This window comes from Streptomyces sp. NPDC046859 (assembly GCF_040645135.1).
GTDB lineage: Bacteria > Actinomycetota > Actinomycetes > Streptomycetales > Streptomycetaceae > Streptomyces.
In genome coordinates this window covers 1-48,322 of sequence record NZ_JBEYXR010000042.1, presented here as the reverse complement: position 1 = coordinate 48,322, position 48,322 = coordinate 1, and the positions used below count along the sequence as shown (strand labels likewise).

Sequence of the window (48,322 nt, the reverse complement as noted above, 5' to 3'; positions counted from 1 at the left end):
CCGCCCGCTGGGCATCAGTGACCGACAACGGCGGAATCTTCGGACCCGGACGACTCATACCGAACCAACGACGAATCTCCGACTCAGATCACTAGGGCGTTCCCTTCGGATCATCTGGAGATGGCCCCGCGCTGGAGCATGTCAGGCCAGCTGGAAGCCGCTCCGGAAGACACCGCCGTACTCCCCGGGCGTCTCCCAGCAGGTGTAATGGCGGCCAAGAAGATCGGGAAGGTCGATCCCCAGCTGCTCCGCCAAGTCGGCCGCACCGGTCTGGCGGGTCCGAGAGGGGTCATCGGCAGCTTGAAACAGGGCCGAGGCGCCGCGCAGTTCGACGACCACGTACTCCACACGCCTGCCCGTGCCGACTCCGGGCCCGTCGTGGTGCTGTTCATGCCGGGGATTCACAGCCTGCCCGCAGAGCCCGCAGCGCAGGTCGTCCTGTGATGTATCCACGGCCGGCATCGTACAGCTCGCTCGAACGCATGCGGCCACCCGTCATCCTCACCCCCGGAACGCCCGGGCATCGGCTCGCCGAACGCCGCACCTCGTTGGTACGCACCACGCTGAGGACGACGCCCACCAGCTGCTCGAGAGTCAACCTCAGGCACGACTCGAGCCGGCCCTGACGGCGCGTGACGGAATGGTCCGTCCAATCACCGGGCCAGGGGGCGGGAGGTGCGGCAGCGGCCGTCTGCCTCGCCGGAAGCGGCGTTGAGAGCGCCGCGGTGGGCCTGCTGGGCTTCTCGCCATGGCGGCTGGGCCCCTCTTTCGCCACCGGCGCCGTCCGTACGCCGCCGCCTGCGCCCTGGGCCTCGGCGCACGGGCGGCGGTCTTCTTCCGCACCCCACGATTCCCCCCATTGCAGAGGCAGGCAGGCGATGGCCCATGCCCAAGTCCGCGATGTCCCGCACCACAAGCGCGCCGGCCCGCGCACCGCAGCCGCCACCCCTGCCCGCTCCGGCGGCAGACCCGCCGCAGCGGCCCCGCACCCCGCCGGCCTTCCGTGCCGTGCTGCGCTATCGGTACTGCGGCCGTCTGCTGATCGGCTCGGTCACCGGCCGCCTGTCGCTGGGCATGGTGCCCGTCGCGTTGATCCTGGCGGCACAGGCGGACGGGCACTCCCTGGCGCACGCGGGTGTGCTGGCCGCGCTCTACGGCATCGCACCGGCGATCGGAATGCCGCTGCTGGGACGGCTGGCGGACCTGCGTGGCCTGCTCCTGCCCTGCTGCCTCGGCGCCGCCCTGGTCGCCGTCGCGCTTGGCACCCTGGCCGTGGCGGGCACCGCCCACCTGCCGCTGGCCGCCGGGTGCGCGGTCCTGGCAGGGGCGGGATGCCCGCCGCTGGAGGGCGGACTGCGCTCACTGTGGCACACGGTGCTGCCCGACGACGCCCACGTACGCACCGCCTACACCTTGGACTCCTCCACCCAGGAGATCGTCTACGTCACCGGCCCGGCCCTTGCCATTATGGTGGCCACCTGGCTCTCCCCGGCCGCCGCCCTCGCCGCGGCGGGCGCCGTCACCGTGGCCGGCTCTCTCGCCTTCGCCACCGCCCCGCCGGCGCGCGCGTGGCGGGCGGCACCACGGCGCCGGGAGCGGCTCGGTGTCCTGCGCCCACCCGCGATGCGGCTGCTGCTGGCAGCCCTGGTCTTCCTCGGCGCGACGATCGGGGCCCTGGACGTCGCCGCCGTCGCCGTGGCGTAGCGACAGGACGCGTCCTGGCTGGCAGGCGTGCTGCCCGCGGCCTTCTCCGCCGCGGGACTGCTCGGCGGTGTCGCGTTCGCCCGCCTCCAGCCCACCACCGCCCCGCAACCGCGCCACCTGATGTGGCTGGGCGCCGCATACGCGGCCTGCTGGCTTCCACTGCTCTCTGCGCTTCCCGCTGCAGTGGTGCTCCTGCTGGCGTTGCTGCCGGGCGCCTTGTTCGTCCCGTTGCTCACCGTCGCCAGCCTGACCGTCACCAAGCTCGCTCCGCCGGGCACGTCGACCGAGGCGGTCAGCTGGATGGCCAGTGCGATCCGTCTCGGCCTGGCCGGCGGCACCGCCCTGGCCGGGCCGCTCGGCGGCCACTTCGCCGTCCCGTTGATGGCTGCCGTCGGCTGCGCACTGCTGCTGTGCATCCGCACCGCGCCCGCAGCCGCTGCCACACCCGTGTGAGACGAGCCCCGCCCGCTCGTGCTCCCGCCTCCCGGCACGCCGACCACGGTCGCCGTGCCAGGCCGTGACACATCCCGGCGGCTCACCGGTCTTGGGGCCCTGCCGGACTGAAGGCTCCGTGGCACAACCGTCGACCAAGGAGACCGTTGTGTCGTTTCGGTCCGTACTGCGCCGCGCCGTTCCCGCCGTCGCGCTCGCCGCGACCACCGCGCTCGCCGCGACCACCGCGCTCGCCGCGACCACCGCGCTCGCCGTGGGTGCGGCCCCGTCCGCGTTCGCCCAGGCCCCGGCCGCGGCCCAGGCCCAGACCCGCGCGAGCATGCCGTGCAAGCCGAACGTCTACTACGCGGTCTACCAGGCCAGCGGCGTGAACTTCCGCACCGGTCCGGGCACCGGCTACGCCTCGCGCGGACTGCTGTACAAGAACGACTGGGGCAAGAAGATCGCCACCAAGGGCAGCTGGATCAAGCTGAAGCTCGGCACGAAGTCGCGCAGCGGCCTGGCGAAGAACTCGACCGGCTGGGTCGCCAAGAAGTACGTCTCCGACTGCGTCCCGATGCAGCTCGACTGACCACCGGCCGCCCCATGGCCCGCGCCCCGCCCGCACCTGACCGCGAGCGGGGCACGGGCCATTGTGCTGCCGGCACCCGCAGGCCGCGCCGTCGCGTGTCCCGGCCGCGCCGAGCGCCGTCAGGACCTGACGCTCACCGGCCTTGCTGCTCGAGCAGGCAGGCCGCCACCACCTCGGCGAGCCAGGCGCCCGCCGGGCGGACCGGCAGCGCGGCGCAGGAGAGGTTTTGTGCCGCTCCCCAGACCACCGCATGAACTCGGCTCCCACCCAGCGGAATTACCGCAATATGACCTTTTTGCCCCTGGCTGGGAGAGGGCACCCCTGTTGAGATCACCCCTGTCCCACTCATCTTCTCCGAGGAGTCTTCGAGATGAACCAGCGTCCCACGTCCCGTCTGTCCGCCGTCCGTCCGCAGGAGTCGGCCCGCCCGGGCCGGGGCTCCCGCCCGGGCGAGGAGCTCGCCGAGCGTCCGTTCGCGGTGGTGTCGGCCCGTCCGTAGATCGCGCGTCGGCGGCTTCCCTCCAAGCGCCCGCCCGGCGCTCACCTACGGCCGGGCGGGCGTCGCCCATCCCGGCCGGCATCGTCCGGCGGGTGTGCTTCCCGTCGCGGCCATCGCCGCCGTGGCGGTCAGCGTCTTCGCCTGGGAGCCTCCTGCTCGACCCTCAAGGCTGCGAGGTCATGAGGGAGACAGCCCGGCCCCCGCGCACCCCGACACACCGGTGGCCATATCGGGACCCTCGTCAGAGGTGCCAGGAGAGGACCTCCGCTGGCTACGCCCACTCCACGACCATCTCCCGCAGCGCCTCCAGTTGCTCCTGGGTGAGCTTGTCCCGCCTCGCAACACCACCACCTTGCGCTGCCGCCTGCTGCGCCTGTCGGTCCGGCTGTGGTGGCACCCCTACTAGCAGACCGTCCCCTCAGCGCCCGCCGCACGCAGAGCTGTGCCAGCAGGGGGTCAGAGCGATGATGGGGTAGCTGATCGAGGGCGCCGTCGCTCTCGCGGACCTGCTTTGGCCTGCACCGCATCAGAGGCTTGTTGCGCCTTCAGAGCTTGTGTGGGTGGGCCTACGCCGGTGCGTGCTGGGGCGGGTTGCCGCCGGTCCAGTACAGGGCGGTGTCGATGTCGCGGGCACTCCAGCCGGCGGCGCGTGCTGCGCCGTGGTGGAGGAGGTCGTCGAGGAGCTGGAGGTAGCGGCCGTAGCGTCCTGGTGCGGGGGTGAGGGGGAGGCTGAGGGTGTGGAGGGCGTGTTGGACGCGGCGGTCGTAGACGGCCATCCGCTGGGGTGCTGCTGCGGTCAGGACGGCTGAGGCGAGGGCGTCGCCGGTGCGGAAGCCGGGCAGTTCGGCGATGATGCCGCGTCCGGTGCGGGCGGCTTCGCTGCGGGTGAGGGTGGTGTCGCGGACGGCGGTGACGGCCCGCTCGGTGACGGCTCGTACCTGGGTGTCGGGCAGGGACATGAGGTCTGTCACCCAGCGGGTCTGTGCGGAGAGCCGTTTCCAGACGACGAGTGCTGCGATGTCCGTCTTGCCGAGGCTGCCGGTGTGCTCGGTTCGCTGCGCGACCTCGTGGAAGACCTCGTCGTAGTACGGGGAGACGTCGACGAGGTAACCGGCGCGGGCAGGGACCAGCACGTCCCATGCCTGCCGGCAGAGGGCAGCGAACTCGACGCCGTCCGGCGTCTCGTTGGTCGTCTTCATGTCCGCATCATGCCGTTCCGGCCGTTGGGCGGGTGAGGGGCGGCTGTGATGGCTTCCAGGATCTTCGTGCGATGCGTTCGGTGCCGTCGCAGACTGCACCGTGAAGCGTACATATGACGTACGGAGGGCGTATGGACTGCGCATAAGGCGTGCACCCGGTGCGGGGTCTTGCGCGCCACCCCGCAGCCAGGCGGATCCCCGAGCGTTCTTCGCCGAGCACGCCGTGGACCCGCTGCGCCGCCGGGAGGCACTCAGTTGCGCGACGACGATCGCTACAAGGGCCGCCGCAGTGGCCGTGTGGTCGGCGGTACGGCGTGGAAGATGGACGTAGGGCTCCCGTTCCGTGTTACCCCCCGAGCCGGGACGGGAGTCCCCTCTCGTCGCGAGGCGGTGGACGAACCCGTCGTGGGTATGGTGCACGACCACGCCCGGCGATGTGGGCAGCTGGCCGCCGGCCTGCAGATGCTGCCGGACCGGGTCGACGACGGCGTGGCCCTGTTCACCGAACTCGGACGGTGGCCCGGCGGCCGCGCCCTGTACGACCCGCGCCCCGGCGAACCCCGCACGCCTGGCCCGGGTGTGAGCTGCCGCTTCTATTACTCCGGCGACACACCCTGACCACAGGCCCAAGCGGTCAGGGAGTCATCGGAGCCGTCTTCGGCCGCGGTGTCCGCCGCGAACAGGGCGTAGGTATCGGTGATCTGCAGGAGGTGCGTGGGCTGGGGCTGGAGTCCGGTGACGGCCAGGCGGCCACCCTCGGCGTGAAGGCGCCGGCGCAGCAGCACGAGCAGGTTCAGCCCGCTGGAGTCCATGAAGGACACACCCGACAGGTCCACGTGCAACGCCTTACCGCCCAGCGGGATGATGGCCGCGGCCCTCGCCAGCTGGGGACAAGTGTGCAGGTCTATCTCCCCGCGCACGGTGATCACGCTGCGGTCGGGGTACTGCTGTGAAAGCACGGTGAAGTCGCTCACGGTTCGCCCCGTTTCGGGGTCGAGCCCATCACGCCCTCCGTGGGGAGAGGGCATCAAGCACGCGGCGTGGGGCCGTGTACAGCCGAGCAAGACAACCCGTACCGCGCCCCGGTCACCGACAGATGACCTTTGAGGGCGGCGCGGGGCCCCTCACCAGACCAGGCTGGTTGTCCCTGCAGCGTCGCACACGCGGGTCAGCGTCCACCAGCACGTGCTCCCGTGCGCTGTCGAGCGGGGCGGGCGGGAGTGCCGCATGCCACCTCGCCCCAGGTCCTCCAACCAGGCTGCAACCCGCGCAAGCCTCAGGCCCCGCCGCCGACCGCCATCTCACCTTCAGCCTCGGCGAGGATGTCGTACGCGACGGGCGGGCCGCACTTCCCCCCACCGATGAAGACGGAGACGCCTCGTGACCGCGGCCACCTACCAGTACGTCGACCTGCCCGATGCGTCCGTGGTCACCACCCGTGCCCTGCTGACTGCCCGGGAGAACATCTCCGACACGGTCGCCGCGCGGGCGATGATGTGCAGCTCGCCACCGCCCGCCCCGGCGACTACGACGACGCCGCGGCCACCCTGGCCCTGCATGACCGCGCCCGCTACACCGACGGCTGCGCATCGCACCGGGTGCCGCCGTGGGCGCGCTGCGCGCGCGGGCCGCGCGAAAGCATCCCGGGGCGCCGCAGATGCCGTACCAGCCTCGCCCGCTGCTTCGGCCTGATCGGGGAAGAGCCGCGCCCGCTCAGGACGGCCCGGCCGCGCCAGTTCGACCACAGTCATACAGCTCTTCCGATCCGAGACCGGTACGGGCTGAAGGGCGGAGGCCACTGCAAAGAGCACCCTCGGGTGAGGCCCCCTACCACCCACCAGAACTGTTCGTACGGAAAATGCGCGCTGTTCGTACGCTAAGTGTGCGTGATGCTCGCCTCAGTGCCGCGGGCCGGAGGCAGCAGCTTGTACGCCACCTCGTCGGACAGCCCGCCGACAATGCTCCTCGGCGACCCGTTTCGTCCGGGAACGCGCTCCGAATGCTCGACCTGCCCTTCGACCGCGAGGACCGGACGCTCCGCCCGGGGCCGTGACGGGCGGGTACGTCCAGCCGAACGAGCCGAGCGCGCGGGCCCTGGCCCTCCACCACCGCCATTGAGCACTGTTCGTGGGCGACGGGGACCGGCAAGACGCTGGTGTCGATCCGGGTGGCGGACTCGGCGCGCGACTGGTGCTGTTCGTCGTCCCCACACTGGACTTGGCGGTCCAGACGGCGCTGGCCTGGCGCCGCGACGGCCACCTGGAACACATGGTGATCGTCTCCTCCCTGGACACGGCCGGCCGCGACGGCCTCGTCGCCGCCCGGATCATGTCGACCACCGACCCGCACGCGCTGGGCGGGCTGATGTCGGTGGTGGGGGAGTCGCCTGACAACGGCAAGCTGAGGTTGGAAAGGGCTCACTCCCTCATGCAACAGCCATGGGGGAGGGTCGTTCCACGGCCTGTCGGCGGGCGTTGTCAGTGGCGGGGTCTACGGTCCTCGTGTCCCGGCATGGGACTTTGTGCTCTCGCCTGGCTTTACGGCTGGCCAGGCGAGAGCGGCATGGCCCGCTTCCCCCCTTTGACGGGTTGGCACGGGGGCGGGCCCTTCCGGATGGAAGGCCGACACCAACGGCGTCTGTTCTATTGACGTCTCTTCGACGTGCAATTGCAAGGAAATCCGGGAACTTCCACCCGTCCGCGCGCCTGCTTGCGTTTCTGACCGACGTGGTTCTGGCGAGGCGTTCGGAGGGTGCCGGTGATCGCCATTGTTCCGTGATTCCTTGATCACGTGGCGTCACAACTGCCGTTCTGACCATGCTGGTTCACCTCCCCGGGCACTGCGGCTTGGCACCCGCCCGCCCGTGGTGCGCGGCGGCCCCTTTTCCGGATGGGGCCGCCGGATCCCTGAGGCCGACCTCCCGACAGCAGAGGAATCTGGATGAAGTCCCGTCAGATAGTCGTCACCACGGTCACGGCAACGGTGTTCACCTGGAGCATCGTGCTTGTCGCCGCCGGCCAGACGGCCGCAGTGGCCGCGCTCGCCCCGGCCCTTGCTCTGACCGTGCAGCAGATCGTGCACGCCTCCCGCTCCCACACCGCGCCCGGCACCGGCAACCGCGTCGACGCGGCCACGGACAAGGAGGACGACGCCCCGTGATCACTCCTGCCGAGCCACCGGTACCACCCGACAGACCGTTCACCGTCCGGCCCGGCCGCAAGCTCGGACCGATCGCCTCGTTCGTCGGCAGCGCCCACCGGGCCTGGCTGGACCCGATGCGCGAGAGCTACCTCGCCAGCGGTCTGACCCTGAGCGATCTCAGCACACGCATGCGGTTCGCCAAGTCCAAGCTCTCCGAACTGCTGCGCGGTGTCGGTCTCTACCCCCGCTGGGAAATCGTCTACCTACTGGCCACCGAGCTGGGCATGCCGAACTGGCCCCTGTACCGGCTGTGGTGCCAGGCCGCGCTCGAAGCCCACAGGAGCAACGAGTGGGTCGACGACTGCACCGAACGGACCCCGATCCTGACCGCCACCCACACGGCCCCGCCCCTGGACCACCGCGCGTTCCGCGAACTCGTGGAACTGGACTACCTTCTCTACGCCCAGGTCTTCCTCGACGACGACCGGCGTGACGCCGCTGTGGCCAACACCTTCGACATTCTCTGGCTGTCCTGGGACGACGCCCTGGCCAGCCAGGACACCCGCCGCTACGCCTGGAACGTCCTGCGCGCCACGGTCATGGCCAGCACCCCGCACCGGGACGGACGGCCCGAGCTGGGGATGGCCGCCTTCGACACCGCCGCCCTTCAGTCCCTCGACGACCCGGCCGACCGTATGGACCAGATCACCGAGAGCCTGAAGCTGTTCGCGGCCATGAGCCGCCTGCCCAGCAGCCAGCTCGACGTCATGGTGCTGCGCCGGCTGTGGAATCGCCCGCCCGAGACCGTCTCCGCTCTCCTGGGCGTGCCGCTGGCCGCCGTCCGCTCAGACGAGCGTCACGCCACCCGCTTCCTGGAGAGCGTCCTGTGCCCGCCGCCGCCTCCTACCGAAGGGAACACCCCGTGACCGGCATCGAAGAACTCCTGTCCAGAGCCATGCTCGTTCGCGAGCGCACCCTGCCGCGCGACATCGTCCACTCGACCGCCCCATCACCCGCACCCGAGGCCGACCCCACCGTCCACAGCTGCCCGGTCGGCAGCCGCCAGGCGGCGGCTGAGGACCTTCGTACTCTGTGCGAAACGCTCGTCTCACATACCCCACCGGGCACCGTAGCCAAATTCGTCACCGACCAAGTCCCCGAACCACGTGCCGCCCTGGTCCTCGCGTGCGTCCTGCAGCTGACCGACACAGACGAAGGCGCCCGCTTCTGGTGGCAGTACGCCGCCGGCGCCGGACAAGCAGCCGCCGCCTACTGCCTCTACCTCCACCACCTGGCACTGGGGGAGGGGGACACCGCCGACTTCTGGCACCGGCAGACCGACGACGTCCAGCCTCCACCCCAACCCCCCGCGTTCGACGACGCCGGCACCTGGCACCCGGCAGAACACCGCATCACCAGCACGACCACCACCCACTTCATGCGGGTCCTTGGCCACCTCGCCAAGCAGACCGTCCGCTCCCGGCCCGCCGGAGTCAGCAAACTCATGGCCTACATCCCCACGGCCGTCACGGCCGGCTACCTCCGTGAGCCCGACATCGAACTCCCGCTACCCGGCCACGAGTTCGCCCGCCGCATCAACAGCCTCCTCGCCGCAGCCGACCACCCCTCCATCTGGGGCAGCCGCCCCAGCCGCCCCGACCCCGGTCCCTACACATCCCCGGACACCAGAGCGGTCGACCGTGAGCACATGCAGACGACCCCCGAGCAGATGGGCACCGCGAAACGCTGAACATCAAGAGGCACCCCGGATGGAAATACCGCGAGCCCCGGAGAAGAAGCCGCCCATGAGCCCGGCATCTCAGGTCCCTGCACTCACGCTCGGACTGGCTCTGTTCGCGAGAACGGGAGTCGTTTGTCGATGAGCTCAGAAGGCGTCCTGTGGGCGGCCAGGCCGATGTTCACGAGTTCGGGAGGCACTGCTGAAAATGATCTTGCTAGGGTCCACCCAAGAGCTGGGGCGATCAACGCATGGGAGGTGGTCAGACGATTACCCCTGAGGAGCAGGATCTGGTCATGGGCCTGGCGGTCGCACCGTGCTCGCCCCCGACACGCACGATCGACGAGGTGCTCGCCCACTTCGGCGAGTCCGACGGTGCGGCCCTGGCGCTCCGGCTGCTCCGGGACGCTATGGAGCGCCAGGACGCCGACGACGTCGAGATGGCATTGATCGTCCATGCCGCCGCCGACGCCTCGGCCGAGGAGTTCCTGGAGCCGTTGAGCGAGCTGTTCCCTGCCGACTGGCACAGGGGGTACGAGGACATCGTGTCCATGCTGGGCACGCTCCGCTCGCCCAAGACCCTGCCGACGCTGGTCTTGGCGACTCGCTGGGTTCCCGCGTACCTGGACTGGGACGAGAACCGGGCCCTCGCGGTGAAGGCAATCTGGGCTCTCGGCGCCATTCCCGGCCCGGAGGCCCGGGAAGCCCTCGAGGGCTTTCGCGACGACGAGAACGAGATCATCCGTGAGAACGCGCTGAAGCAGCTCGCACGCCGCGGCGAGCTCTGACCGCGGAGTCGTAGCCGTTCGTCCGGGACGCCCGGCCGCGTCTCCTTGGCCAGTCGTTCCGACCAAGATCAATCTCGCCAGGATTTCCTGGACCTCAACTACTCACGGGATGTCGCACAAACCACCCGCCGGGCCGTGAGTGACTCCCGAACTCATCGACATTGATCCAAGGAACCGGCCCACGCGGTGACTCCCGAAGCCGCGCGGGCCGTCGAACGTCCGAAATGGCCAGACAGGCGGCTTCAGCGCGAGGCCCTCCAGCACGGTGCGGTGGGCTTTCATAACCACGGGGACCGTCTCGTCGTCCAAGCGCCTGCCTTGACCGTTGGTGCCGTGGGAGACGAAATCGTCGTACAGCAGCCGCGTCAGCGCGACGGCGACCTCTAGATCCGTCCGGCCGACCGGAGGGCCGAACCGCAGCGAATCAACTATCTCGACATCGAGCATCCACGGCTCACCCCAGCCGTCCCCACTGCTGAAGACATCTCGACGTCCAAGCACCCACCCCCTCTGGCCCGGCCAAGCGCATCCCGGCCCCCGGCCGCACCCAGTTCACCAGAGGCCGCTGACAAAATCCGTCTGTCGGCCCTCGTCCCGGAGGGCCCTGCGGCCGTGACCGGCAACGGCTGTCCGGCCCCCTCCATCCGGCTCCGGAAGACACAGTGCGCACCAACTTCGACCTGGGTGACTACGAGACGGCGTGCTTCGCCGCGATGAAGGCGGTCGAGGTCGCTGTCCGCGACGCCTCGGGACTCGACCACTCCCTGGTCGGAGTGAAGCTGATACGGGAAGCGTTCTGCCCCACGAAAACGGCAAGGCCGGCGGTGCGCTCGCCGATGTGGGAGCAGAGGGAGGGGAACAGGCGGCCATTGCCAACCTGTTCGCCGCTGCCATGGGCGCCTACAAGAACCCCGCCAGCCACCGCACCGTCGACTTCGACGGCCCGATCGAGGCAGCAGAGATCATCCAGTTCGCCGACCTGCTGCTGCGCCAGATCGAACGCGCCAAGCGCCGCCAGCTTGCGGCAACGACATAAAAATCCGTACGCGATGCCCGAGAGGGGCCGGGTCTCCTGGTCAGGTGCCGGGGCCACACGGGCATTCCAGTGCCAGGAAGTGTGCGGCGCGCAGACCACCCCCGGTCCGCCTGCCACTCCCCGGCCCGCACCCGCGCCGGCCCGGACCTGGCCTCCTGATGCCGGGTCCGGGCTGGCGGGTGCGGAATCCCCTGTCTCCCTTGGGCGCGCCGCAACGAGGTCGCGGCCCGCGTCGTCGAGGCGACGGCCACACGCGCCCGGCACAAGCTGGGCCGGACGCGCGTGGTCAAGGCCCAGCATCGCGAGCCCTCGAACCAGGGTGCGGCAGGCGCGGGGTGGGTGGGCCGCACTCACCCAGGCCGAGAAGAACCTGGAGGCTGTCCGGCAGCGCGGTCCGCCGGTGCGGTGTGCAGGGCGCGGAGTGCGATGTCGTACGCCATCGTGCCGAGGGAGAGGACTACGAGCGGCCACACGAGCGGGGACCCCGCCGGGACGGTGCCGTGGACCAGAGCCGCGGCGACGCTGCCGGTGCCGAGGACCGCGGTGCAGGCCGGAAGGCGCGGCAGGGCGAACCGCAGCACCACCTCCCGACGCCAGCCCGGGCGGGTGGAGACGGCGTTGCGGGCGCTCATCGCCCGCTCACCGTGCCCGCCTCGGCCTGTGAAGAGCGGCCGGTGATGCGCGCAGCGAGCCTCTTCACCTTCCGGCGGACCCTTTTGCCCTGACGCTCCGGCTCCGCAGCACCGGCGGCCATGGCCGCTTCGGCCCAGGTGACGACCCCGGGACAGCCGAGGGCGAGCATCACCGCCCGCTCGTCCGGGGAGAGGGCCTCCAGGATCTCGGCCAGGCGAGGGTTGTCGAGGACGGCCTCGATCCCGGTGCCGGCGGCGGCCTGTGCGGGGATCAGGTCGTACAGAGTCAGCCCGTCGCCGAGCGGGGTGTCGAGCAGCAGCAGCCGCTCCTGGGCGGTCTTGCGGCGCCAGACCGGGGTGAGCTGCCGGTGGATGACACTGGCCTCTGACTTCAGCTTGATCAGGGCGTCTGGGGTGAGGCGGCCTTGGTCGAAGAGAGAGTCTGCCCAGTTGCCGAGCAAGGCGGTGGAGACCGGCTCGTTCCATCCGCTCCACCTTCCCAGCACGTCCGATGTGAAGGAGCGGATGGTGGATCCGTCGCCGGCGAGGGCGGCCTCGCGGGCGCTCAGTGCCTGGATCACGTCGGGGATCGGGATGTTCAAAGCCCGGAACCCGGACGCGATGGTCTGGTTGGCCGGGTGGCCGGCCTTGAGTACCGCCATGCCGGTGGTGGTGGTGATCATCATGGGAGGGGCGACACGGTCGAACGGCTCCGGCAGCCCGAACGCGCCGTCCACGTCGAGAGCGACGCTTCCGTCCTCACGGAGGGTCACGGTGTCGCCGTTGTTCTCGCTCCAGTGGGCCGGGAACAAGGCCGTGACCGCCGCGCCGTGATTCGAGAAGTAGTTGAACTGGCTGATCCGCTCCGCCAGATCGGTGTGGACGGAGTCGTCGTCCTCGACCATGGTGTAACTGGGTGTCTGGTCTTCGGTGGCCATGGGCGTCTCCTTGTCGGCAACAATCCTTCTCCTCTCGGTCCCGGCACGGACCCGATCCGACACCGCACCCCGGATTTTCTTTGTGATCTGAATCACGGCGCCCGAGATGCTCAAAAGCCCAGTACATCTTCAGTGCCCGGGCAGGACGTTGACCCGATCCCGGCGGCGGGGGAGGGGGTTGCCCGGTGGACGCGGCAGGCCCCCTCCCGGCTGGCACGAGACCGTCCGGCAGGCCGCGGCATTGATCAGGAAGGCGTCACGGGTTCGGCGTAGGTGGCGAAGAACCGCTCGCCGGTGAGCTTGTGGTGCGCGAGCTGCTCCCGGACGGTCTGTTCGTCCGCCCACCGGTCCGGCGCGGCGGCGAGCGCGGCCGCGTAACTCGTCACGGCCTCCTTCAGCTTGGCGAACAAGGCGGGGGTGATGACGCGCATGCCCGGCACGGTGTTGGCCTTGGCGTCGCTGACCCGGCTGGGGTGCACCATGACCGGGAGGGCCTTCACCTCCGGGTTGTGGTCGTTGAGCCAGCGGACGCTGCCGCCGAGCTGATTCATGTCCGACTTCGCGATCGTCGTGGTGGTGCAGCCCGTCTTCAGCTCAGTGACGGCCTGCTGCTCGGCCGAGAGCGCCCACAGGTTGTCCGGTCCCGTGCCGTACAGCTTCTCCGGGCGGCTGCTGGCGAACCCGAGATGCTCGCCCAGGCTCTTCCAGGCCGCCTCGGCGTCGTCGGAGCGCTCGTCATCGCCCCAGACCACATCCTCGAACAACGCCTGCACAGTGAGCCTCAGGCTGACGCCGTCGCGGTAGCGTTCCGCGAGGAACTCGGCGGCGGCACGCGACTGCACCGCGGCTGCCTTGAGCCGCACGGGGGCGGCACCGTGCACGGACCGCAGGACGAACGTGTTGTCGGTCAGTGCGCCCGCCAAGGCCTGCTGGGCGGCCACAGGGTCGGTCAGGTGCAGGTAGGCGGCCTTCTGCTCGCGCAGCCAGCCCCGCAGTGCCTTGTCGCTGTCGCCGATGTCGTTCACCGCCTTCTGCACTCGTTCGGCCGCGGCCGCGGGACGGCCGGTGGCCGCGAAATCGAACGCCTCCCGCAGGGCGACGGCTTCCGGCCGCACCGTCCCGTGCTCGGCATAGCGCACCTCCGCCAGCGCCCGCCGGCTGCGCTCCCGCCACACCGGCGCCCGGCCCAGGCAGGACCGCAGGGCCTCGCGCACCTCGCTCAGCCCCTCACCCTTGATCTGGCCCGCGATGCCCCGGCTCAGCTTCAGCTGCGCCTGGGTGGCGGGGGAGAACAGAGCCAGGTGGCGGGCGTCGTGGATCGCCGTGGCGAGCTTGGCACCCAGCAGCAGGACCGCGCAGTAGTCCTCGCCGTCCCGCACGCCGCGGCCCATGCCCTGCTCGATCCGCTGGACCTCGCGGGCCAGGCGGACAGTGCTGTCGGCCAGCGCGACGGCCTCGCGCCGCTCCACCGAGTCCAGGGGCCGGGGAATCCCGTCGAGGACCAGCAGGCGGCAGGCGTCGGCTGGGAGGTTGACGCCGTCGTACTTGTTGACCAGCACCACCAGACCCACGTGCCCGGCCCGGAGCTTTTTCACGCCGGCCTCGAGGTCGTCGACCCGCCAGATGTGGTGGGCGTGGCGTGCCCAGTCGGCGGCGGCCCGTTCGCTGGGGACCAGCACGACGACGTTGACCGGATCGGTCTCGGCCACGCCGTCGCCGTCCTGGTCCCCGTCGGCGAACTGGCGGGCCAGCACGCGGACGGCCTCGTCGTCCAGGTCCGGGTTGAGGGCCACCGGGGCCAGGATCATCCGCTCCCCGAGGTCGGCGGCGCTGCCCGGCGTGACGGGCTGGGCGACGAGCTTGGGGTCGGCACCGAAGTCGGTGACCAGGGCGCTGTCGTCGGCGAGCGTCGCGGTCAGGTAGACCCGGCGGCGGGCCCGCACGAACGAGGTGATGCGGTCGATCGGCGGGCACGAGGGCCTGATCTCGATGGCCGTCGCTGTCGCCGTCGCGGTGCACAGGTGCAGCACCTCGGCCAGCAGCGGCCACACGAACTTGAAGTCGCGTTCCTCCCGGTGCGGCCGCAGGATTCTGAGCACCTCGTGACGCTTGTCCGCCCACGCCCAGAACGGGATCGGTGCCAACGCGGTGGGGTCCTTGTCCTCCAGCCCCGCCCAGGCGTTGGCCGACTGGTGACGCAGGTCGTCCGCAAACAGCTCCAGCAGCTTGCCGTACGCCTCGTGCGAAGCGGGCACTCGCAGCCGGAACTGGTCCTCGGTCCGCGTCAGCGCGGCGTGCGCGTCATCGACGACGACGATGCCCAGGTCGACCGGCTCCTTCCCGTCTCCGACGACACCGAACGCCGACTTGCCGTTGAGCAGCTTCTGGTAGTTCGTCACCAGCACCGCCTGCGCGGTGGTGAACGCCGGGTCGTATGGATCGTCCGTGGTGGCGATGCTGAGCCTGGCGGCCTCCTCGCGGACCTGCTTGACGAGGTAGTTGTCCGGCGTCAGGTACACGGCCTTGCCGACGCCCTCGTTCAGCGTGCTCTGCGCGATAAGCAGGCCGACGGCCGTCTTGCCCCCGCCGGTGTTCTGTTTGATCACCACATCCCGCTGCTCACGCCGGTCGAACCACTTGTCCAGCACCTCGCCCTGCTCATGACGCAGATACGGCCACGGCCGGCTGGCAAGCCCCGCGTAGATGTCCCGGGGCCGCAGCAGCGCCTCGCTGTCCCCCGTGCCGATCAAGTCCCAATTCAGCGGCATGTCACAGTCCTCCCTCTCCTGGTCAGGCGGCACCACGCCGCCTGCGCTCCCCCGTTCTGCAGGGCCGTCGCACTTCCGGCGACGGCCCCGCACCGCACCGACGTCCCCCAGGCTTCGGTGCGGCCCTTCAGCCGTCTGATCCCCTACGCCCACCGGCAGGGCGCCCTCGGTGGCCCAGGCACCCGTTCACGGACCGTGCCCGGTCCGTGAAGCCAGTACCACAGGACAGCGGCTGTCTCCTACCGCGCCCGGACGGGCACGGAGATCAGCGTTGCGGGCGTCTGCGTGAGATCCACCCGCGGGTGGGCCGAGCCGTCCGCCGGGTTCAGCAGCCGGGCCGTCCACCCCTCGGCGACGCGGACCGCCTCCAGGCCGGTCCACTCCCACAGTGGGAGCACGGTCAGAAGGCACCAGGAGGTCCGCCGGGGCGCCCCGGCCGTGCGGTGGGCGTAGTGCTCGGCCAGCCGGTCGCCGACCGCGCCCGGGCCCTGGCGGCACACGCTGCCCACGTACCGGCACCCACGGCGGTTGTCCCACGCGACGTACACCGCGCAGCTCGCGGTCACCCGGCGGCGCACCACGGCCGGGCTGGCCCGGCACACCACCACCGGCGAGCCCCCGCGGCCCTCTGCGTCCGCGGGGACGTCTAGCACCGGGCCCAGCAGCCGCAGGATTGGCCGCAGCGCCTGGCCGATCGCCGCCGGCACAGTCAGAACCGTGCTCACTCGGCGTCCTCCTCGTCCCCGTCGAGGTCCTCGTCGACCACGAAGATCGAGGGATCGGCCGGCCCGAACTTCGCGAGGATCCCCTCGAGCTGGCCCAGCTGCACCCGCAGCGCCTCGACGGCCTCGAAGGCGCCGAAGACCTGGTTGCCGCGCTTCTGGCTCATGCGGGCCAGAGCCCGCCCGGCCTTGTCCGCGCCCCTGACGCCCTGCTCGAGAAGCCGGCGCTGCTTCGCGTCCTCGGCCTCCGGTTCCGCCGACGTGCCGTCCGTCTTGGCCTTGGCCTCTGCGCGGTTCTTGGCGATGGTGGCCAGGGCGTGGGCCGGGTCGGCGGCGTGGACGAGGTCCCACTCATAGTCGAGGATCTCCTGCACACCGGACTTGTCCCGCATGGGCTCGCCATCGTGGACCACCACGTCCTCGACCTTGCGCTCCTGGGTGTGGAACAGCTTCGGCAGCACGGCCGGGTCGGCGGCGACATGGGCGACGGCGATGGAGTGCAGCATCCGCAGCCCGCCGGAGGTCTTCGACAGCAGCGTCAGGAGCTTGACCGGCGTCGCCCGGAAGGGCGCCTTGTAACTGTCGCGGTCGGTGCCCTCCTTCGAGCCGCGGTCCCGCGTGATGTACCCGTCGAGGAGCGCGGCGGTCCCGCCCAGCACGGTCAGCTCCGCGACGGCATCGTCCTCGCCGGCCAGGGCACGCGCGAGGACATCGTCGAGCACCCCGAAGACATCGTCGCCCTTGGTCAGCTTCCACGGCTGCTTCCACACCCGGTCGGTGATCGTGCCGCCGTTGCCGAAGGCCCGCAGCGGCTGCTCGATGCCCTCCTTGCTGCGGTAGGCCGACAGCGCCATGGGCGCCAGCCGCTCGCTGATCGCCTGCCGCCGGGCCTGGACCATCCCGAACTCCTGCTTGATCAGCCGGTTCATGGCGTCCGCGTGCGCTCCGGCGAGCACCGCGTGCTGGTGGACGGCAGCCGACCACAGCCGGTGCGCCGGCACCCCGAGCAGCTCGTGCATGGCCTGCGTACCCACCGTGCCCGACAGCACCCGGTGCACGTCCGGGGTAATCAGGCCCTCGCGCAGGGCGTGCCGGTAGACCCGCTGCATGCCCTGCGTGCTCTGCGCCCCGTCCGTCCAGGGGGTGACGCGGACGTGCAGGGTGGCCAGCAGGTCGTCCCGCGCCGCCACCAGGTCCGCCAGCGGCCCACCCCCGTCCGCCTGCGCACCGACCACGACAGTGGCGGGGAAGGCCAGCGTGTGGCCCTCGCGACGGGTCGCCTCGGTCAGCGTGGACGCCGCCAGGTTCTTACGGGTCCGCGCCGTCAGCTCGCCCACCCGGCGCCGCGCGGCCGCCTGCTCCGCGCGGCTGCGCCCACCGGACCGCTCGGTGGAACCGATGACGGAGGCGGTGCAGGCCGAGATCGCCTCATCAATGTCACCGCCGGTGCGCGCCAGCCACATGCTCACCATCCGGCTGTTGCCGTCGCCCGCGACCAAGAAGGTGTCCTCGGTGCCGTCGTCGAACACCACCCGCATCACGAACAGCGTCAGCGGCTCCTTCACGCCCTGCTGCAGCACACTCGACGTATAGACGTTCTTGCCCTTCTGGGCCTCGTACGTCTTGCGCATGCTCTCGCCGACAGCCTTGGCCAGCGCCTTGCGGTCCCGCATGCGCACCGCGAAGACCGCGAGCGGCTTGCCCGTCTTCGGATCGACCACGGTCTCGTACGCCGGCACCACCGACGTGGACGGCGCCACGTCCATGGCCGTGCACAGCTGGTCCGCCCACCGCTGGTTGATGAAGTCCGGCAGGACGTCGACGTCGAGGTAACGGTAGTGCGGCGGGGTCACGTACAGCATCCCGCCGACGACCGGCTTGGCCGTCAGCAGGTTGATCGGCTCACGGGCCACGAGCGCCTGCAGCCGCTTCGGGTCCACCGCACCCGAGGTCACGGCGTTCGCCGCGGCCTCGTCCAGGGAGACCTCGGGGTTCGCGAGCAGCTCCTTACGGGTGCCACGGAGCTGGGTCACCAGCAGCGGGTCCGCGACCGGCTCGGGGCGGCGCAGCAGAGGAGGCAGGCCCTCGTCGGGCTCCTGCCCGTCCAGGCCGTCCAAATCTTCGAATGAAGAGGTCACGATCTTGCCCTTCCTGGGCATCGCGCGCAGCAGGAAATATCCGCGGGCAGGGCGTGAGCCACTACCTCCACTGCGCGCCGTCCACAGGGGGCGGCGAGCGCCGTCACGCTCCACCAGCGGCTCATGTCTCCGCGATGTCCCGTGCCGACCGGCGTTCCACGGTCCTAGGCGAGCTGCTGGTCAGTCGGATCCCCAGGGGACCGAACTCCCGTCGACGACAGGTGCCAGCCGCTCTTCATGCCGCAGTTCGAACCCTGCGGCATGCAGTTCCATGTAGCCAGAGCGGTGCGCAGCCGACGACAACGAACACCGCCGACTCCACCCAAGCGTACGCCCATCTCCCCCTGAACTACGCGCATTTCAAAAATGCACCTCACAACCACCGAAAACACCAGGTTAGTTCGGCAAAGTCGACTCCAACCCCACTCATGGTCTAGACCACGCGCCGGCGCGCTCACACTGTTCAGACCCCGCCCACGCGTCCCCCACTCCGAGCTCTCGACATCACCGTGAGGTCGTCGGCCGGCCCGCTGCGCGGACGGTTCATCCAGCGCGCGGATCCGCCTCGCGCAGCGCTGCGAACTCAGTCCGCAGCCCCCCGGCCGACACCCGCGGGCGCCCCGCGAGGTTCTTCCCGTCCCCGCTCGGCCAGTGTGACCAGATAGAAGAGCCGCCGCCCCCACCCGGGGGCCGGCAACGAAAGGAGCCCGACCGTAAACAGAACGCGACAGCCCGGGCCGGACACCGCCCGCCGGGCCCTGCTGTGGCTGCTGGTGACCGCCACCGCCGTACTGTCCGCCCGCAGCCCGCAGTGGACCAGCGCCCTCACCACGGCGACCGCCGTCTACGCCGCCGCCGGCCCGGACCGCAGGAGCCGGCTGTGACCCGCACCCCGCCCACCACCGCGGAACTCGCCCTGGCCGCCGAGGTCGACCGCCTGGGACTGACCGCCAGCCCTCACCACCTCGAACGCTGGCGCGCCAAGCGCTGGCTGGCCCCCACCGACCAGTGGACCGATGCCGCAACCAGCGCACTGCGCCCCAACATCGTCCACCGGGCTGCATGGCTCGCCGCCCTCAGCAGGCCAGGCCGCGGCATCAGCTGGATCGGCTGGACGTTCTGGGCGATCGACGCCACCGAACAGACCGCCGCACTGCTGCGCCAAGCCCTCATCCGGACCATCCAAATGCCCCTGCGCCAAGCGGGCATCACCCTCGCCCAGATCCCGCAGGGCGACAGCGACACCGCCTTCAATACCCGCCAGGACCTCGCCGCCCGGATGCTGCAGGGGCGGCGCGCCATCGGACGGGACCTGGACGGCCTCCTGCGCGACCACGCCGGCACCGCGGGAATCGTCCTGCCCGAACCCCGCACGCTGTCCAACCCCTTCGACACCACGCTGATCCGCATTGGCGCCCGGCTGCTGACCGGCGGCATGGCCGACGTCAGCCCCGAAGAACTCACCGAGGCCTGGCGCAGCGTGTGGACCGGCCCGCCCGAGCACCTCGACCAGATCACCGCCGCCCACCTCGCCGCCGACCAAGCCGGAACCGACCTGCGCTCCCTCTCCCCACTGGCTCACGGACTGCCCGGGCTGGTCCGCGCCCTTGAACGGGCAGACGCACGCCTGCTGTGCGAGGCGGTCCGCGCATGCACCAAGGCGTCCTCCACCCTCCTGAAGCTGCTCCTGGAACGCGCCGACGCCGGGATGCTGGCAGAGCTGATGGACGACGTGATGTGGGACCAGTGGGTGCGCGTTGGAGGAATCGCCCCCGCCAGCCGGTTGGGGGAGGCGGCGATCACCCTGAGCACCGTGCAGTACCTCCTCGTCCCCGGCTGGGCCGAAGACCTCCACCGCTACCAAGACCGCATGGACCGCATGCTGACCGCGCCCACCGCGCCGACACCGGACGGCCGCCCATGACCGGAGTTACACGGGCGAAATGCAGCAAGCGACCAAATACCGCAGACACCATGACTATTGGGAACCTCACCCCCGTCGTCCCCGTACACCAGCAGACTGGCCATCCGGTCACCGAGAGCGGGGGAGGAACAGCGAGTGAAGACCTCTACTCGTCGGCGAGGGCACCGCCGTCTCCGCATCGTGCGGAACCTGCGGGTCCTAGCGGCCGCGCCCGCCCGGTCCCCGCGTTGCCAGGCGGACGCCTGCCGGGTCGCCGCCCGCCTGACCTATCTGCCCCGTGTGAACTCGCTGCCGTCCCCGGCCCGGCCGGTCCTGATCGTGCCTCCCGGAGCCGCGGATCGCGCGCTCGGCGCCGACGCGGACGTCCTCTACATCTGCACGCACTCCTACCCCGGCCCCCGACCTGAAGGCTTCCTCGACACCGATCTGACAGCCCTACACCGCCCCCTGACCGCAAACGCCCTCATCCTGGACACTTGCTGGGGCGCCAGCCCCGCCATACACCGAACCCTGGCCGCCCTGCGCCCCGCCCACCTGCCCCCACTGACGCTGCTCGCCTCGCCCCACCGCGTCCCCTTCGACCACCACGTGCTCGCCGGCCCACTGTTGGAAGCTCTCCTCACCGGCCCTCGGACCGGCCCGTGGCCACAGCGCGTCGCAGCGGCGAAGGCAACCGCTCTGGCCAGCATCGAACTGGCCGCGCACGCCCGACGAGACTGGGCACGATGGCACATCCGTGTCATCCCCGGAACCCGCCCCACCCCGTGACCCCACCCGGAGATGCGCCACACCTATATCCGGTCATCAGTCCGGCGAACGCCGGCGGAACACCCTCGCGTCGGCTCGCCCGCATGCCCTGGGCCACGGCCGTATCCGGATCACCTCCGCGTCGGCGGGGAGGACACCGAGGGGGCACTCAGAGAACAGGCCGTGCTGCGGAACACCCCCGCGTCGGCGGGGAGGATGTGATCGGCGGCAACACCAGCCAGTTCTTCTACGGGACACCCCCGCGTCGGCAGGGAGGAGATCCAGGTGGACATGGAGACCGCCGCGAACCTCGGAATACCCCCGCGTCGGCGGGGAGTACAAGACGACGTCAGCCGTGTGGCTGGCGTATGCCGGAACACTCCCGCGTCGGCGGGGAGGACGTGCTCGCCAGGTCGGCCAAGACGGGCCCGAACGGAACACCCCCGCGCCGGCGGGGAGGGCGGATCCGGGCCCGCGAGGGCGAGCACACCGGCGGAACACCCCCACGTCGGCGGGGAAGACTTCATCGGCCGGAGGGGATATCGCGCCTTCCTCGGGATACCCCCACGTCGGCGGGGAGAACGGCTCACCCTGGGTGGTGGTCGCCTTCAGCAGCGGAACACCCCCACGTCGGTGGGGAGGAGGAGCTGGGCGTTTCTCCCGGTCTCGTGATCCACGGAGCACCGCCGCGTCGGCGGGGAGGACACGGACGGGGTCGACTTGGCGGCGGCGACCAGCGGAACACCCCCACGTCGGTGGGGAGGACACTTCGCGATCAGCACCGGTCTTGATGACCGTCGGAACACCCCCACGCCGGTGGGGAGGACCTCATGATCCCCTTCGGTGCCGCCTCCGGATACAGAACACCCCCACGCCGGTGGGGAGGACTGCAGGCCCATGAGGTGGATCTTCTTGAGCTGCGGAACACCCCCGCGTCGGCGGGCAGGACGGGCTGAAGCACGGTTCGAAGGCGCCGAAGCACGGAACACCCCCGCGTCGGCGTGGAGGACTGCCTCGGGTGGACCACCACCGAGGGTGGCCTCGGAGCAACCCCGCGTCGGCGGGGAGGACGCGTTTCGCCGAGCCCGAGACTCACGGGGAGGCGGAACACGCGTCGGCGGGGAAGACCGCAGGAACGTGGCCCTGGGGCACCAGTCGTCCGGAGCACCCCCGCGTCGGCGGGGAGGACTCGTTCGGCACCGCGCTGAGGCCCGTCAGCTTCGGAACACCCCCGCGTCGGCGGATAGGGCTGGGCAAGGTTGCCGAATGCCTGCACTGCCCAGCGGATCACCCCAGCGTCGGCGGGGAGTATACGGACGACGCCTACCCGGAGGCCACGCAGAACGGAGCACCCCCGCGTCGGCGGGGAAGGACCCGGACCCACCGTGCGGCATCGGGGCCAGCGGCGGAACACCCCCGCGTCGGCCGGAGGACCGAAGGTCCTGCGGGATGGGCAGTCCCTTGTCCGGAACACCCCGCGTCAACGGGGAGGACGCCTCGGCCTCCGGGTCACCGAGGCTGGTCAGCGGAGCACCCCCGCGTCGGCAGGAAGAACGACCCTGCCGCCGTCGCCATCCTCGCCCGCTGCGGAACACCCCCGCGTCGGCGGGGAGGACATCTGGCCGTCCGTGCCGATCGGGACGGCGTACGGAGCACCCCCGCGTCGGCGGGGAAGACGACGACCACCTGTTCCATCGGGACCTCGTCATCGGAGCACCCCCGCATCGGCGGGGAAGACGCGAGTGCCGCGATCTCTTCCGGTGTCAATGGCGGAGCACCCCCGCGTCGGCGGGGAGGACTGGGGCGGCATCGATGTTCGACCCGTTCAGCCCCGGAACACCCCGCGTCGGTGGGGAGGACGCCCAGCTCGGCGCTGGTCTCCAGGAACGTCATCGGAGCACTCCCGGGTCGGCGGGAGAGCCGGGTGGCCGACGGCATCGACGACGAGATGTGCGGAACACCCCCGCGTCGGCGGTGAGGACGCCATGATGATGGCGCGCACCGTGCTGGCCAACGGAACACCCCCCGTCAACGGGGAGGACCGCCAGTCCCGGACCATCACGTTCGCCAGTTTCGGATCACCCCCGCATCGGCGGGGAGGTCGCCACCGTCCGCGCCGTCGACCCCGGCTTCTACGGAACACCCCCGCATCGGCGGGGAAGACTACGGACGACGCCTACCCGGAGGCCACGCAGAACGGAGCACCCCCGCGTTGGCGGGGAGGACATACGGGCCGCGGCCCCGTTGTTGTTGACGGCCGGCACACCCCCGCGTCGGCGGGGGGACATGGAACCGCAGTACGAGGACGGCGAAGAGTTCGGAGCACCCCCACGTCGGCGGGGAGGACGCGTTTCGCGCGGCCGGCCTCGCGGATGGTCGCGGACCCCCGCGTTGGCGTGGAGGACGTTTGCATCTATGCGGCGGAACACCCCGCGCCGGCGGGGAGGACTACGGGACGACGGGCGTTGTCGTGACGAACGACGGAACACCTCCGCGTCGGCGGGGACGACCTCGGTCGGGCGACCCGGGACATGTTCAAGGGCGGAACACCCCCGCGTCGGCGGGGAGGGTACCACCTGGGTAAGCAGCATCAGGTACGTCGTCGGAACACCCCTGCGTCGAGAAGCTTAGACCCAGTCCGGGACGGAGCACCCCCGCGTCGGCGGGGAGGACACCATGCCGTAGCTGTGATCGCGGATCACGGATCGCGGATCGCGTTCGGATTCGGGCTACGGGTTGCCTCCGCGTGTGCGGAGCGGGAACGTCACGCTTTGCGATGTTGTGGGCGCGTGTGTGTTTTTTTATCAAGGTGCTGGTTGTTCGGGATGTTACTCGCGTACGAGGCCGTCGAGTCGGGACAGGTGGTGGGTCTTGCCGTTGAGTTGATACGGCCGGCGCCTATCGGTGCTGGTGACGCGTTGCGGCAGGAGGAGGACGTCTTGGAGGGCGCCGATGTCCCGCCAGGTGGTGGGGGTGCTGGTGTCGGGGCGGCGTCCTTGGAGCCATCGGTGGTCGACTTGGACGGTGTGGGCCATGAGGTTGCGGATAGTGGCTGTGTCTCGGGGATCGATGTGGGTGGGGAGCGGTCGGTGGCGTGCCTGGCGGTCGAGCCAGGGGCGGCCGTGGGTGTCGGTCCAGACGGGCAGGACGCGGATGCTGTCGGCGCCGAGTCGGGTGACGAGGAGGTCTTCGTCGTCGATGGTGGTGAGCGGGTGGAGGTCGCGGATTGGTCGGGTGGGGGTGGGGATGGTGGCGGTGTCGGCGAGGGCACGCATGGCTTGTTCGGTGGCGAGATCGTTGGTGCCGGCGGTGGTGGTCCAGTCGGCGGCGTAGACCTGGTCGACCAGGGCTTGGACGTCTTCAGGGATGGCGCAGATGCCGCTGGTGAGGCCTTGGATGGCCGTCACGGTGCGGTTCAAGAGGTTTTCGCTGTAGACGGTGCCCCATCTCTGCGGGGGGAGTTTCCCGGTGGGGATGAGGACGGTCATGGCGGGGGTGGGGGCCCAGGCGGGGCGGTCGGTGCGGGGGTGGCGGTGGCATCGGCCGGCGCGCTGGAGGAGGAGGGCGATCGGGGCGAGGTCGCTGATGACGTGGTCGAAGTCGACGTCGAGGGATTGTTCGATGACTTGGGTGGCGACGACGATGACCGGTCGGGAGGGGCGGCGGCCGCGGGCCGGGGTGTAGTGGCCGTCCGGCGTGGTGCGGGCGGCGCGGGGCTTGCCGGCCCAGTTCTCGATGCGGCGTGTGACGCCTTGGCGTTGGCGTGCGGGCATGCGGGCGTGGAGGAGTTGGACGAGCGGGGCGCTGGGGCCGCTCCAGGCGCTTCTCAGGTGGCGGGCGGTGGTCTGGGCGTCGGCGACGGTGTTGCAGACGATGGCGGCGCAACCTCGGCCTTCGTCGATCATGGGCTGGAGGATGCGGGTGACGGTGGCGGGGCGGCTGTCCGGGCTGGTGGGGGAGGCCTGGTGGTGGACGTGGTGGAGGTTGACGGCCAGGCGGCGGGCGCGGGTGGTGGGGAGGGTTTCGCTGGTGGTGACGGTGCCGGTGGTGGCGTCGATGTGGGTCCAACCGGGGTAGGTGGGAGCGATGGTGACGGGGCTGGTGTGGCCGGCGCCGGTGCGGTAGGCGTCGGCGAGGCGGGTGGCGATGCTGCCGGTGAGAGTTGCTGACAGCAGGATCACCGGGGTCTGGGTGTGGCCGAGCCACTCGAGGAGGCGTTCGGTCAGGCGGTGCCCGTAGGCGTCGTAGGCGTGAGCCTCGTCGATGATGACGGTCTTGCCCGTGAGGCCGAGCCAGCGCATGACGTTGTAGCGGATTGGGAGGGCGGCGAGGGCAGCGGTGTCCCAGGTGCCGACGGCTACGCCGGCCAGGAGACCGCGGTGGCGCCCTTTGATCCATTCTGCTGCGATGGTCGATGCCTCGGTGAGGATGCGGTCTGTGTCGGAGTTGTAGTCGGCGTTCAGCCAGGCCATGGAGTGCAGCAGGGTGACCGGCATGGGGATGCTCGCGGCCTGGGCGACGTGTTCGGTGATGCGGGCGTGCATGGCGTCGGTAGTGGCCATGGTCGGCAGGAACACGCCGAGGCCTTCGGTATGGGCGGCGTGACCGAGGACGTGCGCGGCGAACAACGCTGTTTCTGTCTTGCCATCGCCGGTGGGGGCGGTGATGACGAGCAGGCCAGGGCCGTCGACGAGTGCCGGAAGGTGCTTGGCGAGGTCGGCCTGCAGCGGGTAGGGGTCGGTGATGGACGGGAACATGTCGGTGAACGACTCGGCCGGCTTCCAGACTGCGGCAGCAAGCTGGACCTTCGCGATGGCCTGCGGAGCTGCTTTTTGGGCGCGTTCGGCATGCGCGCTCCAGTCGCGGGGGTCCGGGGAATGCTGGCGTTCCCAGTGGCGTGCGCGGACCCAGCCGATTCGGGAGGCGAGCCAGTCCGCGAGAACCATCAATCCGGTGGCGATGACGCAGGCGCCGCCGGGGGCAAATTGGGTGGGCGGCTCGGGGCTACCGCACAGGACGTGGACGGTGTGCAGGTGTGCGGCCCGCTGAGCACTCCAGCCGGCCGCGCCTACCCGCGGTTCCTGGTCTTCGGGACCGGTGAGAGTGCGGGCGTTCAGGGCATTGCCGTAGGTGCCGTGGTGGCCGCCGAGTATCTGCCCGATCTGGTGGGCGATCGACCGCAGCGGCCGGCTGCTCGTCGGGTAGCCCGCTTGTACGAGAAGCGAGGGCGCGGTGAGGTGAGAGACGCGCTCGTGCCGGATTGAACCACGGTCGTCCGGGACGGGGTATGCAGAATCTTTGAGGAGAGCGGCCGCTGCCTCTTGGTCCTGGCGCTGAAAGGCCGGGCAGAGCTTGCCGAGGTCGTGAAGTCCGGCCCAGAACATCATCAGTTGGCGAGCGTGGGCTTCGGTGACGCCCCAGCCTTTCGCGATGATGTCCCGCTGGCCGGCGGTGAGGTAGCTGTCCCACAGCTGCCCGGCGATTGCTGCGGTATCGATCAGATGGCTGATGACTGGATACGGCCCCACATCTTCCAGGCCATCGGACTTACCCCACAGGCGGTCGTCAATGGGAGGGCGCATCAGCAGAGGTATCCAATCCGATCCGAACTATCTACGCGCATGCGGAGCGCTCCTGCAGGAGGGGTTCAGCCCAGCAACCTCGTCGAACTCCCTCCGCGTAGGTGGAGCCCACGTCTCCAACTCGGCGGCCGTACTCCTCGCCACCGTGGCCACCCCGTCTACGCGGAGCGCACACCTGCCCGAACCGGGTCGCGAAATCGAAGGGCGGCTGATCCCCGCCTAAACGGAGCGCAGTCGGTGCGGGAGCCGATCCGCTGCGGCGTGAACGGGACACCTCCGTACACCCGACGCCGACCCGCTCGTTGGTGTACAGCGACGGCCGCCTGCACGGAAGACCTCCGTGTACGGGAGGCGCACCCTTTCGGACCTGCACCGTCCCGGTGCGTTTGCCTTGTCATTGCTCGCGGTGGGGCGCGATGGAGAGCAGTCCGAGCCCGTAAGCGCGTCCATGGCCGATGCCGGTGGTGATGGCCTGGCGAAGGGCTTGGGTGTCGGTGATGGTGGCGATGCCGTCGAACCGTGTGACGTCGAGGCGTGCGCGCTTCTTCTCGCCCCGGGAGGCGAGGACGGGAGGTTGGGGGGTGTCGAGGATGAGCTGGGGGGTGAGGCCGGCGTGGGTGGCTTTGCGTTCCCACCAGGCGAGGGCGGCTTCGCCGGTGAGGGGGACGCGGCGTCCTCGGCGGCCGGGGACGGACTCGGCTTTGGACGGGTTGGCGTCGATGCGGTAGCGGATGGTGCGGCCGGGCGTTGCCCAGTCGAGGAGGGGGTTGAGCTTGCGGTAGTCGACGTCGGCGATGGTGTAGTTGGCGGGAAGGGCGTTGCGGTTGATGGTGATGCCCGTGGACTGGATGAGCAGCGTGGCGCCGGCGTGTTCGCGTTCGAGGCGGTAGAGGACGTTGTGGGCGGTGCGGGGACTGGTGCCTGCCTGGTCGGGAAAGAGTGCGGCGACGCGGCGGTGGAGGGCGGTGTGGTCGCGAAGGTCGTGGTGGACGTCGCGGGAGCGGGGGTTGAGGGCGATGCGGGCCAGGCGGACGGTCGTGGTTGCGGTGGCGGGGGTGGTCATCAGGTCGTCTCCCGAGCGGGCGTGGTCTGTGCGTAGGTGATCAGGGCGTTGAGCCATGGGGTGCCGCGGCCGGCGCAGAGGCTGGCGGGGAGGGTGCGCTGGGTTTCCCACAGGTCGCGGGTGGTGAAGGCGCGGCCGGGCGCGGGGGTGTCGCGGACGGTGGTGGTCGCCGGGAGACCGGGCACGGGTGGAGTGTCGTGGATGAAGGTGACGTCGATGGTGGCTGCGTTGCGGGGCGGGTCTGCGTGGAGTGGGGCGCGGTCGAGTTCGGCCACGGGGTCGTCCAGGTCCGTGCGCAGGAGGAGCGGGGTGTCGGGTGGGCAGGAGCGGCGGCCGAGGTAGGGGGCGAAGACCGGCTCGGTCAGGGCGTGAGCGGCGAGTGCGGCGGTGTCGTCAGGGCCCGTGACGGCGATGGTGAATGCGGCGTCGGCGAGATACCACCGTTCGGTGATCATCGTCCCCTCCCCGAGCTTCTTCCGTCTGCCGTCAGCGGTAGGCGGGGTGAGTTCCCTGGGATAGCCGCCGCCGATGGTGTGGAAGTCCATCTCGCGGTGGCCCGGGCGGTCGACGCGGATGACGTAGCGGAGTTGGGCGAGGTCGGTGTTCTCGTGGTCGCGGGATCGTCCGAGCGCGGAGGCGAGAAGACCGGTGAGGGCCGACCTGGTGGGCGAGGTGCTGGTGGGCCTCACTTTGAAGTCGGCGGGTCCCCCCCAGCTTTGCAGCGGGGCGGAGAGGTGCAGCAGGAAGCCGGCCAAGGGTCCTCCTCAGTGTGGTGGGGTGGTGTGACCTCCGCGTGCGCGGAGCGCTCTCGGGTGGTAGGGCGTCGGGTCCGCGCGTGTGTAGCGGTGGCCGGCCCGCCGTCAGTTGATGTGCTTGGTGATGGTGCCGAGGATTCGGCTGATCAGGTCGTCGACGGCGTCCACGCGGTCCCCGAGGGCGGTGAACTCGATGTCGCTCAGGGTGACGTGAGCGTGGTCGGCGATGCGGCTGGTGCCCAGCATGCGGCTGTGGGCGGCGGCATGGGCGTTGAGAGCCTCGAGTGAGGCGGGGACGTAGCCATGGGTGGTGGCGGGGATGGGGGTCTCGAACGCGCCGACGAGGTTGACGGGCCGGTCGGTGCGGACGGCGATGTGGATGAGGTGCGGGACGGTGTGGGGCGCGGTGCCGGAGGCCTTGGCGGGCATGATCGCGAGGGGAAAGGCCCGCAGGAACGCCTCGATGACCTGCTGGGCGGTGTCGGCGTCCCCATCGAGGTTGCCGATGAGCTCGCGGACGTTGAGGGTGGCGTAGCGGTAGAAGGTGGCAGAGGTGTAGCGCTGGTCGCCCATGTGACCCGCCCCGGTTTCTTCACCGGCGTCCTGGATCAGGTCGTCGACGGCGGAGAAGAAGTCGATCTGGGACGGGCCGGCGTGGGTAGCGAGGCTGTGGGCCATCTGGACGGCGCCGGCGACGGTGGATCCGGCTTCGTTGGCAAGCATCCGGCCGTAGGCAGCGATGGATGCATTGCGCTGGCGGAAGACCTCCAGCACGGCAGCTTGGAGCTGCTTGCGGTCGGCGGCGGGGATCTTCCTGTAGGCGGCGGCGAGGGGGCCGGTCTCGGCTGCCTCTCCCTCTTCTTCGTGGTCGACGTCAGCGTCTTCGGTGTCGCTCTCGGCTTTCTGGGCTTCGGCCTTCGCCTTGGCTTCGGCGATGGCCTTGGCCGCGGCACCGGCCGCCTTGCTGAGGGCGTCGCGCCGGCTGTTCGCGATCTCGGCGAGAGAATCGAACGCGGTCTCCGGGAGGAACAGCAGGGCGTTGGTGCCGCCGGCGTCGGACAAGCCGAGGCCTTTGATGTCGGCGGCGAGAATCAGCATCTGGGCGGCGGCGAGGGCGGTGGTCTCGTCCCAGTCGGCGGCGGTCAGGCGCTTGGCGACGGCGAGGGGCGTGCCTCGGGTGCGCACGGCACGACTACCAAGGGCCTCTTCCATGTGCGTGCGACTGTGCCGGCGGCCGTGCTGGGAGGAGAGCCGAGGGCGTGCTACCCCCCCGTAGGTGGCGGTTTTGGGGGCGCCCTGCCGGTCGCGGTTGAGGTTGCTGTAGGGGGCGGAGTGAACGATGTGGACGTCGATGTAGAGCGGGGTCACTTACTGGTCTCCTTCGAGCCGGCGGGGGTGGTGTAGGAGCGGGCCCAGTCGATCCGGACGTCGGGAGCCCAGCGCTGGTAGCGGATGCTGTCGCGGAGCAGGACCGGCCACTTGACCGGGACGCTGCTGGACCGCAGAAGACTGATGGTGGAAGGCAGTTCGGCCATGAGCGCGTCGTAGTCCAGTTCGCACAGGTACGACAGGAGACCGGTGGCCGTCTCACGGCGCATGCCTGCACGCGCGGCGCGGGCGAGGGACCAGCCGAGGTTCTCCCACGGCTTCGCCGGTGCCGGTTCCTTGACGGTGAGCGGCTTGTCGCCGGCGCGGGGATTGGGCGCGTCGTGGACGGCCCACAGGGCTGCGACGAGAAGGAACGGGCGCTCGGCTTCGCGCAGGACGTGGTGGCTGGTGTCCTCGCGGACGGGGATGCCGCCGGCGGGCACCAGGTGCACGTACATGGGCCAGGGGTTTTCGAGATTGTCAGCAAGGCCTTGGCGCAAGGTGGCGCGGCCTTCGGGAGTGGCGCAGGCGCGGCGCACGGTCTTCATGAACCGCTCGTAGGTGGCCAGGCCGTTGCCGTTGGCCGGCGGTGATTCGGTTGTCACGTTCGAAACTCTTTCTCGTGAGCGCTGATCAGGTGGTCTTCTTCGTGGACCGCCGGGTCTTGGGGTGAGTGAGGATCGCTCGCGCATGGGCGATGGGAATGAGGCCCGCAGGCGTGGCGGCGTCAGCGCGGGTGGCGTCGTCGTACAAGGTGATGGCAAGCGACCGCAGTTGCGGGTCGGTACCGTCGCTGATGGCCTGCCAGAAGCGGCTGTCGGTGCGGTCCCAGTAGACGGCGATCGTGTCGTGAGTCCAGGGGCACTCGGAGCGCGGGTCGGGACTCATCGCGTTCCACGCAGACCGCAGAGCAGCAGCCAAGGCCTTTGCGCTCTCCTCGGCCTTCTGGCGGGTCGATGTGACTCGGGCAGCCTTTTCGGGGTGGCGGCCGGATGTGTAGTCGGCGACCACGACCGGCGTGACCTGCTCGAACCAGATCTCTTCTTTCTCCTGCTTGTCCTGGTGACAGGCGAGAGCTCGGGCACGGATGGGGCCGAGGTGGTCGAGGGCTTCGGCGGGCAGGGTGTCGAGCAGCCGGATCCACGCGGGCGGAGTGGTGGCCGAGATCGTGGTGTCGCCGGGGCGCCGGATATGAATGAGGGAGTCAAAGTCCCGCACGAGGGCGCGTGCGTGGTTGGCGCGGACAGGTCCCCCCTTGGCACGGTTGATCAAGAACGGGTCCTCCGCTGCCGTGACGGCCTCAGACGCTACTTCCAGAGCCTTCTTCGCGCCGGCATCCTTCAAGGCACTGGGTACCGGGGTCCGCCAAGCTGCCCAGACGGCAGTGATCTGGCCGGTAGTCGGATCGGTACGGGTCAGAGTGGCGTGCGCGGCCCGGTTGATCAGCCGGGACACCGGCCCGGTGGGCAGTTCGGGCCGGAGGGGATCCGGAAGGGCGACCTGCTCCCACTCGGGCAGGTCCGGTCCGGTGACCGGAATGTCGGTGGGGTGGGGAGCCGACAGCAGGAGATTGGTGTATTCGTTGCCGCTCTCGGGATGCCAGGAGATGGCAGACCGGAGCGGAGCAGCGGCCATGGACTTATGCGTGACGCCGTTGTGGCTGCGGTTCGCCCCGAGCCCGCACGGGCCGTACTGCCGCCACGCGAGGACCCACCAGAAAGCCTCGTGCGGCGTGACGGGGGCAGCCTGCGGAGTCCGGTCCAGCCAGGGCTGATTGTTCCCGGACGCCCGGGTCATGACGAGCTTGGCCGGCGGAGCCGGGTCGCCGCACTCTGCTGCGAGGCGCGGGTCTTGGAGGAACGGTCGCTCGGGGTCATCCAAGTTGAACCGGTGAGCCCACTTGGTGTTGTAGGCGTCCACCTCTGCGAGGTTGAGGTGGCCCTGGCGGAAAAGTTCGTCCCAGCGGTCGTCCCACGCGTCGGGGTCGGCTATGTCGAGGCCGCTGATGCGGATGAACAGTGCCACAAGGAGCCGGCGCAGGGCGGAGGAGACGGCAACATTGGGGATGTCGAGCGTGCCGAGGTGCGCGGCCGCGAGCATCTCGCCCAGCGGGGTAAGGGTCGTGAGGCCCGGAGCAGCGGCGGGCAGCGCACCAGGCGCCAGGCGCGCGAGTTCGGTGCGGTCGGCGTCGTGGTGCCACTTCATCGGCACACACGGCGACATCATCACGTTGAACACAGAAAGTAGCTCCAGCCAGGACGGTAGCCCCCAGGAAGCCGGGAGCCAAAAAGCGTCAACTACCGAGCAAACGACACGTGTTGACCTGCTGTCAGATCAGCAACAGGGTCAACATAAAGAGAGATAAGACGGGCGCGCAAGCGACTGCCTCAACTGTCAGTGGCGACCTGTATGGTGGCCGCGGCAGCGGTCCGCACATCAGAACTGGCCTTCAGAAGAGCCCAAATCTAAGGTGAACGTGGAATCCGTGGAAGTGGACGTTGTGGGCTCGTACTATTGCTGATGCGTCCCGCCAGCACCTTGATAAATGAAATGAAAATCGCCGACAACGGTGCAGGTCAGGAAGTTTTCGCTCCGCGCGCGAAGGTCACGCGGATCGAATGACCGCCCTTATTATCGGCCGCTCCGCGCACGCGGAGGTCACCTGGTCGCGCATGCGGACAGCGGTTGCGGTCGCCGCGACATAGACCAGGCCCAGCCGTCGGCCTTCGCCTATGTCCGCGATGTGAAATCAACAACCATGGTCAGTTAGTTGCCCGCCGAAGCACAGGCCCCCTCCACCACGCAGCCCACGTTCTCTCCGAGCGCGGGGTAGCTCTTGATCTTCCCGGACCATAAGCCCGCCGGCAGCGTTGTCTCCGCGCCCGCGGGGGTGGCTCCCGTGCGTTGCCGTCCGTGTTGGCCTCGTTGGGGTGTCCCCGCGCCCGCGGGGGTGCTCCGCCCTGCTTGGTGGTGTCCGAGCCGTCGATCGCGTCCTCCCCGCCGACGCGGGGGTGTTCCGTAGAAGACGCTGCCCGTCCCCCAGATCCCGAAGTCCTCCTCGCCGACGCGGGGGTGTTCCGAACAAGGGCCAGGCCATTGCCGTCGACCGCGGGTCCTCCCCGCCGACGCGGGGGTGTTCCGGTGTGGATGGGCGACCTGTCGGCGGCGCCAGAGTCCTCCCCGCCGACGCGGGGGTGTTCCGCAAGGACGTGCGTGGTCCCGTTGGACATGGCCGTCCTCCCCGCCGACGCGGGGGTGTTCCGTCGGACCCCTTCTTCGCCGTGACCGCCGGGTCGTCCTCCCCGCCGACGCGGGGGTGTTCCGAAGGAAGCGTCGCTGTTGAAGTCCGTGGACAAGTCCTCCCCGCCGACGCGGGGGTGTTCCGTCGGGTTTGCTCTGGCCCCGCCGCGGCGTGATGTCCTCCCCGCCGACGCGGGGGTGTTCTGTCAGAGAAGTCCCGGATCGTCGGGCGAGTGGCGTCCTCCCCGCCGACGCGGGGGTGTTCCGGATTCGATCCCGGCGCTGATGATGGCCGACGAGTCCTCCCCGCCGGCGCGGGGGTGTTCCGATGACGGTGGCCGACTGGCTCGACCGCTGGATGTCCTCCCCGCCGACGCGGGGGTGTTCCGCCATCATCCGCCTCGTTGTAGACGGCCGTGTTGTCCTGCCCGCCGACGCGGGGGTGTTCCGGCCACGAGCGACAGGATCACGGCGGTGCTCAGGTCCTCCCCGCCGACGCGGGGGTGTTCCGTGGGCTACATCCGGTTCAGGCTCACCAAGCACGTCCTCCCCGCCGACGCGGGGGTGTTCCGCAGCAGGGGTGGGGGGCGTGGGAGGGGAAGACGTCCTCCCCGCCGACGCGGGGGTGTTCCGGCACGCACCCGTCGCGCCGCGACGTGTGGGAAGTCCTCCCCGCCGACGCGGGGGTGTTCCGCAGGCCGATGACCTCGGCGAGCAGCTGGAGCAGTCCTCCCCGCCGACGCGGGGGTGTTCCGATCCGGGAGGACAGCATCGGCTCGCGGCGCAGGTCCTCCCCGCCGACGCGGGGGTGTTCCGGACCCTACCCGCGTGACGAGATGCCGGACTAGGTCCTCCCCGCCGACGCGGGGGTGTTCCGACAGACCCGGCCTCCCTCCGCCACAGGTGGCCGTCCTCCCCGCCGACGCGGGGGTGTTCCGACATCCCGGACGGAGAGGTGGTAGTGCCGATCGTCCTCCCCGCCGACGCGGGGGTGTTCCGACTGGCGGCCTGGCCGGAAGGACGACCCCAACGTCCTCCCCGCCGACGCGGGGGTGTTCCGCCCCGGCGAAGGCGAAGGGCAAGCAGTCGCAGGTCCTCCCCGCCGACGCGGGGGTGTTCCGGTGGCCACCGTCTCGCAGGACGAGTTGTGGCTGTCCTCCCCGCCGACGCGGGGGTGTTCCGCCGTCCAGCCCTCAGAATCCGAGCGCGTTGCAGTCCTCCCCGCCGACGCGGGGGTGTTCCGTCCTGGTACAGGTACAGATCCTCGACCGTGCCGTCCTCCCCGCCGACGCGGGGGTGTTCCGCCGTTCACCACGCTCGCCGTGGGTGTCGCGCTGTCCTCCCCGCCGACGCGGGGGTGTTCCGGAACTACGCCCCTAGGTCTGGGGCCATCCCCGGTCCTCCCCGCCGACGCGGGGGTGTTCCGGCGGAGGGTCGAGCGAGCGCAACCGGGACCAGGTCCTCCCCGCCGACGCGGGGGTGTTCCGGCGGAGGGTCGAGCGAGCGCAACCGGGACCAGGTCCTCCCCGCCGACGCGGGGGTGGTCCGCGTGAACGCCTCCGCCAGGAAGATCACGTCGGGTCCTCCCCGCCGACGCGGGGGTGTTCCGCCCGCAGAGAAGACAGGAGAGCAGACGTGAGCGTCCTCCCCGCCGACGCGGGGGTGTTCCGCCGACGCCTTCAGCAACGATGTCGCCGCCCAGCGAACCTGTTCTTCCAGCTCATCGCGTCCCGCTACGAACAGGGCTCGGTCATGGTGACCTCGAACCTGCCCTTCGGGCGCTGGGGAGAGACCTTCTCCGACGACGTCGTGGCCGCCGCGATGATCGACCGCCTGGTCCACCACGCCGAGGTCCTCACCCTCACCGGCGACTCCTACCGCACCCGCCAACGACGCGAACTCCTCGCCAAGGAGAACCGCGCACACCGCGACTGAACCGACCCGAGTGGGACTGGCCAATTCAGTTGGCCAGCCGGGCACCGGCCCGGCAGGGTTGGCGCATGACACGCGACGACCTCTCCGAGATGCTCGCCGAGCAGACGCCGGCTTGCGGCCCAGCGCGCGAAGTCCTGCTCTCCGGAGGCACCTTCGAGGTCTGGGACGGCCTGGTCCCCGCTGATCGACTCTTCCACACCTACCGGACCCGGCTCCGGATCACTCAGAAGCGCGGGGTCGCGACACTCGGCCTCATCGAGACCGTCGAGATCCTTGAGCAAGCCGGAGACCAAGCCATGCGCATCGGCATGGTCAAGACGGCGGACCGAGCCTGGGCGTTCATGCTCTTCCTCGACGCCGCAGCCACGACGGTGCTGGCCTGCGCCCGCGGCGGACGCGTCCAGCTGGAAGACGACTGACAGAAGGATTGCGCGCTCAGCAGGCTGGTGCGCTCACACACCAGAGGGGTCACTTTTCAGAGACCCAACGGGGGTCAAAATTCAGAGATCGTTGACAACAGAAACCCACTGGCAGTCCTCCCCGCCGACGCGGGGGTGTTCCGAAGCTCATCCTGCGGGTCATGCGCCTCACCCGGTCCTCCCCGCCGACGCGGGGGTGTTCCGCTGCCACGGCCCGCATGGATGGTCGCGTTCCCGTCCTCCCCGCCGACGCGGGGGTGTTCCGGCAGCGACGTCCCGCACGCTGTAGGCGCGGCCGTCCTCCCCGCCGACGCGGGGGTGTTCCGCTCGAATTTCAGCGCCGTGGGGCACCCCATCTGTCCTCCCCGCCGACGCGGGGGTGTTCCGTGTCCATCCCCGTGGCTCTGGCTACGGGCACCGTCCTCCCCGCCGACGCGGGGGTGTTCCGCTGAGCCAGGTGTCGGCGTCGTTCTCGGGGCCGTCCTCCCCGCCGACGCGGGGGTGTTCCGCCGGACGGCGTGTACGTCCTGCATTGGCTGGAGTCCTCCCCGCCGACGCGGGGGTGTTCCGTTCCGCAAGTTCAGGAACCTCGGCGGTCCGGGGTCCTCCCCGCCGACGCGGGGGTGTTCCGGAACCCGAGATGCCCATCTCCCGAGTGACGAAGTCCTCCCCGCCGACGCGGGGGTGTTCCTTCGGCTTCACGGCAGGCGGCGGGGCGAGCAGGGGGGTGTCGGTGGCGTCAGTGCGAGCCTCGGCGGCCCTCACGCGGGGCAGGCCGTCAGCGCGGCTGGTGTCCGTGCCGGAGGGCAAGGCGTCGGGGAATCTGCGGGACGGCGCCCTCGACAAACACCGGGCCCTCGCGGGCCCCGGTGTCGTGCAGGACGTGGGCCGTGGCGAGGGTGGCGTGGCCGCACAGGGCCACCTCGGCGGCGGGGGTGAACCAGCGCAGCGCCCAGTCGGCCTCGCCGCCCTCGGGCAGCCGGGACCGCCGCCCGCCTCCGCACCGTTTTCCCGATCCTGGGCAGCCCGGCCGGCCTCGCCGCCGAAGCAACCGTGTGCGCCCGACTGCTCCAGACCGTGGCTCGCGGCGACACCCTCGCCCTCGAAGACCAGCTTCGCATCTGGGCAGAAGAACTGCGCCACCGCTGAAGAGGGCGGTGAGGAACACCGGCGGGTCCGTCACGGCCGGGGCGATCACGACGCCCCCACCCATGACACGTACAACCCCGACCACGGCAGGTCAGCGCCTTCAAGGGCGTGTGCATACTGCTGGTCATGACGTCTGCGCTCGCCACCCGCATCAACGCGATATCCGTGGCGCTGGCAGTGTGCTGGGCGGGCTTCGGAGCTTGTCTGGGCTTTTTCCTGGCCGGCTGGTGGGGGGCCGCGACCGGGGCGGGTGTAGCCGGCCTGGGCGCGGGAGCCGGACTGTTCGTCTACCGCCGCCATCTGGTGGCTTCCCGGCGAGCCGCCGAAACAAGGGGGCACACAGAAGGGACCCGCCGACGCGGTCCTGACCACGCCGCAGTCTTCCCGCTCATCCCTGACGGAGTGAACGAAGAAGAACAACAGGCCCGACGCACCGTCGCCTACCGGCTTGCCGCCTACGACGGCCTGCCCCGTGCGGTTCGGGTGTCGGCCGCTGCGGCGCTGGAGGCCATCGACGAAGGCCAGGACACCGGACGCGCCCAGGCAGCGGTCAAGGCGCTGACGCTCACGGTCTACGACTGCCGCGTCGGCCGCTGACGCACCCAGCTGGCGGGAGAGGCGACGTGGACGCAGTCGAGCTCGGGCGTCACCGGGGGTGAGGTCAAGGCGGGCACGGTGCAGGTGTGCGGGGTGGCGCCACCGGCCGGAGGCATCGCGGGCGACATCGACGCCTACTTCCACCACCAGCTCGGGTTCCCACCGGCGTGACGTCCAGCGTCTGCCCCACCCGGCGGAGAACGACCAGCCTGTCCACGGATGACCGCGCCGGGGCGGGAGCGAGTAGTGCGGTCTGGCGCAGGCGGTTGCGCTTCGTCGGAACCGGCAGCGGGACGCGACCAGCGCGTCAACCGCGTCGAACATTTCGGGCATGGAACACATCTCCCGCTCCTACCCCGTCCGTGAACCGTACGTATGGCGTACGGATAGCGTGGAAGAGCTGTATGACTGTGGTCGAACTGCCGCCGCCCGGCCGTCCTGAGCGGGCGCGGCTCTTCCCCGACCAGGCCGAGGCAGTGGAGAGGCTGGTACGGCATCTCCGCCCGGCTTGGTGCTGTTCGTCGTCCCCACAGCCGGCCCAGACAGCGCTGGCCTGGCGCCGCGACGGCCACGCGCACGAAGTTTCCTTCGAAGATCGTTACTGGGCGTGCCTCTCGTAGCGGGCCGGGCGGCGGTCGGCCGGTGAACCGGGCCCGGCGCCAGCGGGGAAGTCACAGTGCGGTTCGTGCCACAGCGCGGCTGTTCGCCCACCATGGCGCAGTGTCACCGGCCGGCTGCTGCAGTCGTGCCGGGTTGCGATCGGGCATCTCCAGCCAGCCCGCTTCCCTTAGCGAGGTCCACTGTTCCCAGACCAGCTCCTTCACCCTGGTGGCCATGGGATCACTTTGTTCCGAAATTGATCGACTTGATCATGCGCGTTTGGGCCCCGTTCTCCGGAATGCTGCGTTGGAGTACTGGTCGAGATCAGCGTTATATCCCCACCGTTCAGGGTGAGTTGACGCTGCGCCGGAAGGAAGGACCGAAGCCTGTGACCGTGAACGATCTGCTTGCCCCTCTGGTGGTGATCACCGCGCTGCGGGTGTCTCTCCCCGATGTGCTGATGGGGATGATGCGCCCGCTGCGGGCCGGGGCCCGCGTCGGCATCGCCGAACTCCTGGGAAGTGAGCAGGCGCCCGCCAGGGGAGGGCTGGCTGCTGTGGCCGTTGCTTCCCGGGATGCGGAGGTCTAGGCGATGGCCAGCCCTGAGGACAGTGGCGCACACGCCAGGCCCGGCTCGTTCCGGAAACTCGACCGGTTGCAGGGCATCCAGTACGAGGTTCCGCCGGGCCTCGACGCCTTCTACGACGCGTACGCCCGGCCGCACCGGGACTTCGCCTTCAAAGTCCTGGGGGACGAAGGCGCCGCCGGGGAAGTCGTCCGAGACCTCTACTCCCACCTCGCCCTCAACTGGGACAGGCTTCGGACCGACGGGTGCAGCCCTGAGCCCTATGCGTGGCGTGTGCTGAAACTGCTTGTGGAGAGTCACCCCCGGCTGACGACCATGCCCGCGGCCGACAGCCTCAGCACAGCGGCCCCGGACGGCCGAAGGTCTCCCGTTCATGACGCCGTCCGGGCCACGCTGTGGAACATGCGCTCCGAGCTGGAGGACGCGGAGTCCCCGCTCGGCCTCTACACAGCCATCGCCGCCCTGCCCGTACGACAGTTCGACGTGGTCATCCTCCACTACGTCATGGGCTACACACAGGACCGTGTCGCCGACATCATGGGGATCACCGTGAGCACCGTGCGCTCCCACCGCCGCCAGGCATACAAACACCTTGCCGTCAAACTCCGTAGCCATCTGGGGGACGACAGGGAGAAGGAGTAGCCCGTGCGCAAGCTCGATGACATCCTCGGACAGGCCAGTGACCCTGGCACGGTCACCGATACGGAACTCGCCGACCTAAAAAAGGAGATTGTCCGCGACGTGACCGCCACGCTCATGTTCGGCGAACTCCCCACGCCCCGGAGCCGCAACCCGGCCCGCCTGGAACAGGCCGCGAGCACCCTCCAGGCTCTATGTCGCGCCATGCTGCGCGACGACGAGGCCGCCGAACACCTGGCGCGCATCGCGGCCAGCCCTGCTGACGCTGAAGGCGCTGTGCGCTTCGGCTGCCTCCTCGACCTCGCCAAGAAGCACGACGGCGCCCTGTGGTGGTGGCAGTTCGCCGCCGGAGCCGGCAACACTACCGCCGCCTACTGCCTGTATCTGTTCCACACCCGCCGAGGCGACCTCCGCGACGCCGCCCACTGGTGGTACCAGCACCGAGCCTTGGGACCCGATCTCGACCTGCCACTCACCGGAATACATACCGAAGCGAGCAACTCCTCCAGGGCACTGCGCCAGGCAGTGGCACGTCTCAGGGTCGAGGAGGCGGCGGGCGAGTTCCACCACCCCGACCACCGCCTCGCCGATCAGATCGAAGACCTGGTCAACTTCTGCTGACCGCTCCAGGCCAACACGCCACCCGACTGAGCCGCCGCGCGCCGGTCGTCCGTCCGGGTTCCGGGACCCGCGCCGCCGGGACCGTTGATGACGTCTGCGCACGCGCTGCCCGGGGCTGCCTCGATGAGCAGGTCGCCGCGCCGCGTGCGCACGTACTCTTCGGCCTGGGCGAACCATGCCTTGTAGTCGGTACGGATTGCGGCGCCGGCGCCGACGCGAGGGTGTTCCGCGTGGTCCTCGCGGGGTACGTCACCACCGACCGTCCTCCCCGCCGACGCGGGGGTGTTCCGCGTGAACGCCTCCGCCAGGAAGATCACGTCGGGTCCTCCCCGCCGACGCGGGGGTGTTCCGCCGGATCCGCCGTCCCCGTACACGGCCTGCAGGTTCTCCCCGCCGACGCGGGGGTGTTCCGGCGACGCGGGACCATCCGATCGAGTGGTGGATGTCCTCCCCGCCGACGCGGGGGTGTTCCGCGCCTGAACAGTGTGAAGAAGCCCGTGCGTACGTCCTCCCCGCCGACGCGGGGGTGTTCCGCCCAACAACCCCCCCGTACGAGGCCGCCAGTCCTCCCCGCCGACGCGGGGGTGTTCCGCCCAACAACCCCCCCGTACGAGGCCGCCAGTCCTCCCCGCCGACGCGGGGGTGTTCCGCACACGTTCGACCCGGACGTGGACGACTCGCGGTCCTCCCCGCCGACGCGGGGGTGTTCCGCCGTTGCGGTCGGTGGAGCAGCCGGTCATCTGGTCCTCCCCGCCGACGCGGGGGTGTTCCGACGCCCAGGGTGTGGGCGGCCTGCAGCTCTTCGTCCTCCCCGCCGACGCGGGGGTGTTCCGCCGGCCCGCGCTGCCGCCTGAGCGGCTGTGAGGTCCTCCCCGCCGACGCGGGGGTGTTCCGCGAACGTCGGCTCCGTGTCCTCGGTGAACGGGGTCCTCCCCGCCGACGCGGGGGTGTTCCGACGACGGCCCCACCGACCCGCAGCCCATCCCCGTCCTCCCCGCCGACGCGGGGGTGTTCCGCCCAACGGACGCATGATCAGAGGCATCCGAGAGTCCTCCCCGCCGACGCGGGGGTGTTCCGGAATCGGAAAGTGTCAATGCCGGGCCACGTGAGTCCTCCCCGCCGACGCAGGGTGTTCCGGCAGCGACCGACGCCGGCGGTACCCCGCCAGCGTCCTCCCCGCCGCCGCGGGGGTGTTCCGGGGTGGCAACCGCGCGGGGGCTGCTACCGGTCGTCCTCCCCGCCGAGGCGGGGGTGTTCCGAAGGCGGACGACAAGGGCGCCGGCGGTATCGGGTCCTCCCCGCCGACGCGGGGGTGTTCTTGAGCGCCGGCGGCGCTGGGGCGCACTGCCCAGCGGCTCGCGTCCGTCGGCGAGGGCGTGCGCGAGCTGGTTGAACGTCGCAGCCGGGGGCAGCGGCGCAACCCCGTCCCCGTACCGCTCGGCCGGCAGCCGCCCGGTGTACACCCGAAGCCGTCCCAGCGTCCCGCTGGAGCGCTCCCGCCCCGCCTGCAGAGCCTCCTGCAGGGTGGCCACCACCCGCTCGTCCGCACGCCTCGGCGTATTGCGCGGCCGGGTGGCCCGGTGGTCCACCGGCCCCCCTCCCTCTCCCGGCGGTAGGGCCCGCATTCGCCGCACCGTCACCACACTGGCGGCCGGGCCGGCCGCCGACTGCTTTGCCGCCTTCGCCTCCTCGCGCTGCGGCGGCGTCCGCGTCCGCGGGTCGTACTGCGCCCGCGGCGGACCTGCCGCGCCCGGCCCGGCCGGCGGTGGACGTCGACTGCGCCCGGGTGGTGCTGCAGCACGGGTGTTGCCCTCGGCGAGGGCGACCCGTCGGCGTGGTGCGCGTAGTGGTGCGGGATGACCGCAGCAGCGCTGATGCGCAGGACGGCATCCACCCCACTGCCCTCCCCTCGCTCGCTGACAGAGGTCCGGCCGCCGGTCGGCCGGTCTGTCCGCCACTGGGCGGACCGACGCCGACGGGAGAGGTACGTCCTCACCCGCAGGGGCGAGGTGCAGGCCGGGAGAGGCTGTTCGTCTTGCCGTCGTGCGTCCGTTGTCGGCCCGGCGGCGAGGTCAGGGCCGCCGGTGCCGCGGCGCTGTCCTGCCTGAGCAGCTGTCGGCAGGCGGTCAGTGCTTGGTTCGCCAGCGGCTTCGGTGTCCCGTGCGGTGCAGGGCTCGCCACGCGGGACTGTGTCCGTCGGGTTGGTCGTTGGGTGCGGGGTGGGGCTCGGCGGGGGCACGGGAGCAGGGGAGGGGGTGGTGGGGCACGTGTGGGGGCGCACAAGGCGGCGCGCGCGCCTGGTCGAACGGAAGTTCTGCGGTGTTCGGCCGTGGGGGCAGGTGACTTGACGGCTGGTGAGTGGTGCGAGCGGGGTATCTACAGAGCGACTGACGGGGAGGTGTTTTTGCCGTTTAGTCGACATGACGCAGCCCTGAATTCTACGCACCGGTTGCTTGTGTGCGATTCTTGTTCGTTGACGCTTTTAACTTTGTCCGGCGCTCTCTAATTCGGCCTGGAATAACCGGTCGCCATTCCGGTTCTACCCGGGTTGCGAATGCGGGTGCATTACCTTGGGATGGTCTGTACTTGGTCCGTAATGGCGCCACTCAGGGAACGTGTGTTCGTATCGGGCTTGCGTAGATCCGTATAAAAATTAGACCAGCTCGGTTCTGGCTGTGGTTCGGGCGGAAACCGCCCTGGTGTGATCAGCGACGCTCTGTGGATATGCCCGGCCGATACCTATTGGTCCGTCAAAACCCCATATAAGGGAGCTATGGGCCTAATGCCGCATAGACGGACCCCGTTGGCGGCCGCGTGCGCGCCGGCTGCCCCCCGAGGATGTGGTAGCGAAAATCCCCACTCATAGGGGGGATTCGGTCGGTGTATGGGTGACTGGGCTGCCATGCCGCAGTTCTTGGTGCAGACTGGTTCACGGTCCTGAGCCTTTGGTGGGTCCAGGCCCCTTTCCGGAGGCCTCGGGGTGGTGCCCGAGGCCTCCAGTATTTTTTTGCCTCCGCCCCCGGTGGGCGTCGAGCGGCGCGAGGGAATTCGCGGCCCATTGTGTGCGCCTTATCCGGTGAATACTTATGTCACTTAAAAGTGTGTGATCTGTATCACATTGGAACCGTGTTGGGCAATATTGCGTCCGGATTCCCCAGCGCTGGGGACTTTCTCTTTACGCGGCGGATGCGGCTGTGATCCATAGGCCCGACCGAGTAACGTGTGATACGTCAACGCTTCATCGGTACTGCTCCCGAGGTCTCACCAGCCGTCGACGGGGCGGGAAGAGGCGCTGGACCCACCACTCGCCTTGTTGTTCGGCTCGAAGGGAGCTCAGGACAGATGAACCCCGCCGTCATGCGCGGCGACGCCTCCCGTACTGCGTGCATATCCCAGTTACCTCATCACAGGTACCTGGACCGCCGTCACCCCCCGTGCCCGCGCGCGATGTCCGCGCGGGCCGGCAGCGGCACCCTGGCGCGACAGGCGGGCTGCTGATGGCGTCCCCCACCCCGCGGATCGACGCGTTCAACCCCTCCGGCGTCCTGGCCGGCAAGCGGCGCATGCCGGAAGGCACCTTCCTGCGCTACCTGCCGGGCAACAGCTGGTCGCGGTCCATCCGCGATCGCCTCACCAGCCGCATCTTCAACCAGGGCGACACGCTCCCTCTGGGCCCGAAGCACCAGACCGTCTACATCGTCCTGGGCGGCTGCCTCGTACAGGAACGCTTCCCCTTCGGCACCGGCAAGGACGCTCCCGTCGTGGTCCGCTTCCGCGGCGCGGGCGACTTCCTCGGCGAAGCGAAGCTGATAGAGCCGGCCGCTCACGTGCGCACCGTCTGCCTCAGCACCACCTGGGTCATGACGTGCCCCCTGCGGCGCATGAAAGTCCTGCTCAACCGCCACCCGGAGGCAGAACTCGCCCTGCTGCGCAGCCTGGAGGCCCGCAACCGCAGCGACGAGAAAATCTACTGCACCGCCGACCGTCCACCACTGGACCGGGTCAGCACCCTGCTGCTGCACCTCGCCCGCACCGCCGGTACCCGCAACCCCGAAGCCCCGGGCCAGATCGTGATCGACGGCCCTCGCCAGTCCGACCTGGCCCGGGCTCTGCTCCTCGGCCAGTCGACGGTGGAGAACGCAGTCGCCGAGCTGAGACGCGAACACCGCGTGATCGCCAGCAACTACCGCCAGCTCATCGTCACCGACATAGCCCGACTCGAACGCATCGTCACACCCGTACCGCCCGAGACGGAGTGACCTCCACGGTCACCCGCCCGATGCACCACGCACTTTGATCCTGCAGCGTCGCAGGCCCCGAGGGGGGAGGCCGCGCAACGCCCCGACGAAGGAACGACCCGATGACCCTCAGCTCCACCACCCTGGCCTTCGGCACCGCCGCCGGATCCCTCCTGGTGGCCGCGCTGGTCGGCGCCATAACATGCGCTGTGGCCATCCTCGGCTACCGGCACACCCGCCGCCTCTTCATCTTGATGAAGACCAAGCAACTGGTCGAGGACAACGCCAAGGACCTCGCGAGCGTGACCTCCCGCCTGGAGGAGATCGTCGACAAGCTCTGCGAGTACGCCCAGAAGCCCTGCAAGCCCGAAGACTTCACACCCCTGCGCAAGTACCGCAACCTCATCTCCAACTTCGCCGACCAGTTGGAGATGATCCGGCCTGAACTCAACAAGGTGGTCAAGCAGTTCGACGCCTACCTCGCCAAGCCCGCCCTCACCCCTGCCGGCGAGACTCTCACCCCGCTGCGGCTGGAAGAGGCCCAGGAGCGGGCCATGGAACAGGAGTACGCACGAGTTCAGCTCCACACCGCCGTCAGCGCCGCCCAGCAGAAGATCCGTGCGCTGCAGAGGGTACTGTCGGGCACCGGCAACTGACCCCGACGACCACATGAGGGCCCGGACCGAAAGCGGTCCGGGCCCTCACTGCCGCCGCGAAGGTGCACGCGTCCGTCACGGAACGCGAGGGTTGGGGACCGGGACAGCAGGTAAGCCGCGGGCTGCCCGGAGAGGCCCGCAGCGGTCGTCCATGAGAGCCCGCCGCCGGCTTGCTTGCGCCCGCCCCCGTACACCTACCGGCCCTCGAAGATCTGCGCCCCCTCGGCCTGCGGCTCGACGCGCCATTGCGAGAGCACCCAACGCGTACGCGTTTCGTACGCTTGTCGTACGCCATACATACGCTCCAGTCCGGTACCAGCTGCGTACGCTCTATGTACGCTCCACTTCGTACCAGCTGCGCCTGGCGGCTGAGGGGGGTGGCGGTCAGGTCCAGCGCATGCCGATGGCGGCCAGTTGCTCGATCCGCTCGGGGGAGAGGGTCGCGGCTCTGGAGCGCTGGTTTCCGATCCATGCCCCTAGCCGCAGATGATGCTCCTCCGCCCCTTCCCTGCCGCGGTCGTCGTTCTCGCCGCCGCGGCTGCGGTTCTCGCTGCCGGCGCTGATGGTGATCCGTTCGATGTGCTTCCTTGGGACTCGTAGGTGTCCTTCGCGCTCGTAGAACTGTCGGGCGGCCGCGTAGTTGAGGGCCCATGTGTGGGCTTGGCTGCGTCGCGGCGTGGGTTTCTCGTCGTCGCCGGCGGGCCGGATGCCGAGGATGTGCTCGCACAGCCACTGCTGGGCGCCGGTGAGCTTGTCGAAGCCGAGCTGCTGTGCGCGCACCCACCGTCCGAGGTCCTCACCTTGGTGCACGACCACGCCCGGCGACGTGGACAGCTGGCCACCGGCCTGCAGATGCTGCCGGACCAGGTGGAAGCAGCGTTGCCAGTCGATCGGCCAGGCAGGGCACCAGGCGGGGTCGATTTCGTCGAGCTGCTCGCGCCGCTCCTGGGAGAGCGCGCCGACCGCCGTCTGAACGGGCAGGCCTTCGGCGCGCCGCTGTTCGTTCTCCTCCGCTCGCCGGGCGGCGGCGCGTGCGTTCTTCAGAAAGAGCCCTACCCGGTATCCCTGGTGGGTGGCGTCGGTGGGGGCCAGGAGGTGCCCACGCTCCTGCGCCCATCCGCGGGCGGCGGCGAGTCCTTCGTCCCAGGCGACGTCGTACTGCGACCAGACCATGCCCAGGGCGTCGAGCTGCGCCACGCGCTCAGGACTCATGCCGCCGCGGGCGTAAGTCCTTCGGGCGTCGGCGATCCACTGCCCGAGGGGGAAAGCGGCGAGCGAGGCGGGCCACCCCTCGGCCTCAGCCGCCTGGCCGCAGCCGGGCACCCGGTAGGTGAACGGTACGCGGAGGTTGCCGTGGCGCTGATGGTAGAGGGTGGCGGCTTCGATGCCGCGCCGCCAGTGGGCGTGTTCGGGGTTCAGGACACGGAGGTTGATGAAGGCGGCCAGCTGTGCGGGGTCGCGTGGGGTGGAGAACTTCAGCAGCTCCCGGGCCGGCACCGACAGCCGACCCTGCTCATCGACGTCCGAGCCCTCCCCGGCCTCGTCGTTCCCTTCTCCGGAGCGGGTCTGTACGCCCCGTACGCGGCTGCGGGCCTGGGGCTCGGCGAGGGCTTCCACGACGCGGGCGTCGTGGGCACGCAGGGCTTCCAAGAGCCTTGCCAACCCGGCGAACGCCCGGGAGGTGAGCATGCTGTCCACCGTCTCGCCGGGCCCGAGCAGGACCGGCACCACGAGCGAGGCGACCTTGCCCTCACCCGGCCGCACCCGCAGCGCCCGGCCCACGGCCTGGACGAGGTCGGGCATGGAGCCGCGGACATCCGCGAAGTACACAGAGTCGCAGCGGGAGGTATCGATGCCTTCGCCGAGCACCCGCACGGACCCGAGGAACGTCTTCTCCACGACGGTGCCGTCAGCGGCGACTCCCTGGGAGAACTCGTCCAGGACTCGGCGCCGGTGGTGGGGCTTGTGCTCGCCGCACAGCCAGTCGGCCCACACCTCGCGCGGATACAGCCCGGGATCCGCAGCGTGCAGCCGGCCGGCGACGCCCGGCAGGCCGGCCGCGAACGCCTCTGCCTCCTTCACCTGGTGATGGAAGACGAGCGTCCGCCTAAAGCCCTCCTCCGAAGACGCCTTCACCAGGGCGGTCTGCAAAGCGGCGAGCCGCGCCCCGCGCACCTCGTCCGAGCGGGCCTCCATGCCCAGCAGCTGCGCCGCCTGCAGCTGGAGGTCGGTGATGTCCAGGCACACCACCTGGTACGGCGCGCAGATCCCGCGGTCGATCGCCTCGGACAACGTCAGCGTGTAACAGCGGCTGCCGAAGGGCGAGTCGGGGGAGTCCTCCATACTCGCAACCAGCTCTCCCGGTGCGCCCGGTGCGGCCTCGGTGTCCTCGGCGAGTTGCCACAACCGCGGGGTGGCGGTCATGTAGAGCCGGCGCAGCGCGGGGATGCGGGTGTTGTCGTGGACGACCGCCCACGGCCTGCCGATCCTGCCCGAAACCCGGTGCGCCTCGTCTACGACGATCAGGTCCCAGCCCGGAAGGCCGGCCTGGTGGGCGCGTTCCAGCGTGCCGAGCCCGAGGGAGGCGTACGTGGCGAACACGGTGACCTTGTCGAACGGCCGCACCCAGGAGACCAGCTCGCCCACGTCCGTGGTGTTCGGAAAGGACGCCTCCTCCCCGCGCAGGGAGGAGACACCGATCATCGGCCCGGTGCGCCCTCCCTCGCGCCAGGCGGCTTCGGTCTGGGCGAGGAGGTCCAGGGAGGGCACGAGGACCAGGACGCGGCCCGCCCGGAGCTCCTCAGCGCTCCGGGCGGCCACCAGGGTCTTGCCCGATCCGGTGGCCATGATCACCTGGGTCCGCAGGTCCCGCTCGGGCACAGGCGATCTTGCAGGCAATTTGAGCGCCCGGAGTACCGCATCCACGGCTTCCCGCTGATGCGGACGAAGTTCCTTCACAGCCACTACGGTCCAATCCCTCCTGCAGGCCGGACGACAGTCCTCACTCCGCACTACAACCAACTAGCGCCACTGCCAAGGGATTTGGTCGGCAGCCCATCCGTACAACACCGGTCCACGTCTTCGCCCTGGAGCCAAAATGACTCCCCTCCAGCAGGCCACACACTCACAGAGGCACGGCTACTCAATTCCAGACTCTATCCTAGCCACAAAATGAAGCAGACGAACCGAAGAACCAGCACACAAGCTACGGGCAATCCGCATCCATCGCCGCCCACCCGACCAGGAGAGCCATGACCCACAACACCGACAACACTCGAGGCAACCGGTTCTGCAAGGCCTGCGGCACGCCCGCCGAAGACGGGAAGCTGTGCAACCACTGCGGTGCAGTTCTCGACTTCCCCGACCAGGCCGGACTGATCGAGGATCAGGGAGCCGCGATCCGGCGCGACTTCGAAGGCCGCACCGAACAGCAGCACAAGTGACCCCCGAATCGACAGGGGGCCGGCTGAGGTGGCTATGCCGGCCGCGCACCCACTCCCACCTGATGCGCGACCAAGGGGGGAGGCTGCCAGCGTGGCACCCGGCTCAACACAGGAGCCCCCACCCGCTTACTGCTGCCAGCCCGGGCCACGCGGAGCGTGGCCCGTTGCCTTCGCACGCAGTGCGAGGCACACGGTTCGCAGCGCAGCGGAGAACCGACCCAAGTCCCGAGCGAAGCCGGGCCCGGCCGCGCAGCGGCCCGCTCCTGAAGCGCAGCGCAAGGAGCGCCAACTCCAGTGCGAATCACTGGAGTTGTGCGGGAGAGCGAAGCGAGCCCGCTCCGCTTCCGCGGAGCGGAAGCGTGACACCCGCGCGCAGCGCGGGCGCAGCGTCACCACCGGGGTGCCGAAGCTGGCGTGGTAGCTGTCGGCGAGC

General features: G+C 70.1%; 38 protein-coding genes, 2 pseudogenes and 3 CRISPR repeat arrays. Of the genes and pseudogenes, 22 read left to right on the top strand and 18 right to left on the bottom strand.

The window, feature by feature from the left end; all coding sequences use genetic code 11:
• Positions 1–141: 141 nt before the first annotated feature.
• Positions 142–453, bottom strand: a complete 312-nt coding sequence (locus tag ABZ899_RS35060) for a hypothetical protein (protein WP_361354553.1) — start codon at positions 451–453, stop codon at positions 142–144.
• A gap of 432 nt (positions 454–885) precedes the next feature.
• On the opposite strand from ABZ899_RS35060, the gene ABZ899_RS35055 reads away from it, so the two are divergent.
• The 4 genes from ABZ899_RS35055 to ABZ899_RS35040 all read left to right on the top strand — a co-directional run bounded on the left by ABZ899_RS35055 (position 886) and on the right by ABZ899_RS35040 (position 3,227).
• A complete protein-coding gene (locus ABZ899_RS35055) occupies positions 886–1,704 on the top strand; it encodes an MFS transporter (RefSeq protein ID WP_361354550.1) in 819 nt (272 codons plus the stop codon).
• A gap of 27 nt (positions 1,705–1,731) precedes the next feature.
• Positions 1,732–2,157 (top strand): hypothetical protein, encoded by a 426-nt coding sequence (locus tag ABZ899_RS35050; protein WP_361354547.1) that lies wholly within the window; start codon positions 1,732–1,734, stop codon positions 2,155–2,157.
• 148 nt (positions 2,158–2,305) lie between these two features.
• Positions 2,306–2,728 (top strand): SH3 domain-containing protein, encoded by a 423-nt coding sequence (locus ABZ899_RS35045; protein ID WP_361354544.1) that lies wholly within the window; start codon positions 2,306–2,308, stop codon positions 2,726–2,728.
• Between the two features lie 370 nt (positions 2,729–3,098).
• Positions 3,099–3,227 (top strand): hypothetical protein, encoded by a 129-nt coding sequence (locus tag ABZ899_RS35040; RefSeq protein ID WP_361354541.1) that lies wholly within the window; start codon positions 3,099–3,101, stop codon positions 3,225–3,227.
• A gap of 566 nt (positions 3,228–3,793) precedes the next feature.
• Here ABZ899_RS35040 and ABZ899_RS35035 read toward each other — a convergent pair.
• The gene (locus ABZ899_RS35035) at positions 3,794–4,426 is read right to left on the bottom strand and encodes a hypothetical protein (protein WP_361354538.1); all 633 of its coding nucleotides are present in this window, start codon (positions 4,424–4,426) and stop codon (positions 3,794–3,796) included.
• Between the two features lie 405 nt (positions 4,427–4,831).
• Between ABZ899_RS35035 and ABZ899_RS35030 the strand changes: the two genes are divergently transcribed.
• Positions 4,832–5,044: a hypothetical protein gene (locus ABZ899_RS35030; protein ID WP_361354558.1), complete on the top strand. Its 213-nt coding sequence runs from the start codon at positions 4,832–4,834 to the stop codon at positions 5,042–5,044.
• Here the strand turns inward: ABZ899_RS35030 and ABZ899_RS35025 are convergent.
• Both ABZ899_RS35025 and ABZ899_RS35020 read right to left on the bottom strand, forming a co-directional pair.
• Positions 5,023–5,400, bottom strand: coding sequence for an STAS domain-containing protein (locus ABZ899_RS35025; protein WP_361354535.1), 378 nt, complete (start codon positions 5,398–5,400; stop codon positions 5,023–5,025). The two genes, ABZ899_RS35030 and ABZ899_RS35025, sit on opposite strands and share 22 nt — an antisense overlap.
• A gap of 420 nt (positions 5,401–5,820) precedes the next feature.
• The gene (locus ABZ899_RS35020) at positions 5,821–5,985 is read right to left on the bottom strand and encodes a hypothetical protein (protein ID WP_361354533.1); all 165 of its coding nucleotides are present in this window, start codon (positions 5,983–5,985) and stop codon (positions 5,821–5,823) included.
• Positions 5,986–6,553: 568 nt separating this feature from the next.
• On the opposite strand from ABZ899_RS35020, the gene ABZ899_RS35015 reads away from it, so the two are divergent.
• The 5 genes from ABZ899_RS35015 to ABZ899_RS34995 all read left to right on the top strand — a co-directional run bounded on the left by ABZ899_RS35015 (position 6,554) and on the right by ABZ899_RS34995 (position 10,093).
• Positions 6,554–7,075, top strand: coding sequence for a hypothetical protein (locus ABZ899_RS35015; RefSeq protein WP_361354530.1), 522 nt, complete (start codon positions 6,554–6,556; stop codon positions 7,073–7,075).
• Positions 7,076–7,366: 291 nt separating this feature from the next.
• A complete protein-coding gene (locus tag ABZ899_RS35010) occupies positions 7,367–7,585 on the top strand; it encodes a hypothetical protein (RefSeq protein WP_361354527.1) in 219 nt (72 codons plus the stop codon).
• Positions 7,582–8,493 carry a sigma-70 family RNA polymerase sigma factor gene (locus tag ABZ899_RS35005; protein ID WP_361354524.1) on the top strand — a complete coding sequence of 304 codons (912 nt, stop codon included), beginning with the start codon at positions 7,582–7,584 and terminating at the stop codon, positions 8,491–8,493. Before ABZ899_RS35010 ends, ABZ899_RS35005 begins: the two co-directional genes overlap by 4 nt.
• Positions 8,490–9,317, top strand: a complete 828-nt coding sequence (locus ABZ899_RS35000) for a hypothetical protein (protein ID WP_361354522.1) — start codon at positions 8,490–8,492, stop codon at positions 9,315–9,317. The genes ABZ899_RS35005 and ABZ899_RS35000 overlap by 4 nt, the downstream gene beginning before the upstream one ends.
• Before the next feature lie 284 nt (positions 9,318–9,601).
• Positions 9,602–10,093 carry a HEAT repeat domain-containing protein gene (locus ABZ899_RS34995; protein WP_361354519.1) on the top strand — a complete coding sequence of 164 codons (492 nt, stop codon included), beginning with the start codon at positions 9,602–9,604 and terminating at the stop codon, positions 10,091–10,093.
• A 102-nt stretch (positions 10,094–10,195) separates the two neighbouring features.
• Here ABZ899_RS34995 and ABZ899_RS34990 read toward each other — a convergent pair whose 3' ends face one another.
• Positions 10,196–10,540 (bottom strand): hypothetical protein, encoded by a 345-nt coding sequence (locus ABZ899_RS34990; RefSeq protein WP_361354516.1) that lies wholly within the window; start codon positions 10,538–10,540, stop codon positions 10,196–10,198.
• Between the two features lie 215 nt (positions 10,541–10,755).
• Here ABZ899_RS34990 and ABZ899_RS34985 point away from each other — a divergent pair.
• A pseudogene (locus tag ABZ899_RS34985) lies at positions 10,756–11,129 on the top strand (TIGR02391 family protein).
• 350 nt (positions 11,130–11,479) lie between these two features.
• Here ABZ899_RS34985 and ABZ899_RS34980 read toward each other — a convergent pair.
• The 5 genes from ABZ899_RS34980 to ABZ899_RS34960 all read right to left on the bottom strand — a co-directional run bounded on the left by ABZ899_RS34980 (position 11,480) and on the right by ABZ899_RS34960 (position 18,327).
• Positions 11,480–11,761 carry a hypothetical protein gene (locus ABZ899_RS34980; RefSeq protein ID WP_361354513.1) on the bottom strand — a complete coding sequence of 94 codons (282 nt, stop codon included), beginning with the start codon at positions 11,759–11,761 and terminating at the stop codon, positions 11,480–11,482.
• Positions 11,758–12,699, bottom strand: coding sequence for a hypothetical protein (locus ABZ899_RS34975; protein WP_361354510.1), 942 nt, complete (start codon positions 12,697–12,699; stop codon positions 11,758–11,760). Before ABZ899_RS34975 ends, ABZ899_RS34980 begins: the two co-directional genes overlap by 4 nt.
• A gap of 245 nt (positions 12,700–12,944) precedes the next feature.
• Positions 12,945–15,467, bottom strand: a complete 2,523-nt coding sequence (locus tag ABZ899_RS34970) for a DEAD/DEAH box helicase (RefSeq protein WP_361354507.1) — start codon at positions 15,465–15,467, stop codon at positions 12,945–12,947.
• 239 nt (positions 15,468–15,706) lie between these two features.
• Positions 15,707–16,192, bottom strand: coding sequence for a hypothetical protein (locus ABZ899_RS34965; protein ID WP_361354504.1), 486 nt, complete (start codon positions 16,190–16,192; stop codon positions 15,707–15,709).
• On the bottom strand, positions 16,189–18,327 hold the full coding sequence (locus ABZ899_RS34960) for a hypothetical protein (RefSeq protein WP_361354501.1): 2,139 nt from the start codon (positions 18,325–18,327) through the stop codon (positions 16,189–16,191). Before ABZ899_RS34960 ends, ABZ899_RS34965 begins: the two co-directional genes overlap by 4 nt.
• 880 nt (positions 18,328–19,207) lie before the next feature.
• Between ABZ899_RS34960 and ABZ899_RS34955 the strand changes: the two genes are divergently transcribed.
• Positions 19,208–20,251, top strand: coding sequence for a hypothetical protein (locus tag ABZ899_RS34955; protein WP_361354498.1), 1,044 nt, complete (start codon positions 19,208–19,210; stop codon positions 20,249–20,251).
• 180 nt (positions 20,252–20,431) lie between these two features.
• A complete protein-coding gene (locus ABZ899_RS34950) occupies positions 20,432–21,019 on the top strand; it encodes a hypothetical protein (protein WP_361354495.1) in 588 nt (195 codons plus the stop codon).
• Between the two features lie 2,807 nt (positions 21,020–23,826).
• Here the strand turns inward: ABZ899_RS34950 and cas3 are convergent.
• The 6 genes from cas3 to casA all read right to left on the bottom strand — a co-directional run bounded on the left by cas3 (position 23,827) and on the right by casA (position 32,004).
• Entirely contained in the window at positions 23,827–26,580 is a 2,754-nt protein-coding gene (gene cas3 / locus ABZ899_RS34945; protein WP_361354492.1) for a CRISPR-associated helicase Cas3', read from the bottom strand.
• A 394-nt stretch (positions 26,581–26,974) separates the two neighbouring features.
• Positions 26,975–27,643: a type I-E CRISPR-associated protein Cas6/Cse3/CasE gene (gene cas6e / locus ABZ899_RS34940; RefSeq protein ID WP_361354489.1), complete on the bottom strand. Its 669-nt coding sequence runs from the start codon at positions 27,641–27,643 to the stop codon at positions 26,975–26,977.
• Positions 27,643–28,398, bottom strand: coding sequence for a type I-E CRISPR-associated protein Cas5/CasD (gene cas5e / locus ABZ899_RS34935; protein WP_361354487.1), 756 nt, complete (start codon positions 28,396–28,398; stop codon positions 27,643–27,645). The genes cas6e and cas5e overlap by 1 nt, the downstream gene beginning before the upstream one ends.
• A 105-nt stretch (positions 28,399–28,503) precedes the next feature.
• Positions 28,504–29,766, bottom strand: a complete 1,263-nt coding sequence (locus tag ABZ899_RS34930) for a type I-E CRISPR-associated protein Cas7/Cse4/CasC (RefSeq protein WP_361354484.1) — start codon at positions 29,764–29,766, stop codon at positions 28,504–28,506.
• A complete protein-coding gene (casB, locus tag ABZ899_RS34925; protein WP_361354481.1) occupies positions 29,763–30,371 on the bottom strand; it encodes a type I-E CRISPR-associated protein Cse2/CasB in 609 nt (202 codons plus the stop codon). The genes ABZ899_RS34930 and casB overlap by 4 nt, the downstream gene beginning before the upstream one ends.
• Positions 30,372–30,399: 28 nt before the next feature.
• Positions 30,400–32,004 (bottom strand): type I-E CRISPR-associated protein Cse1/CasA, encoded by a 1,605-nt coding sequence (gene casA / locus ABZ899_RS34920; RefSeq protein WP_361354479.1) that lies wholly within the window; start codon positions 32,002–32,004, stop codon positions 30,400–30,402.
• A 631-nt stretch (positions 32,005–32,635) separates the two neighbouring features.
• Positions 32,636–34,676: a CRISPR direct-repeat array (repeat unit 29 nt; unit sequence GTCCTCCCCGCCGACGCGGGGGTGTTCCG).
• 37 nt (positions 34,677–34,713) lie between these two features.
• Here casA and ABZ899_RS34915 point away from each other — a divergent pair.
• Positions 34,714–34,941, top strand: coding sequence for an ATP-binding protein (locus ABZ899_RS34915; RefSeq protein WP_361354556.1), 228 nt, complete (start codon positions 34,714–34,716; stop codon positions 34,939–34,941).
• 65 nt (positions 34,942–35,006) lie between these two features.
• Positions 35,007–35,360, top strand: a complete 354-nt coding sequence (locus ABZ899_RS34910) for a hypothetical protein (RefSeq protein ID WP_361354476.1) — start codon at positions 35,007–35,009, stop codon at positions 35,358–35,360.
• A gap of 114 nt (positions 35,361–35,474) precedes the next feature.
• Positions 35,475–36,052: direct repeats of the CRISPR family, unit length 29 nt; unit sequence GTCCTCCCCGCCGACGCGGGGGTGTTCCG.
• 155 nt (positions 36,053–36,207) lie between these two features.
• Here ABZ899_RS34910 and ABZ899_RS34905 read toward each other — a convergent pair.
• A pseudogene (locus ABZ899_RS34905) lies at positions 36,208–36,342 on the bottom strand (PhzF family phenazine biosynthesis protein); the annotation flags it as partial.
• A gap of 293 nt (positions 36,343–36,635) precedes the next feature.
• Between ABZ899_RS34905 and ABZ899_RS34900 the strand changes: the two are divergent.
• The 6 genes from ABZ899_RS34900 (at position 36,636) to ABZ899_RS34875 (ending at position 44,446) form a co-directional block, all read left to right on the top strand.
• Positions 36,636–37,106, top strand: a complete 471-nt coding sequence (locus tag ABZ899_RS34900; protein WP_361354473.1) for a hypothetical protein — start codon at positions 36,636–36,638, stop codon at positions 37,104–37,106.
• An 856-nt stretch (positions 37,107–37,962) separates the two neighbouring features.
• The gene (locus ABZ899_RS34895) at positions 37,963–38,295 is read left to right on the top strand and encodes a hypothetical protein (RefSeq protein ID WP_361354470.1); all 333 of its coding nucleotides are present in this window, start codon (positions 37,963–37,965) and stop codon (positions 38,293–38,295) included.
• Positions 38,296–38,298: 3 nt separating this feature from the next.
• The gene (locus ABZ899_RS34890; RefSeq protein WP_361354467.1) at positions 38,299–38,934 is read left to right on the top strand and encodes a sigma-70 family RNA polymerase sigma factor; all 636 of its coding nucleotides are present in this window, start codon (positions 38,299–38,301) and stop codon (positions 38,932–38,934) included.
• Positions 38,935–38,937: 3 nt separating this feature from the next.
• A complete protein-coding gene (locus ABZ899_RS34885; protein ID WP_361354464.1) occupies positions 38,938–39,552 on the top strand; it encodes a hypothetical protein in 615 nt (204 codons plus the stop codon).
• A 200-nt stretch (positions 39,553–39,752) separates the two neighbouring features.
• A CRISPR array of direct repeats spans positions 39,753–40,872; the repeat unit is 29 nt; unit sequence GTCCTCCCCGCCGACGCGGGGGTGTTCCG.
• 2,177 nt (positions 40,873–43,049) lie between these two features.
• Positions 43,050–43,811 (top strand): Crp/Fnr family transcriptional regulator, encoded by a 762-nt coding sequence (locus tag ABZ899_RS34880; RefSeq protein ID WP_361354461.1) that lies wholly within the window; start codon positions 43,050–43,052, stop codon positions 43,809–43,811.
• A 101-nt stretch (positions 43,812–43,912) separates the two neighbouring features.
• Complete coding sequence (locus ABZ899_RS34875) at positions 43,913–44,446, top strand: hypothetical protein (RefSeq protein ID WP_361354459.1); 534 nt, start codon at positions 43,913–43,915, stop codon at positions 44,444–44,446.
• Positions 44,447–44,830: 384 nt separating this feature from the next.
• On the opposite strand, the gene ABZ899_RS34870 is transcribed toward ABZ899_RS34875, so the two are convergent.
• On the bottom strand, positions 44,831–47,410 hold the full coding sequence (locus ABZ899_RS34870) for a Helicase associated domain protein (RefSeq protein ID WP_361354456.1): 2,580 nt from the start codon (positions 47,408–47,410) through the stop codon (positions 44,831–44,833).
• A gap of 287 nt (positions 47,411–47,697) precedes the next feature.
• On the opposite strand from ABZ899_RS34870, the gene ABZ899_RS34865 reads away from it, so the two are divergent.
• The gene (locus ABZ899_RS34865; protein ID WP_344409272.1) at positions 47,698–47,889 is read left to right on the top strand and encodes a hypothetical protein; all 192 of its coding nucleotides are present in this window, start codon (positions 47,698–47,700) and stop codon (positions 47,887–47,889) included.
• The last annotated feature ends 433 nt before the right edge of the window (positions 47,890–48,322 follow it).

Excerpts from the sequence above, each read along its gene's own strand:
- ABZ899_RS35055 (WP_361354550.1), top strand. The coding sequence starts at position 886 with ATGCCCAAGTCCGCGATGTCCCGCACCACAAGCGCGCCGGCCCGCGCA.
- ABZ899_RS35040 (WP_361354541.1), top strand. The coding sequence starts at position 3,099 with ATGAACCAGCGTCCCACGTCCCGTCTGTCCGCCGTCCGTCCGCAGGAG.
- ABZ899_RS35035 (WP_361354538.1), bottom strand. The coding sequence starts at position 4,426 with ATGAAGACGACCAACGAGACGCCGGACGGCGTCGAGTTCGCTGCCCTC.
- ABZ899_RS35020 (WP_361354533.1), bottom strand. The coding sequence starts at position 5,985 with ATGCAGGGCCAGGGTGGCCGCGGCGTCGTCGTAGTCGCCGGGGCGGGC.
- ABZ899_RS35010 (WP_361354527.1), top strand. The coding sequence starts at position 7,367 with ATGAAGTCCCGTCAGATAGTCGTCACCACGGTCACGGCAACGGTGTTC.
- ABZ899_RS34995 (WP_361354519.1), top strand. The coding sequence starts at position 9,602 with ATGGGCCTGGCGGTCGCACCGTGCTCGCCCCCGACACGCACGATCGAC.
- ABZ899_RS34990 (WP_361354516.1), bottom strand. The coding sequence starts at position 10,540 with ATGCTCGATGTCGAGATAGTTGATTCGCTGCGGTTCGGCCCTCCGGTC.
- ABZ899_RS34980 (WP_361354513.1), bottom strand. The coding sequence starts at position 11,761 with ATGAGCGCCCGCAACGCCGTCTCCACCCGCCCGGGCTGGCGTCGGGAG.
- ABZ899_RS34975 (WP_361354510.1), bottom strand. The coding sequence starts at position 12,699 with ATGGCCACCGAAGACCAGACACCCAGTTACACCATGGTCGAGGACGAC.
- ABZ899_RS34970 (WP_361354507.1), bottom strand. The coding sequence starts at position 15,467 with ATGCCGCTGAATTGGGACTTGATCGGCACGGGGGACAGCGAGGCGCTG.
- cas3 (WP_361354492.1), bottom strand. The coding sequence starts at position 26,580 with ATGCGCCCTCCCATTGACGACCGCCTGTGGGGTAAGTCCGATGGCCTG.
- cas6e (WP_361354489.1), bottom strand. The coding sequence starts at position 27,643 with ATGACCACCCCCGCCACCGCAACCACGACCGTCCGCCTGGCCCGCATC.
- ABZ899_RS34910 (WP_361354476.1), top strand. The coding sequence starts at position 35,007 with ATGACACGCGACGACCTCTCCGAGATGCTCGCCGAGCAGACGCCGGCT.
- ABZ899_RS34900 (WP_361354473.1), top strand. The coding sequence starts at position 36,636 with ATGACGTCTGCGCTCGCCACCCGCATCAACGCGATATCCGTGGCGCTG.
- ABZ899_RS34890 (WP_361354467.1), top strand. The coding sequence starts at position 38,299 with ATGGCCAGCCCTGAGGACAGTGGCGCACACGCCAGGCCCGGCTCGTTC.
- ABZ899_RS34880 (WP_361354461.1), top strand. The coding sequence starts at position 43,050 with ATGGCGTCCCCCACCCCGCGGATCGACGCGTTCAACCCCTCCGGCGTC.
- ABZ899_RS34875 (WP_361354459.1), top strand. The coding sequence starts at position 43,913 with ATGACCCTCAGCTCCACCACCCTGGCCTTCGGCACCGCCGCCGGATCC.
- ABZ899_RS34865 (WP_344409272.1), top strand. The coding sequence starts at position 47,698 with ATGACCCACAACACCGACAACACTCGAGGCAACCGGTTCTGCAAGGCC.